The sequence below is a fragment of the Oryzophilus luti genome (assembly GCF_059726245.1).
This window is the reverse complement of sequence record NZ_AP040874.1, coordinates 57672-115102: the sequence shown is the minus strand read 5'-3', so window position 1 is coordinate 115102 and position 57431 is coordinate 57672. Positions and strand designations below refer to the sequence as shown.

At 62.1% G+C, this 57431-nt stretch carries 47 protein-coding genes, 1 tRNA gene and 1 riboswitch (2 of these 49 cut by a window edge); of the genes, 26 read left to right on the top strand and 22 right to left on the bottom strand.

Annotated features, from left to right (window positions below; genetic code table 11):
* Positions 1-2146, top strand: partial view of a 2-oxoglutarate dehydrogenase E1 component gene (locus AC6IZO_RS00455; RefSeq protein WP_497806875.1) — the 3' portion only. It extends 332 nt beyond the left edge of the window; the window shows 2146 of its 2478 coding nt (coding positions 333-2478); its start codon lies beyond the left edge, outside the window; the stop codon is at positions 2144-2146.
* Between the two features lie 81 nt (positions 2147-2227).
* Here the strand turns inward: AC6IZO_RS00455 and AC6IZO_RS00450 are convergent, their stop codons facing one another.
* A complete protein-coding gene (locus tag AC6IZO_RS00450; RefSeq protein ID WP_497806873.1) occupies positions 2228-3448 on the bottom strand; it encodes an NAD(P)/FAD-dependent oxidoreductase in 1221 nt (406 codons plus the stop codon).
* A gap of 83 nt (positions 3449-3531) precedes the next feature.
* Between AC6IZO_RS00450 and AC6IZO_RS00445 the strand changes: the two genes are divergently transcribed.
* Both AC6IZO_RS00445 and AC6IZO_RS00440 read left to right on the top strand, forming a co-directional pair.
* A complete protein-coding gene (locus AC6IZO_RS00445; RefSeq protein ID WP_497806871.1) occupies positions 3532-4119 on the top strand; it encodes a helix-turn-helix domain-containing protein in 588 nt (195 codons plus the stop codon).
* Positions 4120-4299: 180 nt separating this feature from the next.
* Positions 4300-4629 carry a hypothetical protein gene (locus tag AC6IZO_RS00440; protein WP_497806869.1) on the top strand — a complete coding sequence of 110 codons (330 nt, stop codon included), beginning with the start codon at positions 4300-4302 and terminating at the stop codon, positions 4627-4629.
* A 42-nt stretch (positions 4630-4671) separates the two neighbouring features.
* Here AC6IZO_RS00440 and AC6IZO_RS00435 read toward each other — a convergent pair whose 3' ends face one another.
* The 3 genes from AC6IZO_RS00435 to AC6IZO_RS00425 all read right to left on the bottom strand — a co-directional run bounded on the left by AC6IZO_RS00435 (position 4672) and on the right by AC6IZO_RS00425 (position 7804).
* Positions 4672-5754, bottom strand: coding sequence for an ABC transporter permease (locus tag AC6IZO_RS00435; RefSeq protein WP_497806867.1), 1083 nt, complete (start codon positions 5752-5754; stop codon positions 4672-4674).
* A gap of 2 nt (positions 5755-5756) precedes the next feature.
* On the bottom strand, positions 5757-6635 hold the full coding sequence (locus tag AC6IZO_RS00430) for an ABC transporter ATP-binding protein (protein WP_497806865.1): 879 nt from the start codon (positions 6633-6635) through the stop codon (positions 5757-5759).
* A 512-nt stretch (positions 6636-7147) separates the two neighbouring features.
* A complete protein-coding gene (locus AC6IZO_RS00425) occupies positions 7148-7804 on the bottom strand; it encodes an HAD family hydrolase (protein ID WP_497806863.1) in 657 nt (218 codons plus the stop codon).
* A gap of 64 nt (positions 7805-7868) precedes the next feature.
* Here AC6IZO_RS00425 and AC6IZO_RS00420 point away from each other — a divergent pair.
* Positions 7869-7944 (top strand) — tRNA-Ile (locus AC6IZO_RS00420).
* A gap of 167 nt (positions 7945-8111) precedes the next feature.
* Here AC6IZO_RS00420 and serA read toward each other — a convergent pair.
* Genes serA through AC6IZO_RS00405 form a run of 3 tightly spaced genes read right to left on the bottom strand, consistent with a single transcriptional unit; the run spans position 8112 to position 12208 of the window.
* A complete protein-coding gene (gene serA, locus AC6IZO_RS00415) occupies positions 8112-9698 on the bottom strand; it encodes a phosphoglycerate dehydrogenase (RefSeq protein ID WP_497806861.1) in 1587 nt (528 codons plus the stop codon).
* Complete coding sequence (locus AC6IZO_RS00410; RefSeq protein WP_497806859.1) at positions 9698-10873, bottom strand: pyridoxal-phosphate-dependent aminotransferase family protein; 1176 nt, start codon at positions 10871-10873, stop codon at positions 9698-9700. The genes serA and AC6IZO_RS00410 overlap by 1 nt, the downstream gene beginning before the upstream one ends.
* A gap of 24 nt (positions 10874-10897) precedes the next feature.
* Positions 10898-12208, bottom strand: coding sequence for a DUF1015 domain-containing protein (locus AC6IZO_RS00405; protein WP_497806857.1), 1311 nt, complete (start codon positions 12206-12208; stop codon positions 10898-10900).
* Between the two features lie 307 nt (positions 12209-12515).
* Here AC6IZO_RS00405 and AC6IZO_RS00400 point away from each other — a divergent pair, with 307 nt between their 5' ends.
* Positions 12516-12773, top strand: a complete 258-nt coding sequence (locus tag AC6IZO_RS00400) for a hypothetical protein (protein WP_497806855.1) — start codon at positions 12516-12518, stop codon at positions 12771-12773.
* 84 nt (positions 12774-12857) lie between these two features.
* Here AC6IZO_RS00400 and AC6IZO_RS00395 read toward each other — a convergent pair whose 3' ends face one another.
* Positions 12858-13637 (bottom strand): dolichyl-phosphate beta-glucosyltransferase, encoded by a 780-nt coding sequence (locus AC6IZO_RS00395; RefSeq protein ID WP_497806853.1) that lies wholly within the window; start codon positions 13635-13637, stop codon positions 12858-12860.
* Positions 13638-13823: 186 nt separating this feature from the next.
* Between AC6IZO_RS00395 and AC6IZO_RS00390 the strand changes: the two genes are divergently transcribed.
* On the top strand, positions 13824-14501 hold the full coding sequence (locus AC6IZO_RS00390) for a hypothetical protein (RefSeq protein ID WP_497806851.1): 678 nt from the start codon (positions 13824-13826) through the stop codon (positions 14499-14501).
* A 54-nt stretch (positions 14502-14555) separates the two neighbouring features.
* Here the strand turns inward: AC6IZO_RS00390 and AC6IZO_RS00385 are convergent, their stop codons facing one another.
* Entirely contained in the window at positions 14556-16247 is a 1692-nt protein-coding gene (locus AC6IZO_RS00385) for a tetratricopeptide repeat protein (protein WP_497806849.1), read from the bottom strand.
* 135 nt (positions 16248-16382) lie between these two features.
* A complete protein-coding gene (locus tag AC6IZO_RS00380) occupies positions 16383-17321 on the bottom strand; it encodes a phosphate acyltransferase (protein ID WP_497806847.1) in 939 nt (312 codons plus the stop codon).
* Positions 17322-17460: 139 nt separating this feature from the next.
* Positions 17461-17628, top strand: a riboswitch (cobalamin riboswitch).
* A gap of 103 nt (positions 17629-17731) precedes the next feature.
* Between AC6IZO_RS00380 and AC6IZO_RS00375 the strand changes: the two genes are divergently transcribed.
* From AC6IZO_RS00375 to AC6IZO_RS00360, 4 genes are all read left to right on the top strand, one after another.
* On the top strand, positions 17732-18643 hold the full coding sequence (locus AC6IZO_RS00375) for an ABC transporter substrate-binding protein (RefSeq protein ID WP_497806845.1): 912 nt from the start codon (positions 17732-17734) through the stop codon (positions 18641-18643).
* Positions 18640-19683 (top strand): FecCD family ABC transporter permease, encoded by a 1044-nt coding sequence (locus AC6IZO_RS00370; protein WP_497806843.1) that lies wholly within the window; start codon positions 18640-18642, stop codon positions 19681-19683. The genes AC6IZO_RS00375 and AC6IZO_RS00370 overlap by 4 nt, the downstream gene beginning before the upstream one ends.
* Positions 19683-20510: an ABC transporter ATP-binding protein gene (locus AC6IZO_RS00365; RefSeq protein ID WP_497806841.1), complete on the top strand. Its 828-nt coding sequence runs from the start codon at positions 19683-19685 to the stop codon at positions 20508-20510. Before AC6IZO_RS00370 ends, AC6IZO_RS00365 begins: the two co-directional genes overlap by 1 nt.
* Positions 20511-20661: 151 nt before the next feature.
* Positions 20662-22608, top strand: a complete 1947-nt coding sequence (locus tag AC6IZO_RS00360) for a formate--tetrahydrofolate ligase (RefSeq protein ID WP_497806839.1) — start codon at positions 20662-20664, stop codon at positions 22606-22608.
* 133 nt (positions 22609-22741) lie between these two features.
* Here AC6IZO_RS00360 and AC6IZO_RS00355 read toward each other — a convergent pair whose 3' ends face one another.
* Both AC6IZO_RS00355 and AC6IZO_RS00350 read right to left on the bottom strand, forming a co-directional pair.
* The gene (locus AC6IZO_RS00355) at positions 22742-23047 is read right to left on the bottom strand and encodes a hypothetical protein (RefSeq protein WP_497806837.1); all 306 of its coding nucleotides are present in this window, start codon (positions 23045-23047) and stop codon (positions 22742-22744) included.
* A 52-nt stretch (positions 23048-23099) separates the two neighbouring features.
* Complete coding sequence (locus AC6IZO_RS00350; RefSeq protein ID WP_497806835.1) at positions 23100-23861, bottom strand: ANTAR domain-containing protein; 762 nt, start codon at positions 23859-23861, stop codon at positions 23100-23102.
* A 497-nt stretch (positions 23862-24358) separates the two neighbouring features.
* Between AC6IZO_RS00350 and nifH the strand changes: the two genes are divergently transcribed.
* From nifH to AC6IZO_RS00295, 11 genes are all read left to right on the top strand, one after another.
* Positions 24359-25207 carry a nitrogenase iron protein gene (gene nifH / locus AC6IZO_RS00345; RefSeq protein ID WP_497806833.1) on the top strand — a complete coding sequence of 283 codons (849 nt, stop codon included), beginning with the start codon at positions 24359-24361 and terminating at the stop codon, positions 25205-25207.
* Positions 25208-25273: 66 nt separating this feature from the next.
* Positions 25274-26890, top strand: a complete 1617-nt coding sequence (nifD, locus tag AC6IZO_RS00340; RefSeq protein WP_497806831.1) for a nitrogenase molybdenum-iron protein alpha chain — start codon at positions 25274-25276, stop codon at positions 26888-26890.
* Positions 26891-26994: 104 nt separating this feature from the next.
* Complete coding sequence (gene nifK, locus AC6IZO_RS00335) at positions 26995-28377, top strand: nitrogenase molybdenum-iron protein subunit beta (RefSeq protein WP_497806829.1); 1383 nt, start codon at positions 26995-26997, stop codon at positions 28375-28377.
* Between the two features lie 132 nt (positions 28378-28509).
* On the top strand, positions 28510-29871 hold the full coding sequence (gene nifE, locus AC6IZO_RS00330; RefSeq protein WP_497806827.1) for a nitrogenase iron-molybdenum cofactor biosynthesis protein NifE: 1362 nt from the start codon (positions 28510-28512) through the stop codon (positions 29869-29871).
* On the top strand, positions 29868-31253 hold the full coding sequence (locus AC6IZO_RS00325) for a nitrogenase component 1 (protein WP_497806825.1): 1386 nt from the start codon (positions 29868-29870) through the stop codon (positions 31251-31253). Before nifE ends, AC6IZO_RS00325 begins: the two co-directional genes overlap by 4 nt.
* 11 nt (positions 31254-31264) lie before the next feature.
* A complete protein-coding gene (locus AC6IZO_RS00320; protein WP_497806823.1) occupies positions 31265-32530 on the top strand; it encodes a radical SAM protein in 1266 nt (421 codons plus the stop codon).
* Between the two features lie 25 nt (positions 32531-32555).
* Complete coding sequence (locus tag AC6IZO_RS00315) at positions 32556-32861, top strand: (2Fe-2S) ferredoxin domain-containing protein (protein ID WP_497806821.1); 306 nt, start codon at positions 32556-32558, stop codon at positions 32859-32861.
* Positions 32862-32871: 10 nt separating this feature from the next.
* Positions 32872-34014, top strand: a complete 1143-nt coding sequence (locus AC6IZO_RS00310) for a hydroxymethylglutaryl-CoA lyase-like TIM-barrel protein (protein WP_497806819.1) — start codon at positions 32872-32874, stop codon at positions 34012-34014.
* 287 nt (positions 34015-34301) lie between these two features.
* Positions 34302-35537 (top strand): efflux RND transporter periplasmic adaptor subunit, encoded by a 1236-nt coding sequence (locus AC6IZO_RS00305; RefSeq protein ID WP_497806817.1) that lies wholly within the window; start codon positions 34302-34304, stop codon positions 35535-35537.
* A 6-nt stretch (positions 35538-35543) separates the two neighbouring features.
* Complete coding sequence (locus AC6IZO_RS00300; protein WP_497806815.1) at positions 35544-38711, top strand: efflux RND transporter permease subunit; 3168 nt, start codon at positions 35544-35546, stop codon at positions 38709-38711.
* Positions 38708-40132 carry an efflux transporter outer membrane subunit gene (locus tag AC6IZO_RS00295; protein ID WP_497806813.1) on the top strand — a complete coding sequence of 475 codons (1425 nt, stop codon included), beginning with the start codon at positions 38708-38710 and terminating at the stop codon, positions 40130-40132. The genes AC6IZO_RS00300 and AC6IZO_RS00295 overlap by 4 nt, the downstream gene beginning before the upstream one ends.
* 286 nt (positions 40133-40418) lie before the next feature.
* On the opposite strand, the gene AC6IZO_RS00290 is transcribed toward AC6IZO_RS00295, so the two are convergent.
* The 4 genes from AC6IZO_RS00290 to AC6IZO_RS00275 all read right to left on the bottom strand — a co-directional run bounded on the left by AC6IZO_RS00290 (position 40419) and on the right by AC6IZO_RS00275 (position 45386).
* Positions 40419-40934: a cytochrome c3 family protein gene (locus tag AC6IZO_RS00290; protein WP_497806811.1), complete on the bottom strand. Its 516-nt coding sequence runs from the start codon at positions 40932-40934 to the stop codon at positions 40419-40421.
* 27 nt (positions 40935-40961) lie between these two features.
* Positions 40962-42611 (bottom strand): FAD-dependent oxidoreductase, encoded by a 1650-nt coding sequence (locus tag AC6IZO_RS00285; RefSeq protein WP_497806809.1) that lies wholly within the window; start codon positions 42609-42611, stop codon positions 40962-40964.
* A 66-nt stretch (positions 42612-42677) separates the two neighbouring features.
* On the bottom strand, positions 42678-44090 hold the full coding sequence (locus AC6IZO_RS00280) for an alginate export family protein (protein WP_497806807.1): 1413 nt from the start codon (positions 44088-44090) through the stop codon (positions 42678-42680).
* 186 nt (positions 44091-44276) lie between these two features.
* On the bottom strand, positions 44277-45386 hold the full coding sequence (locus AC6IZO_RS00275) for a LysR substrate-binding domain-containing protein (protein WP_497806805.1): 1110 nt from the start codon (positions 45384-45386) through the stop codon (positions 44277-44279).
* Between the two features lie 69 nt (positions 45387-45455).
* Between AC6IZO_RS00275 and AC6IZO_RS00270 the strand changes: the two genes are divergently transcribed.
* On the top strand, positions 45456-47768 hold the full coding sequence (locus AC6IZO_RS00270; RefSeq protein ID WP_497806803.1) for a Tex family protein: 2313 nt from the start codon (positions 45456-45458) through the stop codon (positions 47766-47768).
* An 84-nt stretch (positions 47769-47852) separates the two neighbouring features.
* Here the strand turns inward: AC6IZO_RS00270 and AC6IZO_RS00265 are convergent, their stop codons facing one another.
* Together AC6IZO_RS00265 and AC6IZO_RS00260 are read right to left on the bottom strand one after the other, a co-directional pair.
* Positions 47853-48662 carry a PEGA domain-containing protein gene (locus tag AC6IZO_RS00265; protein ID WP_497806801.1) on the bottom strand — a complete coding sequence of 270 codons (810 nt, stop codon included), beginning with the start codon at positions 48660-48662 and terminating at the stop codon, positions 47853-47855.
* A gap of 197 nt (positions 48663-48859) precedes the next feature.
* On the bottom strand, positions 48860-49423 hold the full coding sequence (locus AC6IZO_RS00260; RefSeq protein WP_497806799.1) for a hypothetical protein: 564 nt from the start codon (positions 49421-49423) through the stop codon (positions 48860-48862).
* Positions 49424-49644: 221 nt separating this feature from the next.
* Between AC6IZO_RS00260 and AC6IZO_RS00255 the strand changes: the two genes are divergently transcribed.
* From AC6IZO_RS00255 to AC6IZO_RS00240, 4 genes are all read left to right on the top strand, one after another.
* Positions 49645-50076, top strand: a complete 432-nt coding sequence (locus AC6IZO_RS00255; RefSeq protein ID WP_497806797.1) for a Spy/CpxP family protein refolding chaperone — start codon at positions 49645-49647, stop codon at positions 50074-50076.
* A 95-nt stretch (positions 50077-50171) separates the two neighbouring features.
* Positions 50172-51068, top strand: coding sequence for a hypothetical protein (locus AC6IZO_RS00250; RefSeq protein ID WP_497806795.1), 897 nt, complete (start codon positions 50172-50174; stop codon positions 51066-51068).
* Positions 51069-51082: 14 nt separating this feature from the next.
* Positions 51083-51784, top strand: a complete 702-nt coding sequence (locus AC6IZO_RS00245; RefSeq protein WP_497806793.1) for a response regulator transcription factor — start codon at positions 51083-51085, stop codon at positions 51782-51784.
* Positions 51781-53157, top strand: coding sequence for a sensor histidine kinase (locus AC6IZO_RS00240; protein ID WP_497806791.1), 1377 nt, complete (start codon positions 51781-51783; stop codon positions 53155-53157). The genes AC6IZO_RS00245 and AC6IZO_RS00240 overlap by 4 nt, the downstream gene beginning before the upstream one ends.
* A 137-nt stretch (positions 53158-53294) precedes the next feature.
* Here the strand turns inward: AC6IZO_RS00240 and AC6IZO_RS00235 are convergent, their stop codons facing one another.
* The 4 genes in view from AC6IZO_RS00235 to fdnG are tightly spaced (at most 9 nt apart) and all read right to left on the bottom strand, a layout consistent with a single transcriptional unit that may run on beyond the window.
* A complete protein-coding gene (locus AC6IZO_RS00235; protein ID WP_497806789.1) occupies positions 53295-54041 on the bottom strand; it encodes a formate dehydrogenase accessory protein FdhE in 747 nt (248 codons plus the stop codon).
* Positions 54038-54709, bottom strand: a complete 672-nt coding sequence (locus AC6IZO_RS00230; RefSeq protein WP_497806787.1) for a formate dehydrogenase subunit gamma — start codon at positions 54707-54709, stop codon at positions 54038-54040. The genes AC6IZO_RS00235 and AC6IZO_RS00230 overlap by 4 nt, the downstream gene beginning before the upstream one ends.
* Positions 54696-55604 carry a formate dehydrogenase subunit beta gene (gene fdxH / locus AC6IZO_RS00225; protein ID WP_497806785.1) on the bottom strand — a complete coding sequence of 303 codons (909 nt, stop codon included), beginning with the start codon at positions 55602-55604 and terminating at the stop codon, positions 54696-54698. Before fdxH ends, AC6IZO_RS00230 begins: the two co-directional genes overlap by 14 nt.
* Before the next feature lie 9 nt (positions 55605-55613).
* Positions 55614-57431, bottom strand: partial view of a formate dehydrogenase-N subunit alpha gene (fdnG, locus tag AC6IZO_RS00220; protein ID WP_497806783.1) — the 3' portion only. Its footprint extends 732 nt past the window's final position; 1818 of the gene's 2550 nt are visible here — the last part of the coding sequence; the start codon falls outside the window, past its right edge; the stop codon is at positions 55614-55616.

Genomic DNA, 57431 nt, shown 5'->3' with positions numbered 1-57431 from the left:
GCAGATGCTGCAGACACTCTACATCGGCACCAAGCGCTTCTCGCTGGAAGGCAACACCGTCCTTATCCCGCTGCTTGATGAAATTCTGATGACCGGCGTAAAGCTGGGCGCCGAGGAATGCGTTGTCGCCATGCCGCACCGCGGCCGCCTGAACGTGGTGGCGCATACCGTGGGCCGCCCAATGGCTGACATCTTTGCCGGCTTTGAGGACGTTGACCCGCGCAGCGTGCTCGGCGGCGGCGACGTGAAGTATCACCAGGGCGCTACGAATCACCGCGACATCGCGGGCAAGAACGTCCGCATTCACCTGGTTAGCAACCCCAGCCACCTGGAGGCGGTTGACCCCGTCTGCCTGGGGCGCGTGCACGCCAAGCAGGCGCGCCGAGGCCCTCAGGGCCAACAGCAGACACTGCCCATCATCATGCACGGTGACAGCGCCTTTGCCGGTCAGGGCATCTGGGCCGAGACCTTGAACTTGAGCTATCTGCGCGGCTTCGACGTGGGCGGCACCATCAACATCGTTGCCAACAACCTGCTCGGCTTCACCACCAACCCGGTGGAATACACTTCATCGCACTACTCCACGGACCTGGCCAAGCGCCTGCCGATTCCGATCTTCCACGTGAACGGCGAAGAACCGGAAGCTGTGCTGCGCGTTGGCCGTATTGCCGCCGAGTACCGCTATAAGTTCGGCTCCGACGTCGTCATTGACGTCATCGGCTACCGCCGCCACGGACACAGCGAAATCGACGATCCCACGATCACGCAGCCGCTGATGTACGCGCGCATCAAGCAGCACAAGCCGCTCTACGAGATTTACGCCCAGCGCCACGGCATGGACGCCGCACCGGGCGTGAAGCAGGTGCGCGAGCAGATGCAGACCGCCAAGAAAGAGGCGCAGGCGCTCACCCGCAAACCGAACCTGTACACGCTGCCGAAGTATTGGGACCAGTACACGGGCGGTAGTTACGTGGAGTCGCTCGAAGTGCCCACCGGCCTCTCGCCTGAGGAATTGCAATCGATCGGCGAGCGGCTGGTGAAAGCGCCCGAGGGCTTCCACGTCCATCCCAAGATCGCCAAGCTGCTGGAGCAGCGGCTGGAGATGGCGCACGGCAAGCGTCCGGTGGATTACGGCATGGCAGAGGCCCTGGCCTTCGGCTCGCTCGCGTTGCAGGGCACGCCCATCCGCCTTACGGGACAGGACAGCCGCCGCGGCACCTTCAACCATCGGCACTCCTGCCTCATCGACATTGAGAATGAGCAGGAATACGTGCCGCTCTGCCATCTCGACGAGAAGCAGGCGCGCGTGGAGATCTACAACTCCGAGCTGAGCGAGGCCGCCGTGCTGGGCTTCGAGTGGGGCTACAGCCGCGACTATCCCGAAGCGCTGGTGGCCTGGGAGGCGCAGTTCGGCGACTTCGCCAACGGCGCGCAGATCATCATCGACCAGTTCATCAGCGCCGCCGAAGAGAAGTGGGGCCTGCTGAGCGGGCTGGTGATGCTGCTGCCGCACGGCTACGAAGGTCAGGGGCCGGAGCACTCCAGCGCGCGCATTGAGCGCTACCTGCAACTGTGCGCGCGTGACAACATGCAGATCTGCCAGCCCTCGACGGCTGCGCAGTATTTCCATCTGCTCCGCCGTCAGGCCATGCGCACGTGGCGCAAGCCGCTCATCGTCTTCACGCCCAAGAGCGGACTCCGCCATCCGGAAGCACTCAGCCCGCTCGCCGACTTCAGCAAGCCGCAGTTTGAGAATGTGCTGTTTGATTCGCGCGTGAAGGCCGAGGACGTGACGCACATCCTTATCTGCACCGGCAAGATCGGGCACGAACTGACGCTGGAGCGCAAACGGCTCGGCGTGAAGAACCGCGCCATCGTCATGCTGGAACAGATGTACCCATTCCCAGAGCGCGAACTGCTCGAAGTCATCACGCGCTACCCGAACGCGCACGAGATTGTGTGGGTGCAGGAGGAGCCGGCGAACATGGGTGCCCTGTGGTTTGTGGTGCCTCGCCTGCGCCGACTGGTGGGAGCCATGCCGGTGCTAAGCGTGAAGCGGCAGGCCGCCGCCAGCCCCGCCACCGGCTCCGGCAAAGCGCATGAGATGGAGCAGAAGACCCTGCTGGCGATGGCGTTCGGCAACTAACCATTCGTTCGCATTGGAACGCAGACGCCGCTCTCACGAGCGGCGTTTTGCATTGGCGCAATTGTTTTGGCGTTCGCAGAATTACCCGTGCAGTTCGCGGATGACGGCCTCGGCAGCGCGACGGCCGCTGGCGAGCGCGCCGTTGATGGAAGCGGTATCGCACCAGTCTCCGGCAACAAAGATGCCCTGCTCATTGCGCGGGCCGATGGAGCGCACGCCGCCATCGGCAAGAGTCTCGCTCGGAAGCGCGCACTCCACGTCGTAGCGCTCCAGCCGCTCCCAATGCTTCACCTGCCCGCCGAACCAGCCGAGCAGTTGCTTCTCCGCCTCAACCTCCAACTCCCGCTCCGGCCGGCCGACGATGCAGGCGGCAATCAGTGACTTTCCGCGCGGCGCGTAGCTTGCGCACACGTTGCTCGGCACAGCCAGGTGGTTGATTGGCCCGCGCCCTTCGCCGTTCAGCATCAGCATGGCCTCGCGGTAGGGCGGCTCGTCGGCCGTGTAGTAGAGCGTGGTACAGGAGTGCCAACGCAACGTGTCGGGCGTCTGCATCAACTTCGCCGCCGAGCTCCCGTCGGTGGCCACCACCACGGCGCGCGCAGGAATGGTCTTCCAGTCGGTCAGCAGCACGCGGTCGCGCTCCACCCGCGCCACGCGCGTGTGTGTCTTCACCGTGCCCTCCGGCAGTTCCTGCGCGAGCTGCTTGGGAATGGCCTGCATGCCGTTCTCCGGCAATGCTGCGGCGCCTGCGGCAAAGTGGCGCATCACGAACTGAAACTTGCGGCTCGAAGTAGCAAGCTCCGGCTCGAGAAAAACTCCGGACAGAAACGGCCGGAAGAAACGCTCAATCATCTGTTGACTGAAGCCGTATTCTCGCAGCCATTCGAGCGTGGTGAGGTCGTCCCAGCTTTGGTCAGTGCGGCGCAGCGCCGAGGCCAGCCGCGCAAGCTTTAGCTTGTCGCCAAAGCTGCCGACCTTCGCTTTGAGCGTTTGCAAAATTGCATCCGGACGCCGTCGCGGGTCCATCACCTTGTGCGCGCGGCCTTCGGCCCACACCAGTGCGCCGGGCTCAAAGTTGTGCAGGCGCAGCAACGAATAGGAAAGCATACGCTGCGGCTCCGGATACGACTTGAGGAGCACCTGGAAACCGTTATCGAGCTGGTAGCCGTCAATGTGGTCGGTGCGCATGCGGCCCCCCACGCTGTACGTCGCTTCCAGCACCTGGCAGGCAATGCCACGGTCACAAAGGTGCCGCGCACAGGCCAGCCCCGCCACTCCGCCGCCGACAATCAATACGTCCATGGGTTCACTCCACGGAATACATCGACAATTTTGCGACTTTTAACCGCCCGGAAAATCAATGTTAGAAGTAACGGATTCCAAAAATGATCAACGAAACCATCACACAGGGGCTGCGCCCCTATTTAATTGGGGAGAAAATTCGGGCACTGCGGCTGAAAAAGGGAATGGGGCTGGTGGAGCTGGGCAAGCATACAGGACTCTCCGCCGCGCTCCTCTCCAAGATTGAGCGTACCAAGCTGGTGCCGACACTGCCCACGCTATTGCGGATCGCAATGGTCTTCAGCGTGGGTCTGGAGTACTTCTTCAACAACGACCACAGCCGCCGGCTGGTGGAAGTGGTGCGCAAGGACGAGCGGAAGCGCTTTCCGGAGCGCCCCGGCGCCACGGATGTCTCCTACTACTTCGAGAGCCTCGACTTCAAGGCGACCGAACGCAAGTTGAGCAGCTATTATGCGGACTTTGAGGACATTGCCTCCGACCGCGTAAAGCCGCATCAGCACCCCGGCTTCGAGATGCTATTCCTCATCGAGGGACGGCTGGCAATGCGCGTCGGCAGCGAAGACCACGAGTTGGAAACCGGCGACGCCATCTACTTTGACAGCTCGCAACCGCACACCTATCGCAAATTGAGCGAGGGCGCCTGCCGCGCGCTGGTGGTGGTCAGCCTGTAACATCACAAACTGCAATCCCGCCCGCGCAATTCCCTCCCCCAGCGCGGGTCGGTAGGAAAACAGTTCCCAGTGTTTGCTGCCCCGCGATGAATACTGCTTACGCCCTCTCCTCCGGAAGATGAACAATTCATTTTCTGCACAAGAAGAACCGAGGTAGGGTGATAGCGTGAGGGAAACTAGATGGGTTATGAATTGGCAATGGGCATCTTCAAAAGAGCCCTTGGGATTGCATCGCGATTGGGGCGGTTCACTTTTCTGATTCTGCCAGCACTGCATCTCGCTCTTTGCATCTTCACCAACTACAGCGAATCCGAAGGAAGCTGGCTGTGGTTTCCTGTCTTTATGCTGGATCTTCCAGTCTCATTACTGATTGTTGGCCATGAAGATATGTTCGGCAGTCCGCTGCTGACCTTTGGCAGCTTGGGAACATTGTGGTGGCTACTGTTGGGCATCCTGCTTCAATTGCTTCTGAATCGCACGCGGGAAGAATATTCCAGCCTCCACTCCTAGTGGTAACCGGCCTTGGGCTTTTGTGCGATATATGCGTGCTCTCTAGCTCCAGCGGAACCAGCGCACGGCACAGAAGAAGGCAAGCACGCACCAGACGGTGAGCACCGCTAGGGGAGCGAATTGCGTGATCAGCGGGCGGCCTTCAAGAATGACGGCACGCAGCGTGTCATTCAGCGCCGTCAGCGGCAGCAGGCGCACGAACGGAATGACCGCGGCCGGAAAGCGTTCATAGCTGAAGAAGATTCCCGAGAAGATCCACATGGGCATCATGATGACGTTCATGATGCCGCTGGCGGTTTCAATCTTCTGCGCGCGGCACGCGGTCAGCAGGCCCAGCGCGGAGAAGGTCAGCGCGCCCAGCGCACTGACGGCCACAATTGCCGCCCACGAGCCGGCCACACGCATCTTGAAGGCAAAGACGCCGAAGCCCAGCACCAGCGCCAGTTCCACAAACATGAGCAGCATGCGGCTGGAGCAGAGCGCGAGCAGGAAATCCGAGCGGCGCATGGGCGTGGCCACGTAGCGCTTCAGCAGCTTGCGCTGGCGCATCTCCACCAGGGCAAAGCCCACGCCCCACATGCCGGAACCCATCAGGTTCATGCCGAGCAGGCCGGGGATAAGGAAGTCAATGTAGCGGCTGCCCGGCTCGGCGTTCACGCGCGTGGCGGTCGGCACCGACGGCTTGCGCCCGGCGGCAGTTTGCAGCGCATCGTCGGCAAGAGCGCGCGCCAAGCGGCTTTCCGCGCGGGCGGGATCGTAGACGTATTCGACCGAGCCATCCTCACGCGGGACAATCTCGAGATCACTCTTGGCGAGACGGAAGCTGTCAGCGGCCTGCGCGGGCGGCAGCACGCGGGCAATCACCCTTTGTCCGTCTGAAGCCTGCGACAGCAACTGCACCACGCGCTCGGCGCCCGGTTGCGCGGCAATAACCACGCGCACCGGCTCCGGCTGCTTGTCGCGGAAGGCCACGCCAAGCCCGACCGCCAGCAGCACCGGGAATGCGAAGGTCCAGAAGATGGCTTCCGGTTCGCGGAACATCTCCTTCAGGCGCAGCATCACCAGCGTGCGATAGGCGCTCCAGCGGCTGTTCTGCGGTGCGGGCATGTTCTTCGTCTCTGGCATGGCTATTGCTCCCGCAGGTGACGCCCAGTGAGGCGCACAAACACATCTTCCAGGCTCGACTGCCGGGTGGTGAGCTGGCTCAGCCGCCAGCCGCGCTGCTCCACCAGTTGCAGCAACGCAGGAATCGTCTGATGCGGTTCCTCGACGGTGAGCGCGATCACACCTTCGTCGTTGTGCACGTTGCCCACTCCGGGCAGCGCCAGCCAGGTCTCCGGCACAACTGCCTCTGTAGGCTCCAGCGCAAATTCCACACGGTGCTGCCCGCCAACGCCGGAGATCAACTCCTGCGGCGTGCCGGCGGCAATCACTTTGCCGTGATCGACAATCGAAATGTAATCACAAAGCCGCTCGGCCTCGTCCATGTAGTGCGTGGTGAGCAGTACCGTGCCACCCGCTGCCTGGAAGCGCCGCACAATCTCCCACACCTGGCGGCGGCTCTGCGGATCGAGTCCCGTCGTCGGCTCGTCAAGAAACAGAAGGCGAGGATTAGCGACCAGCGCGGTGGCAATGGCCAGCCGCTGCTTCTGCCCGCCGGAAAGCTTGCCCACCCACGCATCCGATTTCTCGGTCAGCTCCAGCTCATCCAGCACCGCATCGAGAGGCTGCGGATTGCGATAGAAGGAGGCAAACAGCGCGAGGGTTTCGCGCACGCTCAACTTCTCGGCCAGCCGCGTCTCCTGCAAGCTCACGCCAATCGACTCGCGCAACTCGGCGGCATCCGCGCGCCAGTTCATGCCGAAGATCTCGACTTCGCCGGAGGTCGCATCGAGCAGTCCCTCCAAGATTTCGATGGTCGTCGTTTTGCCTGCGCCGTTGGGGCCAAGCAGTCCATAGCACTGACCACGATAAATCGTCAGGTCGAGGCCACGAACGGCTTCCATCCCGCCCTCGTAAGTCTTGCGCAGCTGCTTGCATTGCACCGCAACATCAGCGAACATTGAGTGTGCTTTTCCGCGAGTGAATTGCGCGCAAATTGAGCGCGCACTCTGCATGGTACACGATGCCGCGATGTTCGATGGAACGCGGCTGGCGGCAATGCTCCGCCCTGTACCGCAGAGGAAAGGATGATGGTTGCCCCTGCCGGCCCCTAGCTGCAGCACGACGGACTCGTCGAAGATTGAGAATGAACTTCTCTCCCAGGCAGTCCCGGCTTCAACGAAGAAGAAACGCTCGGGTGCTGCTTGCCCATCCTGCGGGAAGCACGAAGCGTTTCGTCTGCACCGGCGGTGGTGGCAGAAGATTCGCACGCGTTTGCGCGGCGATGCACCGTTCCGCTGCAGCGCTTGTGGACATCGCTACTACCGGCATGTTGACCCACGCGACTTTGAACAGTACCCGTACCACTGGCACAAATAGCAGCCACTGCGCGATGCGCCCATTCATGCCTCAGTGGTCATTGATTCAGCGATAACCACAAGAAGCCATCCGCGCCAAGCAGGCGCACAGCAGCACAATCTTCAACAATCCAGTCAGCACCGGCGGCGAGCAGTTGCTCCTCCGGCATAGTGGTTCGCAACGCGATGACGCGTGCCCCGGCCGCTTTGCCGGCCTGTACTCCTGCGGCAGCATCCTCCAACACAATGCACTCCTGCGGCGCATAACCCAGCAGAGCTGCGGCTTTCAGGTATGGCTCCGGATTCGGCTTGCCGTGCGTGATGTCCGTGGCGGTAATGAAGCGTGCAGGAGCCGGAAGGCCCGCCGCACGGATGCGCGTCTCCGCCAGCGCGCGCGTGCAACTGGTGGCGATGGTCCAGCGCTCCGGCGGAAGCGATCGCAGCAATTCAAGCACGCCTGGCAGAGGAATAATTTCTGCTACATCGGCGATTTCGCGCCGCTCGACCTCTGCATTCTCCGCTTCGTGGTCGCCATCGGGCAGCAGTTCCCGGATAGTCATGATGCTCGGGCGGCCATGCGCGCGGTGCACAACCTCATGCGGGTCGAGGCCATGCTCTCGCGCCCACCCGCTCCACACACGCTCCACCGCCGGGGTTGAATCAATCAGTACACCATCGAGATCGAACAGCAGGGCCGAGCAGGAGATTTCCGTCATGCCTCCACCATAGCAAACCGCGCGAGCCGCCCGCCTGCTATACAATCAACAGGTGCCGACGAGCGGGCCTGTAGCTCAACGGTTAGAGCAGGGGACTCATAATCCCTTGGTTGGGGGTTCGAATCCCTCCGGGCCCACCAAAACGCGGGCAGCCAAGGCTGCGCGGAGAGACGCCGCAAGGCCGGCAGCGCTCTGAAAGTTTTCCTACCGGGTGATTCCATCAAGATAAAAAGCGGCGGATGGTGAACCCATCCGCCGCTTCTGTTTTCGCCCGCAAGATCGCGAGCCGGATTGTTGTGACTGACCTCTACAGCACCACCGGATAAACGGTGAGCACTGCCGGCAACGCGCGCAACTCCTTCAGCACTTCGGCCGAAACGATGGAGTCCACCTGGATGATGGCCAGCGCCTTTTGCGGCGGAACACCTGCGGCGGCTTCGTCGCGGAGACGTCCCAGCGAGAAGCGCGCGATGTTGACGCCGTGCTTGCCCAGCAGGCCGCCGACGGCGCCGATGACACCGGGCACGTCCTGGTTCTCGAAGATCAGGAACTTGCCGTCGAGTTCGGATTCGATGGCGACGCCGTTCAGCTCGATCAGGCGGCGAGCGCCGCGCACCACGCTGCAACGGGCGCTGAGTTCCACGCCGCTGCCGCGCAGCGTGACCGCAAGGGCCGGAAACTGCGACTCCTTGGCCTCGTCATGCACGTGGATGCCGCGCATCTCCGCGATTGAAGCGGCGTTGACGTAGTTCACCTTCTCGACCGTTTCGTGCTGGAGCACGCCCGCGATGGTGGCATTGCGCAGCAGCGCCGTGGGCAATTCGCCCAGCGTGCCCTCGTAGGCAATGTCGACCTCCGCAAGGTCGGTCTGCAGAAGCTGACCGAGCAGCGAGGCCGTCTTCTGCGCCGCGCCCATGTACGGACGCAGCCGCTCGTACTCCTGGTCGGAGACCGAGGGCACGTTGACCGCGTTCTGCGCCACGCCGTGCAGCAGATACTCACGAAGCTGGCTGGCCAACTGCAAGGCGATGGCCTCCTGCGCCTCGTTCGTGGAGCCGCCGATGTGCGGCGTCAGGATGACCTGCTCCAGCGCCATGTAGGGCGAGTCCTTCAACGGCTCCTTGGGGAAGACGTCAAGCGAAGCCCCGGCAACATGACCGGAGTTGAGCGCCGCGACGAGATCCGCCTCGACGATGAGCTCGCCGCGCGCGCAGTTGACGATGCGCACGCCCGGCTTCATCTTTGCCAGCGTTTCCTTGTTGATCATGCCGTGCGTCTGCGGCGTGAGGCCAACGTGCAGCGTGATGTAGTCGCTGGTGGCAAACAGCTCGTCCAGCGGCACCAGCTTCACATTGTTCTTGCGCGCCAGCTCCGCCGGCGTGTAAGGATCGCTGGCGATGACCGTTACACCGAACGACTGCGCGCGGCGTGCAACTTCCAGTCCGATGCGGCCAAGGCCGACAATGCCGAGGGTCTTTGCGCGCAGCTCCGTTCCCTGCAACTGCTTCTTCTCCCACTTGCCTGCGTGCACCCCGGCGGTCGCCTTGGGAATGTAGCGCGCCATGGAGAGCATGAGGCCGAGCGTGAGTTCTGCGACGGCGACGGCGTTGCCGCCCGGCGTGTTCATCACAAGAATGCCACGGCGCGTGGCCGCCGGCATCTCCACGTTGTCCACGCCAACACCGGCGCGGCCGATCACGCGCAGCTTGGGCGCGCCCTCGAGCACAGCGTCCGTCACCTTCACCGCCGAGCGCACCACAAGGGCCTCGGCGTCCTTCAGTTGCCCGGCAGGGTCCGCCGCGTACTCCTCCGGCGTAACAACCTGCCAGCCTTCCTGCCCGCTGAGCAGCGCCATGCCTGCCTTGCCAAGTTTTTCCGCAACTACGATCTTCATTACCGTGCTCCCTCCTTGGCGGCTTGCTCCAGGTAGACCTTCTGCGCGGCCACAAGGCCCTTGCCTAACTCATACTTTGCGTTGAGCCCGTGCAGCACCTGCTCGAGGGCGCCGATGATGGCGATGGTGTCCATGTAGTCAAAGAAGCCGATGTGCGCGATGCGGAAGATGGAGCCCTTCATATCGCCTTGTCCGTCGGTGACGATGGCGCTGAACTGCGACTTCAGCTTCTTCACCACGTCGGTGGAGGTGAAGCCGACCGGAGCCTTGATGGCCGTGGCGGCAGCGGCCGGAAGCACCGGCGCGAACAGTTCGAGGCCCAGCGCGGTGGCGGCCGCACGCGTCATGGCGGCACAAAGCTCCGCGTTGTTTACCAGCGACTCGCGACCGGCGGCGATGTCTCCGCCTCCCTTGCCCCCGAGATACTGGAGCGCGGCGCCCATGGCGGCGATCAGCGCCACGGCAGGCGTGAACGCGGTTTCACCCTTCACCTGTGACTTGCGCTCCTTGCGCAGGTCAAAGTAGTAGCGCGGCTGGTTGCTGGTCTCCATACGCGCCCAGGCTCGCTCGCTGATGGCGAGATAGGCAAGGCCCGGAGGAATCATCAACGCCTTCTGCGAGCCGCCGATGATGACGTCGATCACGCCATCGACCTTCAAATGCGTGGTGCCGAGGCCGGTAATGGCATCGACCACGAGCAGCGTGTCCGTACCCGCCAGCAGCTTGCCAATGGCTTCCACGTCATGACGCACGGCGGTGGAAGACTCCGTGGCCTGCACAAAGACCACGCGCGTGGCCGGAGTCAGCGCCTTGCGCACCGCCTCAACCGGGACGGTTTCACCATACGGGGCCGAGACCACGTTCACCTTGCAGCCATAAGCCTTGGCCAGCGACGACCAGCGTTCGCCGAACTTGCCGGCGGTCACCACCACCACTTCGTCTCCCGGCGAGGTGAGGTTGGCGACACTCGACTCCATGGCACCCGTGCCCGACGAAGCAAGAATAATGACGTCGTGAGAGGTGCCGATGAACTTCTGCAAGCCCTCGCGTACGCCGAGCATGAGCTGTTTGAACTCCGGCGTGCGGTGGTGAAGGTCGGCGGCGGCCATGGCAAACTGCGCGGCCGGCAACAGAGGGGTCGGTCCGGGGGTGAACAAGCGCGTCTTGGAAAACATTGCAGCCTCTTTTCAGGTGTAGTGCTACCGGCGCTCGGCTTGAGCGTCCAGTGCGTAAAGGGTTAAACCACTCAGCAGCTTCGGGAAGAAATCAGTGGACTTCTGCGGCATGACGGTTCCCTCAAAGGTGAGGTCGCGCATCAGGCCCATGTCCACCGGGTTGAGAAGAAACACAGCTTCGGCGCCGTCCTTGAGCTGGTCAACGGACGTCTGTGCCGAACGGTAGTAGCGCAGGTTGCGCTGCTCGGCCGTGGCCTGCTCGCTGATTTCGAGCAGCTGGCCAAAGATAAGCTTGTGCAGCACGGCCACATCGAGCTTGCGCTCAAGCGGCGTCAACTCCGGCAGCGCCGCATCAATGGCCTCCGGACGCGCCTTGAGCAGATACGCGCCCATGTGCGTCACCAGTGCGATGGTTGTCTGCTTCTGGCCAAGTTCGGCGAGTTCCGCCTGCAAGGCATCCACGGTGACCTTGCGCGGCAGCAGCACAAAGTACTTCTGCAGCTTCTCCAGCAGGTCGCCTTCGCGGAAGCTGCTCTGGCCGAGCACGCGGTGGGTGGGCAGAATCAGCAGGCCGGGCGCGGCCATGTTGACGAAGGTCATCTGCGTGAAGTTTTCCGGCGCGTCTCCGGCGGCGTCAACGCCACTCTCGCGGCGGTACTTCAGCGCGGTCTCATAGCGGTGGTGGCCGTCGGCGATGATCAGCTTCTGGCTTTGCATCGCCTCCTGCACCTTGGCAATCGTCGCCGTGTCGCTCACCTTCCACAGGCGGTTTTCCACGCCGTATTCGTCAATGACGAAGGCATCTTCCTTGCGGCTGGCGGCCACATCAGCCAGCAGCTTATCCACGGTCTGCGACGGATCGTCGTAGAGCATGAAGATCTGCCCCGAGTGGGTGCGCGTGGTGCTCAACAGGCTGTAGCGGTCGGCCTTTGGGCCGGTGAGCGTGCGCTCGTGGCGATGCACGATGTGGTCTTCGTATTCGTGCAGGCGTCCGAGGGCGATGAAGCCCGCGCGCTCGTGAATTTCGTCCGGGCGCGTCGGGTTGGCGAACCGCTGGCGGTAGGCGTAAATGGAAGGCTCGGCATCGCGGCGCAGCACGTCCGACTTCTGCAGGTCGAGAAGGAACTTGTGCGCGCGGGTGTAGACGCTGTTCTGCTCGTTGTCGCCCGGCTCGGCCTTGCCCAGCTCAAAGCGAACGAGGTTATACGGACTGCGGGCCAGGTACTCGGCCTGCATCGCCGGAGAAATCTTGTCGTAGGGTTGGGTCAGTACAGATGCCAGCGGGGCTGCCGCCGGATCATAACGCAGGGCATGAAAAGAGCGAATCTCTGCCATATCTGAGTGTATACGCGGAAGCCGGGGGTGATAAAGCGGCTTTTTCGGATTTGCCCTGCTTCTGGTGCAATCTGACGCGATACTCCAGATTAGTTTCTCCTCATGCTCCACTTTGGGGACGGGGTAACGTGACGTTCCTGTTCCGCTCCCGCACACATTTCAACTGACAACGACACGGGCTTCAACCGGCAAAGCTCTGCTACGCTGCCGATGGTCTTCCCGTGGCAGTAACTTCCTCTCAACGGTCTTCAAGGATTTCAACTGGTGCGACGCAGAGTTGCGGGCCAGTTTTGCAGTGGAGTTCGAGATGTTGAAGAAATGTGCCAACCCGCAATGCTCCGCCACCTTCCATCTGCTGGGCGAAGGCAGGCTCTATCGCGTACGCTACGACCGCCCGCACACGGGCGACAGCAACCTGGACGGCTCCAGGGAACGCACTGACCCGCTGGAACATTTCTGGCTGTGCGATGAGTGCGCGGCCCTGATGACCTTGGGCATCGACCGCGCGCAGCACGTCGGCATCATTCCACTGCCGGCAGAAACGCAGCACTGCACGGCAGGATGACGATCGTTGGAGCTTGAAAGGCAAGCCCCCGCCGGTCGACGGGCGTCGCATTACTCTTGAGTAAGACGAACAGGGGAAGAAGGCTCAGCGCTGCGCCGTAGAGCTTCGACCGTCGGCGGCTTCAAACTGGAAGGCCGGTTCACGGTACTTGCCCAGCACCCACGCCCAGCGCACGCTCAGCATCTCCAGGAACATCTTGATGCCGTCCGAAAACGGATTGACCTTGGAACGGTTGTCATTGGCCCACTGCACAGGCACCTCGGTGAGCTTGAAGCCGAACTTGCGCGCGACAAACAGCAATTCAGGGTCGAAGCCCCAGCGCTCAATGCGCTGGCGCGTGAAGACCGTCTCCCCGGCACGGCGAGTGAAGGCCTTGAAGCCGCATTGCGTGTCGCGGTAGGGCAAGCCAAGGAACACCCGCAGCAGGATGTTGAAGACGCGCCCGACAATCTGGCGAAGGATGGGCTGCCGCTCGGTCTGAAGTTCGGTTTCCACCCAGCGCGAACCAAAGGCAACGTCGGCGCCAGCATCGAGGGCGGCGAACAGCTTCGGGGCCTCTTCGATCGGCGAGGAAAGGTCGGCGTCGGTAAACAGCAGAATGTCCCCGTGGGCGTGCAGCATGCCATTGCGCACGCTGTAGCCCTTGCCGTGGTTGCCCGGGTTATGAAGGATCCGCATGTTGCCGAATCGGGCGGCAAAACCTTCCAGCACCTGCTGCGTGTCGTCGGTGGAACCGTCGTTGACGACGATGACTTCGGCGTTGAGGCCGGAGGTGGCGAGGAACGCGAAGATGCGCTCCAGCGTGCGGCCAACGCGCTGGCCTTCGTTATAAGCCGGGATGACAATCGAACAAAGTCTTGGCATGAGATGACAGGTAAACCGGCCCAACCGGCCTTGAACATTCCTGCGGCCTGGGTCGAATCTTGTCCCTCGCAGGCGAACGCAAATGATCCAACAAATTCTAACAGAGGAATTCAAGGCTTCCGCGAGGAACACACCGGCCCCTTCCGTCGATTGAAAAGCAGCCCCGCACGTTGTAGCCTTTTGCGCATGTACACCACCCGGAGACACATTCTTCTTGCGTTGGTGCTGGCGGCGCTTGCTTCCACGGCCGTAGCGGCCGCCAAGCCCAGAGTCATCAGCTGGGGCAAGCCGCTCAACGTCAAGCTGTTCCTTGGGCCCAGTGAAGAGGACACGGCGCCGATGAAGGTTCGAGCGCTCATGGTCGACGGGCATATCAAGGAGTTCGTCACCGGCGACACCCACGAGATCACCGACCGCGCCTTTGTCGTGCAGCGCGCCTTCCGGCTGAACAACAACCTGCCGGTTGACGACCGCAAGGCTCCGAACTGGATTTGGCAGAAAGGCTCGTGGCTGGCCGTAGACCGGCTGAATGCGCGCATCACGCAACTGAAGCTGCCGGAGTTTGATTCCTACTACTCGCACGCCGTGTGGTTCCGCGACTACGTTGCCTACTGCGGCGTCAGCGACGACGGGGAAAAGCTCTACGCCGTGGTGGCGCAGTGGGGCGTGCGCAAGCCCCTGCTGCTGAAGGCGATTGGCAAGGTGCCGGAAAAGGGCGGCGCGCCGGACAGCCTTTGCACCTTGCCTACCTGGGAGAAGAAGCCGACGCGCGTGACCTTCCATCCCACGCAGGGCGAGCCATTCAGCTACACCGTCTTCGGACACGCAGTGGACGCGCAGTCCGGCTCAAGCGACGAGGACTGAGTTCCCGCGTTACGACACGGCTGGCATGAATCCGAGAGTCCTCTCCGCAAGCCACTATTGCAGTGACTGCAGACGGCTGGCCGCCTGCTGCGCGGCGGGGCTTCCGGGCTGGACAGCCAGTTCCGCGCGATACTCCGCGGCGGCGCCTGCACGGTCTCCCTGCGCGAGGAGAATCTCTCCAAGGATCAGGTGATAGCCCTGCGCGGAGGGTGCCCGTTGCAACGCCAGGCGCGCATTCTGCGCGGCCTCGACGGGCCTCCCCTGCTTCCACTGCGCCACGGCCAGCAGAATGAACTGGTCGGCATCGCGCGGGTCAATCCGCACGCCTTGGGAAAGAGAACGCTCGGCCTCGGCGTAGCGCTCCTGATGCAGCAGGATGCGGCCCAGATTGTAGTGCGAGCGCCAGAACCCGGGGGCGCGCTCAATCACCTGCCGGTAGAGCGCCAGCGCCTCTTCAGTACGGCCGCGCTTTTGCAGTGCGTTGCCGAGGTTATCGCGCACGTTGCTGCTCTCCGGCACCATCGCCAGGCCGTTCCTGTACAGCAGAACGTCGTTGGCCCACGGCACCAGGTTGTAGAGCGTCACTGCGAGCGCCGCCAGGACCACAACCCCCAGCACTACCGCAGTGCGCTGGGGAGCTTCTGCAATGACGGGCAGCTCCTTCAGCAGTGCGACGGCCAGCAGCAGCATGCCAAATGACGAGATGTAGAGGAACCGGTCGTGCAGGAAGTCGTTCGGCGTCAGCGCACGCAGATAGAACGTTGGGAGCAGGAAAAGGAACGTTGCGATAAGGGCCAGCATGGCAACGTGGCGCTCACGGCAGCGAGAGATCAGCCACAGCAGAAGCGCCGCACACGCCAACAGCGCGAGCAACGGCATCCAGAAGCCACCCCACTCGGCGCGGGCCACGTACTGGCAGCGGTAGAACTCGCCGAGGCGGAGAGGGAGCACAAGGTGCTTCACCTCAAACCAGAGCACGGAAGGCGCAGTCAGCAGCATCGTGCTCCAAGGCAGGCTGCTGGCAGAAGATGCGCTTCCGACGCTCCCGCCTAATTGCTGCATGCGCAGCAGGGCATACACGGGCCAGAGCAGGAAGAACAGGGCTGACTGCCGCAGTGCCGGCAGCAGACTTCGCGAAAGACTCGCCTGTGTGCCATTCGCTTCGTTCGGCTCCCCCGCTTGTGGGGCCAGCCAAGCAGCGGCCAGCACGAGGACGGGGAACACCAGCGCGGATTCCTTGGAGAACATCCCGGCCAGCGCCATCGCAAGCGAACCGGCGAGCGCCCAAATAGCGTTCTTCTCGCGCCAGCGCAAAAACAGCCACAGGCTCAGAAGCAGACTGAACGTCATGAGCAGGTCGCTCGCAGCCGCCACCCACGCCACGTTCTCCACGTGCACCGGATGCACCGCAAACAACGCGCTCACGGCAAAGGCAGCGCCCCGGCTCCGCAGCAGGCGGGCCGCCAGAACAAACACAAGGAACGTAATGGCAACGTGCAGCAGCACCATTGCCGCATGCCATCCGGCGGGATTGAGACCAAAGAGCTGAAAGTTAAGCTTGCTCCACAGCCCGGTCATTGGACGCACCAGCGCCACGTCCCCGGAGGAAATGGTCCCTGCAACCTGGTTATGCCACGCGCGCAGATTCAGATTGTTCACGATCACCACTTCGTCGTCGTAAACAAACTCAAAGGCAAGCGTGCCGAGATAGGCGATGGCCGCCAGCGCGCAACTCACCAGTTCCATTGCGCCCGGCTGGAAAAACACAGAAGTCTGGCCTGCAGATGCGGGAGATGTCTTGCTCATGGTCATAGAGGCAGTGGTGCGCTTCGCCGCATGATGCAGCGACGGACTGAGTATACGGCCTTGCGGAGCCGGTTGCTATCGCGCCGCGCAGATGACGCCGAAGGCGATGGCGTTGATCTTGTCCTCGGCGCTCTCCACGCGCGAAGGAATAAGGATGGGCACGGTCGCACCCACAACCACGTGCGCGCACGCCGAACCGCCCAGATACTTGGCGCTCTTGCCGAGCAGATTTCCGGCCTCAATGTTCGGGACCACCAGGCAGTCAGCATAACCGGCGGCCTCAAGCCTCAGCCCCTTGGCCTCTGCCGCGGAACGCAGCAGCGCGCAGTCGAGCGCAACAGGCCCGAATATCTCGGCGTCGCCGAACTCACCGGCGGCACCCATCTCTGCCAGGGCCTTGGCATCCACCGTGGAGGGCAGCGCCTCGGAGACCGCCTCGGTGGCGCTCATGATGGCCATCTTCGGGCGGCGGAAGCCGATGTTGCGCAGCGCAAGAATGGCGTTCTGCACGATCTGCTTCTTGTGCTCAAGCGAAGGCGCCACGTTCAGACCGCCATCGGTGATGCCCACCAGGCGGCGGTAGCCGGCAAGCGTGTCTTCATAAAGAAGCACATCGCTCAGGATGCGCCCGGTGCGCAGTCCGTGCTCACGGTTCAGCACCGCGCCCAGCAGTTCGTCTGTTCGCAGGTGCCCCTTGAGCAGCACATCCACTTCGCCTGCGCGCGCCATGGCCACAGCCGTGGCGGCCGGCGCATCGGAAGCAACAATGCGCGCACCGGCCAGCAGTTTTGAGAGTCCAAGCTGGGTGGCCTTACGGCGTATGTTCTCCGCGTTGCCGATGAGGACGATCTCCGCCATGCCAAGTTCGTGCGCGCCACTGCCGGCGGTCAGCGCCACATCATCGTCGGCGGTGACCACGGCAACCCTTCGCGGGCCAAGTTCGCAGGCGCGCTCGCGCAGTTCCTGAAAATTCGCAATCGGCTTCGACAACGCCCGCACCGCAATATTCGGCATAGGTAACTCCGCACTCCGGAGAATCGCGCTCGCGCCACAGCGGAAGACTACGGTGGTCCGGCCTGACGCAAACGTACCATTCTGCTCCCGGCGGGGCCGTTTCCGCTATTCAGGCGTTTGATTGTGGTGCATAATTTTGTTGGTATCAGAAAGGCTTGGTGTAGGGAAGGCGGTGAAAGTCCGCCACTGCCCCGCAACTGTAAGTGCTGAGGTGACGGTCACGATTGCCACTGGAGCGACGCTCTGGGAAGGCGGCCGAAGCCAACGAAGCACGAGTCAGGAGACCTGCCAGGCACATGTCACGGCTTGAGTCGGCTTCGATGGGAGAGCCGGCGAGCATCTCGCGGTCACACGACCCGCAGAAGCTGCCAATCAGAATCCCACCTGACGCACATGCGTACGGGTGACCAATGCAGCGTGGTTTTCAGTTGAATTTCGGCAGCAATCTCAGGCGCGCATTCGGCGCGGCGCTGCTGCTCTGCGTTTGCGCGGCGCAGTCCGCCTGGGCCAGCCGCGTGCTGCGTGATGAAACCGGCCGCACCGTAACGCTGCCCGATCATGTGCAGCGCGTCGTCTCGCTCACACCGGCCATTACGGACACCATCTACGCGCTCGGCGGCGGCGCGCAACTGGCGGCTGTCACTGATTACACGGAGTTCCCTGCCGAGGCCCGTCAAAAGCCCCGCATCGGAGACATTCTGCATCCGTCGCTGGAGCGCATCGCGGCCTTGCATCCCGACGTGGTCATTGCCATGTCGACCCTGAACAGCCCGGACACCATCCGCAACCTTGAGCACATCGGCGTTCCTGTCTTCCTCGTCTCCGGGCAGGACTTGGCGGGCATTTACCGCTCGGTGGAGAGCATTGGCCACGTACTGGGGCGCGAACGCGAAGCGCAGCAACTGTTCAACAGCCTGCACGCGCGCGAGCGCAAAGTGCGAACACAGGCTCCGGCTAAGCGGCCCTCCGTGCTGCTGGTGGTTTCCGTCGATCCCTGCATCACCGCCGGGCATGGCTCATTCCTGACGGAAATGCTGGAAGCGGCGGGCACGCGCTCGGTCACCGCGGACATTCCGCGCGAGTGGATACGGCTGAACGTGGAGTCTCTGCTGGCGCGCAAGCCGGACTACATCCTCGTACTCGGACAGGCACCGTTCAGCGTGCGCGAATTGCAGTCACGCGCGGGCTGGCGAGAGCTGGAGGCCGTGCAGCGCGGACGCGTGCTGCGCATTGACGACCGCCTGCAGGTTCCCGCTCCGGTTGCGTTCGACGGCCTTGAGGCGCTGGCGCAGCAACTCCGCACCGCCGGAGGCGCGCGATGAGACTGGCCACCGCGCCCGCACATTCACTGCGCCGACTGGAAACCCTTGGCACCGGCGTGCTGCTGACGGCGGCGGCGCTGGTGGCGGTTTCGGCAATTCTGATTTCTGCAGGCATTGGCGCGGTACGCATCGCGCCGCTTGATGTTCTGCGCATGGTGCTGCATCCCGCACAGGCCGGCGATGCGGGAGTGGTATTGTTCAGCCTGCGGCTGCCGCGTGTGCTGGCGGCGGCGCTGGCAGGCGCGGGGCTTTCAGCAGCGGGTGTGCTCTTTCAGGGGCTGTTCCGCAATCCGCTGGCGGACCCGTTCGTACTGGGGGCCTCCGGTGGCGCGGCACTGGGCGGCGCGCTTGCGCTATTCCTGGCACCAACACTGTCATTCGCCGGCATGAGTGCCTCGGCTCTGTTCGCATTCGCCGGGTCGTTGCTGACCATGGCGATTGTGTGGGCCTTGGCCGGGCGCGGTGCCAGCGTGGAAAACATGCTGCTGGCGGGCTTCGCAATTGGCACCATGCTGAACGCCGCGACAACGGCCTTTGAGTTCGCGCAGGAAGCCTCGAATTCCTCGGCGCGGCTGCTGATGGTCTGGCTCTACGGGCAGATTGGCGTGCCGCCCTGGACGCAACTGGCATTGACTTCGGTGCTGATGCTGCTTTCCATCGGCGCGGCGCTGCCGCTGGCGCGCACGTTGAACACGCTGGCACTTGGCGAAGAATATGCGGCGCAGCTTGGCGTGCCGGTGGCGCGCGTGAAGATCGAAGTTGTGGTGCTGGGCTCGCTGCTGACGGCGCTGGCGGTTTCGCTCGGTGGACTCATTGGCTTTGTCGGACTGCTGGTGCCGCACGTGCTGCGCATCAGCTTTGGCCCGGACCAGTTTCGGCTGCTGCCGCTGGCGGCGCTGGCGGGCGCAGCGTTCCTGGTGCTGGCAGATTCGATTGCACGCACCGTCATTGCGCCGTCGGAGATTCCCGTCGGCATACTCACGGCGTTTCTTGGCGGTCCCATGTTTCTGTACCTGCTGTACAAAAGAAGGAAGGCGTAATGGCTGCAATGCTGGAAGTGCAACGCGTGGGCTTTGACCGCGGCGAGCGGCACATCTTCCGAGACCTGTCGTTCACGGTGCCGGAAGGCGGCATGATGGCCCTGCTCGGCCCGAACGGCGTGGGCAAAAGCACGCTGATGAGCCTGATCTGCGGGCTGGAGCAGCCGCTGGCAGGCGACATCCGTGTGGCCAGTCGCGCGCTCCGCGAATGGAAGCGCAAAGAGCTTTCACGCACGGTCGCACTGGTGCCGCAGACGCTGTTTGTCCCCTTCTCGTTCCGTGTGGAGCAGATTGTGGCGCAGGGCCGGGTGCCGCACCTCGGACGCTTTGGCGCGCTCACGCGGCACGACCGCGAAGTGATTGACGCGGCCATGGACGTCACCGACGTGGCCGCCATGCGCCACCGCACCTTCGACGAACTTTCCGGCGGCGAGATGCAGCGCGTGAAGATTGCCATTGCGCTTGCGCAGGAGCCACGGCTCATGCTGCTCGACGAGCCGACGCAGCACCTTGACGTGGGACGCCAGGTGGAACTGCTGCATCTGCTGCGCCAGCTGAACGAACGCGGCATTACCATCTTCGCGGCCCTACACGATCTGACACTGGTGCGCGAGAACTTCGGCAACGTGGTGCTGCTGACGCCGTATCCGGCCTGCCATGCAGGCAGCACTGAAGAAGTGATGACACCGGAGCTGCTGCAGAAGGCTTTCGGCGTGAGCGCCGCCAATTTCCGCCAGTCGTTCCGGCCGCAGCCAGCCGCCCGCGAAGCGGTGCTCGAATTCCCCGCGCGCGCCGAATCCGGGCGCAAATCCGGCCGAATCAATTAGACTTAAGATATCCACATGAAATCAGGGCCCGGTTCACCCCGGGCCTTTCGTCTGGGCAGAATTCCGCATCCTGCTCCGCCGTTCTGCTTTGCAGAAAGTATCCTATTCATGTGAATTGATCTGGTCCGCATGGCGGACATTGGAGATTGTGATGTCACAGTTCCCTGCTTCCCCTGATGCTCTTATCCCCTCGCAAGCCGACGGCGCTCCCGTGCAGCCCAAGCGCCCCTCGGTGCCAAGCGACCTTGAAATTGCGCAGGCCGCCACGCCGATCCCGATTACGCACATTGCCACAGAGGCCGGCATTCTGCCGCACGAGCTGGAACTGTACGGCAACACCAAAGCCAAGGTGCATCTGTCGATCCTCGAACGGTTGAAGCGCAAACCCGGCGGCAAGTATGTGGTGGTCACGGCCATTACGCCCACGCCGCTTGGCGAAGGCAAAACGACGACGACGGTCGGCCTGAGCCAGGCACTGGGCTCGCATCTCGGCAAGAAGGTCTTCACCTGCATTCGCCAGCCAAGCCAGGGTCCTACGTTCGGCATCAAGGGCGGCGCGGCCGGTGGCGGGTACAGCCAGGTCATCCCGATGGAGGAATTCAACCTCCACCTGACGGGCGACATTCACGCCATCAGCGCGGCCAACAACCTGCTTGCCGCCGCCATCGATACGCGTATCTTCCACGAGTCCACGCAGAGTGACGAAGCGCTGTTCAACCGCCTTTGCCCCACGGCCAAGGACGGCAGCCGCCGCTTTGCGCCGTCGATGCTGCGCCGCCTGCGCAAACTCGGCATTGAGAAGACAAATCCCTGCGAGCTGACGCCCGAGGAGCGCCGCCGCTTCGCGCGGCTCGACATTGATGCGGACACCATCACCTGGCGTCGCGTCGTCGACACCAACGACCGCATGCTGCGCGGCATCACCATCGGGCAGGGCGCAAACGAGAAGGGCCTGACGCGCGAGACCGGCTTCGACATTGCCGTGGCCAGCGAGATCATGGCCATCCTTGCGCTGACCACCAGCCTCACCGACATGCGCGAACGACTGGGCCGCATGGTCTTTGCCTCCGACAAGCAGGGCAACCCGGTGACTGCCGAGGACCTTGGCGTGGCGGGCGCGCTCACCGTGCTGATGAAGGACACGATCATGCCCACGCTGATGCAGACGCTGGAGGGCACACCGGCCTTTGTGCACGCTGGACCGTTCGCCAACATCGCGCACGGCAACTCCTCGATCATCGCCGACCAGATGGCGCTCAAGCTCGTGGGGCGCGAAGGCTACGTCATCACGGAAGCAGGCTTCGGTGCCGACATCGGCTTTGAGAAGTTCTGCAACATCAAGTGCCGCCAGAGCGGCCTAGCACCGGATTGCGCGGTGCTGGTGGCTACCATCCGCGCGCTGAAGATGCACGGCGGCGGTCCGAAGGTGGTTGCGGGCCAGCCGCTGCCGCCCGCCTACACGGACGAGAACCTGGAGCTGCTGGAGAAGGGCTGCGCGAACCTGGCACGCCACATCGCCATCGTGCGCAAGTTCGATATTCCGGTGGTGGTGGCCATCAACCGCTTCAACACTGACACCGACGCGGAGGTTGCGCTGGTGCGGCGGCTGGCCCTGGAAGCCGGAGCCGAGGACGCAGTGATGAGCGACCACTGGGCCGAGGGCGGCGCAGGTGCCGAAGCACTGGCGGATGCGGTGGTCGCGGCCTGCGACCGTCCGAACAGCTTTCACGTGCTCTACCCGAAGGAGACCTCGATCAAGGAGAAGATTGAGACCATCGCGCGCGAAATGTACGGCGCGGCGGGCGTGGAGTACTCCCCCGAGGCAGAGAAGAAAATCGAGCTTTACACGCGGCAGGGCTTCGACAAGCTGCCGATCTGCATGGCGAAGACGCACCTCAGCCTGAGCCATGATCCGCTGCTGAAGGGCGCGCCGACGGGCTTCATCGTTCCCGTGCGCGATGTGCGCGCCAGTGTGGGCGCGGGCTTTGTGTACCCGCTGCTGGGCACCATCAACACGCTGCCCGGACTGCCCACGCGCCCCGGGTACTACGAGATCGACATTGACACGCGCACCGGCCGGGTCATCGGACTGTCGTAGCGCGGTGTTTCAGAAGAAGTCTGCTGGAAACAAGAATGAGCACAGTCCCCGCGGATTGTGCTCATTCTTCTTGTACGCGAAACACGCAGCAAAGCTCCTGCCTGCCGCGCTGCCAATTCCTTGTGAATTGCGCCTACCGCTGCGGCATGGGTATGACGCGGTGCCCGCCGGATGGCGCATTCGGCTGCTTGAGCACGCCCTTCTCCTCCATCTCGTCAATCAGAATGTCGAGGAGCGACATGACAATCTCCGGGCGGTGCCGCGCCTCTTCCACAAGATGGCGCGAGCAGATGGGACGGCCCTCCCAGTCGGGCAGGTCGCCGTCGGCGATGGAGGCGTAGAGCTGATAGCGCGCCTGGTTGGCGCATTTGCCGGCACTGCACTTGTGCTGGAGCGCGCCGTTCTCGTCCTTCAAATTAATGGCCACTAGATTGAACATTTCGTGTTCCTTTCCACAAGCTGCTTGCGCTGCCGGTTGCGGGAGTTTGAAGTTATGAGTCTTTGCCGTTGCCGTTGGTGGCGGCGCGGCGGTTGATGATGTTCTCCACTGTAAGTACGCACTCGGCCATGTCGCGGATGGAGCGGCGCGTGCGACGGCTCTCTTCGCGCAGCGCAGCGTAGGCTTCCGGCTCGGTCATGCCATAGCGCTGCTGCAGAATTCCCTTGGCGCGCTCGATCAGCTTGCGTTCCTCAAGCTGCTGGCGAATGAGCTGCGCTTCCTGCTTGAGCCGCGCGTTGTGTTCGGCGAGTTGCGAGTAGGCAATGGCTCCTCCCATCTGCTCGCCCAGAAAGCTGAGGATGGCCATCTCGGCCGGGGTGTGCGCGTGTGCTTCGCGGTGATGCACGTTGAGCACGCCGATCACTTCTCCACCGCGCAGCAGCGGCAGCGACAGCAGCGCTTCGTAGGTGTCTTCCACCAGAGTGGAGAAGCTCTTGAAACGCGGGTCTCGCCAGGCCTCGTGGCTGAGCGCAACAATGCTGTTGTGCTGCGCCACCCAGCCGGTGATGCCTTCACCAATCGTCAGCCGCACCTCGCCGATTTCGGCGTCATGCGGTAGCTGCGAGGCGCGCAGAACAATGTCTCCGGTTTCGTGGTCCGGCAGGTAAACCAGGCAGGCGTCGCAACCCGTGACCTCGACGGCAATCGAGATCAGCTCCTGCAACATGTCGTCAATCGACAGGCCGCTGCTTACAACGCGACTGGTGCGGTGCAGGATCGCAACTTGCCACTTTGCCGTTTCCTCGTGCGGCATTTTTGCTCCAACGCAGAATTCATCCCTCACCCCACACCCAGTAGTGCGAGGTTAAAGAGACACCGGCGTTGTGGCCAATCAAAACTTTCTATCCGTGTTATAAGCACGCGCGGCGGAGCCTGTATTCATGCGGTTGTAATAGAGATGCATGGCGCGGCAATCAGGAAAACCGGCAGCATGCGATAGATTTTTTCGATTGGACGCGCCGAATCGTTCTGCGTATGCTCGCATCATCACAACCGGAAACCAAGCAAGCACGCCGACCATGACCGTCGCTGCGGGCTTTCTATTTTTCCGTTTCGCTTGAAGGCGTCGCGCCGTAGCTGCCGCCTCATCCGTGCTCTCAGTTCGAGCCAGGGCCCTGTGCCGTGTTCCACGGCTGGCCCGCACAACTACAACACAGTTCGCAACCGCGCGAGTGCGTCTCGCGCGCACAGAGTTCTCTTCCTCCGCGGAAGAGAGCCCACAGACTTTTATTCCATCAAGGAGCAGACATCATGAGGAAGGTTGCAATCTACGGCAAAGGCGGCATCGGCAAGTCCACCACCACGCAGAACACGGTCGCGGCTCTGGCGGAAATGGGCAAGAAGGTAATGGTTGTCGGCTGCGATCCGAAGGCCGATTCGACGCGCCTGCTGCTGGGCGGCCTGGCTCAGAAGACCGTGCTCGACACGCTGCGCGATGAGGGCGACGAAGTCGATCTGGAAGATATCCGCCGCGTAGGCTTCGGCAGCACCTACTGCACGGAGTCCGGCGGCCCGGAGCCGGGCGTGGGTTGCGCCGGCCGCGGCATCATCACCTCCATCAACATGCTGGAGCAGCTCGGCGCCTACCGCGAGGATGTGGGCCTCGACTACGTCTTCTATGACGTGCTCGGCGACGTTGTCTGCGGCGGTTTTGCCATGCCGATCCGTGAAGGCAAGGCGCAGGAAATCTACATTGTCTGTTCCGGCGAAATGATGGCCATGTACGCGGCCAACAATATCTGCAAGGGCATTGTGAAGTTCGCGCAGGCCGGCGGCGTCCGCCTCGGCGGCCTCATCTGCAACAGCCGCAAGGTGGATAACGAACGCGAAATGATTCAGGAGCTGGCCCGCCAGCTCGGCACTCAGATGATCCACTTTGTGCCGCGTGACAACGACGTGCAGCGCGCCGAGATCAACCGCAAAACCGTCATTGACTGGAAGGCCACCTGTCCGCAGGCCGACGAATACCGCACGCTGGCGCGGTCCATCGAAGAGAACAAGATGTTCGTCATCCCGAAGCCGCTGGAGATCGAGTCGCTCGAGAAGCTGCTGATCGATTTCGGCCTGGCCGAGGAAGCCCCGAAAGAGGGCGTGGCCTAACCTGCTCCGCGGGGCCTGCCACCGGCAGGCCCACGCCATAACGACATTCGAGGTGAGGAAGCCGATATGACGATGGACCCGAAAGCATTCAAGGAAGAACTGATCTCCATTTACCCGAAGAAGCTGGCCCGCAAGCGCGCCGACCAGATCGTCGTCAACGAGCGTCGACCGGACGGCTCGGTGCCGGAGATCAAGGCCAACACGCGCAGCAGCCCGGGCATCATTACCCAGCGCGGCTGCACCTACGCCGGCTGCAAGGGCGTGGTCATCGGGCCCAGCCGTGACATTCTCAGCATCACGCACGGCCCCATCGGCTGCGGCTTCTACTCCTGGCTCACGCGCCGCAACCAGACGCGTCCGCCCAGCGACGATGCGCCGAACTTCATCAACTACTGTCTCTCCACGGACATGACCGAGCAGGAGATTGTCTTTGGCGGCGAGAAGAAGCTGAAGGCCGCCATCAAGGAGGCTTACCAGCTCTTCAAGCCGAAGGCCATCGCCATCTTCTCCACTTGTCCGGTCGGCCTCATCGGTGACGATGTGCATGCTGTGGCGCGCGAGATGAAGGCTGAGCTTGGCATCAACGTTTTCGGCTTCAGCTGTGAAGGCTACCGCGGCGTCAGCCAGTCGGCCGGCCACCACATTGCAAACAACCAGCTGCTGCGCCACGTCATTGGCCTGAATGACGCGGTGACCGAGGAAAAGTTCAAGGTCAACATGCTGGGTGAATACAACATCGGCGGCGATGCGTTCGTCATCGAGGAGCTGTTCAAGCGCTGCGGCATCAAGCTGGTCTCGACCTTCAGCGGCAACTCCGATTACGACAGCATGGCGAACTCGCACACCGCCGACTTGAACCTCATCATGTGCCACCGCTCCATCAACTACGTGGCCGAGATGATGGAAAAGAAGTTCGGCATTCCCTGGATCAAGATCAACTTCATCGGCGCCGATGCCACCGCCAAGTCTCTGCGCAAGATCGCCAAGTACTTTGACGATCCCGAACTGACCGAGCGCGTGGAGAAGGTGATTGCCGAGGAGATGCCGAAGGTGGACGCCGTGCTGGCGGACGTAAAGAAGCGCACCACCGGCAAGAAGGCAATGTTGTTCGTGGGCGGCTCACGCGCGCACCACTACCAGATGCTGTTCAACGAAATGGGCATGAAGACCATCGCCGCCGGTTACGAGTTCGGTCACCGCGACGACTACGAAGGCCGCCGCGTGTTGGCTGACATCAAGGTTGATGCCGACAGCAAAAACATTGAGGAGATCACGGTGGAGCCGGATCCGGAGCGCTACCGCTCGCGCCGCACGCCGGAACAGTTGGCCGCGCTGGCCGCCGATCCCGCAATGGAGTTGCGCGACTACGTTGGCATGATGCCCGAGATGGAAGAAGGACAGCTCGTCATCGACGACATCAGCGAGCACGAGATGGAGCAGTTGCTCGCCACCTACAAGCCTGACATTTTCTGCGCCGGCATCAAGGAAAAGTTCGGCGTACAGAAGATGGGCATTCCCTGCAAACAGCTGCACAGCTATGACTACGGCGGTCCCTACGCCGGCTTTGAAGGCGCCATCAACTTCTTCCACGAGATCGACCGCATGGTCAGCATGAAGGTGTGGAAGCTGACGACGCCGCCCTGGTTGCGCAAGGATGAACCCGCGCAATTCGCCGCCGACTAGCAGAACCAGCGGACGGTGCGCCAGACGGCCGCCGTCCCACCGTTCCAGTCAACAAAATCGTGCACACGTACTGCCCCTGGCGGGCAGAAGGGAGAGTTTTACCTATGTTGCTGCGACACACTTCCCCGGAGGTCCTTGAGCGGTCGGCCTTGACCGTAAACCCGGCCAAGACCTGTCAGCCCATCGGCGCCATGTACGCCGCGCTCGGCATCCACGGATGCCTGCCGCACAGCCACGGTTCGCAGGGATGCTGCGCCTACCACCGCAGCACGCTTACGCGCCATTACAAAGAGCCTGTGATGGCCGCCACCAGCTCGTTCACCGAAGGCTCTTCGGTCTTCGGCGGACAGGCCAACCTGCTGCAGGCCCTGCAGACGATCTTCACCGTCTACAACCCGGAGATTGTCGCCGTCCACACCACGTGCCTCTCCGAAACCATCGGCGACGACATCGTGCAGATTTCCGCCAAGGCGCGCGATGAGGGCAAGGTGCCGGAGGGCAAGTTGGTCATCCATTGCAACACGCCCAGTTATGTGGGTTCGCACGTCACCGGCTTCTCAAGCATGTGCAAGGCCATGGTCGACTACCTTGCCGAGCCCGGTAAGTCCGCCACGCGCCGCCTGAACGTGCTGCCCGGCTGGGTGGAACCGGCGGACATGCGCGAACTCAAGCGCCTGGCCGCCGTGCTTGGCGTGGAGATCGTGATGTTCCCCGATACCAGCGGCGTGCTCGATGCCCCGCAGACCGGCGAGCACGAATTCTATCCGCGCGGCGGCGCCACCATCGCCGAGATCAAAAGCTCCGGCTCCAGCACGGCCACCATCGCGCTCGGCCCCACGGCCTCCACGGCGGCGGCGGACGCGCTGGAACAGAAGTGCGAAGTTCCGCGCGAAATTCTTGAGCTGCCCTACGGCGTGAAGGCCACCGACCGCTACATTGACGCGCTGCGCACGCTCGGCGGCGTGCAGGTGCCGGCCTCCATCACCGACGAACGCGGCCGCCTGATCGACATGATGGCCGACATGCATCAGTACACGTTCGGCAAGCGTGTGGCGCTCTGGGGCGACCCCGATCAGTTGGTCTCGCTTTGCGAATTCCTCGTGGAGCTGGACATGAAGCCGGTCTACATCGTCAGCGGCACGCCCTCGACGCGCCTGGAAGACCGCCTGAAGACCGTGCTCGGCGACCTTGCCGACGAAGCCAAGATCGCCGTTGGTTCGCAGGCTGACATGTACCTGATGCACCAGTGGATCAAGAACGAATCGGTGGACCTGCTGATTGGCAACACCTACGGCAAGTACATCTCGCGTGACGAGGACATTCCGTTCCTGCGCCACGGCTTCCCCATCCTCGACCGCGTGGGACACCAGTTCTTCCCCACCGTCGGTTACACGGGCGGCATGCGGCTGCTGGAACAGATCCTGAACCTGTTCATGGACCGGCAGGACCGCACGGCACTGGAAGAGAAGTTTGAGCTGACTATGTAACGCCAGCATGGGCGCTTCGCCACGGCAAGGCGTACACGCTGGAAGGACACTCCGAAAGCACCACGCGGGCCGCACGCAACAGGCGGCCTGCAACAGAAACAAGCAGCAAGAAGCAACCTCGGGGAGTGGACGATGTCAGAGATTCTGAAGGAACGCAAAGGTCAGGTGCAGCGTAAAGGCTCCGAACCGTTCGCGCTGGAGTGTGAAAAGCCCAGCGCCGCAGGTTCGGTCAGCCAACGCGCCTGCGTCTTCTGCGGCTCGCGCGTCGTCCTCTATCCCATTGCCGACGCCCTGCACATTGTGCACGGGCCGATCGGTTGCGCCAGCTACACCTGGGACATTCGCGGCGCGCTCTCCAGCGGCCCGCAGATTCACCGCCTCAGCTTCTCTACCGACCTGCAGGAGCTGGACGTGGTGCATGGCGGCGAAAAGAAGCTGCGTGCGGCGCTGAACGAATTAATCGACGCGCACAAGCCGAAGGCAGCCTTCGTCTACGCCACCTGCATAGCCGGCGTCATCGGTGACGACGTGGATGCCATCTGCAAACTCGTCAGCCAGGACAAGGGAATTCCCGTGCTGCCCGTGCACTCCGAGGGCTTCAAGGGCACAAAGAAGGACGGCTACCGTGCCGCCTGTGACGCGCTCTACCAGCTCATCGGCACCGGCGACACCACGGCGATCACGCCCGCGAGTATCAACATCCTCGGCGACTTCAACCTCGCCGGAGAGATTTGGATGATCAAGGACTACTACCGGCGCATGGGCGTCGAGGCGGTCTCCTGTATCACCGGCGACGGCCGCGTGGATGAGATCCGCCGCGCGCATGGTGCGGCGCTCAACGTGGTGCAGTGCTCCGGCAGCATGACGCACCTGGCCAAGCGACTCAAGGATGAGTACGGCACGCCGTTCATCAAGGTTTCCTACTTCGGCGTCGAGGACATGTCGGAGGCGCTCTACGACGTGGCCCGCCACTTTGAGAGCGAAGAGATCATGCGCCGCGCGCAGGAACTTGTACGCGAAGAACTGACGCGCATCATGCCGGAGATTGCCCGCTACCGGAAGAAACTGACCGGCAAGCGTGCGGCCATCTACGTCGGCGGCGCCTTCAAGGCCTTCTCGCTGGTGCGCGCGCTGCGCCACCTCGGCATGAAAACCGTGATGGTCGGCTCGCAGACCGGCAACAAGGAAGATTACGAGATGCTTCGCGAGATGTGCGATGAAGGCACCATCATCGTCGACGACTCGAACCCGCTGGAACTGGCGACGTTCCTGAGCGAAGAGCATGTCGACCTGTTCATCGGCGGCGTGAAGGAGCGGCCCATCGCCTACAAGCTCGGCATCGGCTTCTGCGACCACAACCATGAACGCAAGGAAGCACTGGCCGGCTTTGAAGGCATGCTGAACTTCGCGAAAGAGGTTTACAGCAGCGTGGCCAGCCCGGTCTGGGCGCTCACCAACACCGCCCGCGGACGCTCGCTGGAGGTGGTGCGATGAGCACAGCTCCCAAGACTCCGAAGACTCCGGCACCGAACTGGGTGAGCACGCGCAACCCCTGCAAGCTGTGCGCGCCGCTCGGCGCTTCGCTCGTCATGCGCGGCATTGAAGGCGCGGTGCCTTTTCTGCATGGCTCGCAGGGATGCGCCACCTACATGCGCCGCTACATCATCAGCCACTTCCGCGAGCCTATGGACATTGCGGCCTCGGGCTTCAGCGAGGCAAGCACCATCTTTGGCGGCGGGCCGAACCTGCGCCAGGGCATCACCAACGTTGCGCGGCAGTACAAGCCCGCGCTGGTTGGCATCGCCACCACCTGCCTCACCGAGACGATCGGCGAGGACATGGGCTTGATGCTTTCGGAATTCAAGAACTCCGACGCCGGCAAAGACGCTCCCACGCTCGTGCATGTCTCCACGCCGAGCTACAGCGGCACGCACATTGATGGCTTCCACGCCGCGGTCCGCGCCGTGGTGGAGCAGCTCGCGACAAAGAATGACTCGGCGGCCCGCGACGGACACATCAACATTTTTCCCGGCTTCGTCTCCGCCTCGGACTTGCGCCACCTGAAGGAGATCGCCAATGCCTTCGAGCTGCCGCTGACGCTGTTCCCCGACTATTCGGAGACGATGGACGGGCCGGTGCTCGAGCACTATTCCAAGCTCCCCGCAGGCGGCACGCCGATCACTGCGCTGCGCTCGACGGCGAACGCAGCGGCCAGCATCGAGTTCGGACGCACGCTGCGCACGAAGGACTCTGCAGCATCGTTCTTGAAGAAACAGTTTGAGGTTCCTGCACACCGCGTCGGCATGCCTGTAGGCCTCCGCGAAAGCGATGCATTCTTCCAGGCACTCGAGGAGATCAGCGGGCGTCCAACGCCGAAGCTGTTTACAGCCGAGCGCGGGCGTCTGCTTGACGCCTATGTGGACGGTCACAAATACGTCTTCGGCAAACGCGCCATCGTCTTTGGCGACGAGGACCTTGTGATCGGCCTGGCATCTTTTCTCTCCGAAATCGGCGTGGTGCCCGTGTTGTGCGCCAGCGGCGGCAAGAGCGGCGCCTTTGCCGACTCCATCGCCGAGGTCACAGGCATCTGCACCGAAGAGGTGACGGCCCGCGACAATCTTGACTTCATGACCATGGCCGAGCTGGCGCGTGAGATGAAGATCGACTTCATGATCGGCCCCAGCAAGGGCGCACCACTCTCTCGCGAGCTCGGCGTGCCGCTCATTCGCGTCGGCTTCCCAATTCACGACCGCTTCGGCGGGCAACGCCGCCTGCACCTTGGCTACCGCGGCGCGCAAGAGCTTTTTGATCTCGTCGTCAACACGCTGCTTGAACGCAAACAGAACGCATCACCCATCGGCTACAGCTATCTGTGAGGTTGCAAACGATGCCATTGGATCTGACTCAGCACCCGTGTTTCAATTCCGAGGTCCGTCACACGACAGGACGCATCCACCTGCCGGTTGCCCCGCGCTGCAACATCCAGTGCAACTACTGCAACCGCAAGTTCGACTGCATGAATGAGAGCCGCCCGGGCGTGACCAGCGCGGTGCTCAAGCCGCAGCAGGCGGTCGCCTACCTGGGCGAGGTGCTGGAGCGCGTGCCGCAGTTGAAAGTGGTGGGCATTGCCGGACCCGGCGACCCGTTCGCCAGCGCCGACGAAACGATGGAGACCCTGCGGCTGGTACGTGAAAAGTATCCGGAGATGCTGCTCTGCGTGGCGAGCAACGGTCTGGCTATTGCGCCGCACGTTGAGGAACTGGCCCGGCTCGAAGTCAGCCACGTCACTATCACCATCAATGCCGTGGACCCGAAGATTGGCGCGCAGATTTACGGCTGGGTGCGCGACAACAAGACAATCTACCGTGGCGAAGCTGCCGCACGCATTCTGCTGGAACGCCAGCTTGAATCGATCAAGCTGTTGAAGGCCGCAGGCATTACCGTCAAGGCCAACACCATCCTTGTGCCCGGCATCAATGACGAACACGTGAAGGACGTTGCCTGGCAGATGCGTGAGCTGGGTGTGGACGTGATGAACTGCATCCCGGTCTACCCCGTCGAAGGCACGCCATTCGAGGACATGCCGGAGATCCCGATGGATGACCTGCGCGAGATCCGCGCCGAAGTGGGCGAGGTACTGCCGCAGATGGAGCACTGCTCACGCTGCCGCGCCGATGCCGTCGGCATGCTCGGCGACGACAAGGCAATCGAGCTGGTGGACATCATGCGGGCGGCTGCTAACGGCCTACTTGACGACCGCAGCAACCGCCCCTACGTGGCCGTGGCCAGCATGGAAGGAATCCTAGTCAATCAGCATCTGGGCGAGGCACAGAAGCTCTGGATCATGAAGTACGCCGAAGATGAACCCGAGCTGATCGAGTTCCGCGCAACGCCCGAACCGGGCGGCGGCAACGAGCGCTGGCGCGACCTGGCTGAAATTTTGAAGGACTGCCATTCGATTCTCGTCAGCGGTGTGGGCCGTGCGCCGCGCTGGGTGCTGGAGCGCGCGGGCGTGCGCGTGATCGAGATGCAGGGACTGATCTCCGATGCCATGACCAGCCTGCACACCACGGGAGAGGTTCCCGTGATGATGCAGCGGCAGTTCAAGGGTTGCGGCTCCGGTTGCCAGGGCACCGGCACCGGCTGCGCTTAATTCACGTTTCATAAGGAGCACGCATATGAAAGCACCGAAGCATCACATCTTTGTCTGCGCCAGCTTCCGGGTTGGCGGTGAAAGCCAGGGGGCCTGCGCCAAGAAGGACTCGGGCTCGCTGCTCGGGTACCTGGCCTCGGAACTGGCGGATCGCGGCATGGACGACGTAACGGTTTCGAGTACTGGATGCCTCAGCCGCTGTGAAAAGGGGCCGGTAATGATCGTCTATCCCCAGGGCTATTGGTACGGCGAGGTCAACGAGGAGAAGATCGACGAAATTCTGGACGCGCTGGAAGACGGCGAGCCTGCGGCTTCCCTGTTGATGAACTAAGGAGCCGACGATGCACCTTACTCATGACATGCCACCCGTGTGGATGATCGACTCCACGCTCCGCGACGGCGAGCAGGCGCCCGGTGTCAGCTTTACCCGCGCGGAGAAGCTGGCGCTCGCCGGCGTGCTCGACCGGCTCGGCGTGCCGGAGTTGGAGTGCGGCATTGCCGCCATGGGTGAGGCAGTGTGCGACGACCTGCGGGCGCTGGTCGCCAGCGGTCTGCATGCACGGCTGACAGGCTGGTGCCGCGCGCGGCGCGAGGATCTGGAGGCCACCGCCTCCTGCGGCCTGCGCTCGGTGCACATCGCGTTTCCACTTTCAGACGTGCAACTGGCCACGATTGGGCAGGACCGCGCCTGGGCCCTACGCAATGTGCATGAGTTTGTGGCGCTGGCGCGGACCATGTTCGATCACGTCTCGGTCGGCGCACAGGACGCCTCCCGAACCTCACCGGAATTTCTTCTGCGCTTTGCGGAAGCCGCGCGGGAAGCGGGCGCAAACCGTTTGCGCTATGCCGATACTGTAGGCCTTGCGAATCCATTTGTACTGCGCGAGCAGATTCGCGAATTGAAGACAGCCTGCGGAGAAATGATGTTGGAGTTCCACGGCCACAACGACCTCGGCATGGCCACGGCAAACTGTCTCGCCGCGGTTGACGGCGGAGCCGATGCGCTCTCCGTCACGTTGAATGGGCTGGGCGAGCGCGCTGGCAATGCGGCGCTGGAGCAGGTGACGCTTGCGCTCCGCCACGCTGCTGGGCGGGAGTGCGGTCTGCGCACCGAACTGCTGCCCCACGCCTGCGAGCTTGCGGCGGAGTTTTCCCGTCGGAGCATTCCCCCGGCGCAGCCTGTGGTCGGCACTGCGGCTTTCCAGCACGAATCCGGCATCCACGCCAGCGGACAGTTGCGCGATTCGCGCGCCTATGAGCCTTTTGCCGCTGCCGAAGTGGGCCGTTCTACCGAGATCATTGCCGGCACGCACTCCGGCCGCGATGGCGTAATTCACCTGCTGGAGCAGCAGGGCGTTCGCACTGATCGGGCCTCAGCCGCACGCGTGGTTTCAAAACTGAACACGCTGTGCCGCTCGCGAAAAGCGCCAGTCACCGCCCAGGAACTTGCTTCGCTCTACCGCGCAGCCTACTCCAAGCGCTAACGCTGGCAAAAGCCGCCATTTTTGCAATTCCCTCTCCGAAACATCCCATCCTTTTCAAGTATTTACAAAAGTTAATATCCATTGCTTTCTGGTGTATCGTCTACTTAAGTGGGGATGTTGTTTGACAATTGCGTAGTACCCTCACGCCCGGTGACAAGCCCACCGTCGCATTTCGTCGACTGAACATTGGGTTACGTTTTCCCGTCTCACTATCCAGCGGCTCCCAAACGAACTCGCCTTCGGTCGCCCTCAGTTTGTGCACGAAAACAGAAAGGATTTTTCCCAAGATGCATTTCGGTACATGGCCAAAAATGCTCATCGCAGGCAGCGTAGCGCTGGCGGGCCTGTTCGGCTCGGCTTGCAACGCCCATCGCAACGCAATGCCGCAGATGGGTCCGACGGAGGTTTCTGTTCTGACCCTCCAGCCGGAGCCCCTGGTGCTGACCACGGAGTTGCCGGGCCGCACCAGCGCATACCTGACCGCGGAGATCCGCCCGCAGGTCAATGGCATCGTCAAGGCCCGCTTGTTCCAGGAAGGTGCTCTGGTTCATCAGGGAGAGGTGCTTTACAGAATTGACCCGGCGCCCTATGAGGCGGCCGTGGGACAGGCCAAGGCAAACCTGGCGACTTCGCAGGCCGAACTCGTCAACGCACAGGCCAACCTGCCCTCGTTGCAGGCTCGTGTGGACCGTTACAAGGACCTGGTTGCCATCCACGCCGTGGGCCAGCAGGACTACGATGACGCGCTGGCTGCTCTACAGCAGGCGCAGGCCACGGTGAACTCGCGCAAGGCGGCGGTGGAATCCGCCCGTGCCGCGCTGCGCACCGCGGAGATCAACCTGTCCTACACGCCGATCAAGTCGCCCATCACGGGACGCATCGGCAAATCCAGCATCACGGTGGGTTCGCTCGCCAGCTCTTACCAGGCAACGCCGCTCGCCACCGTGCAGCAGCTCGACCAGGTGTACGTGGACGTGACGCAGTCGAACGCCGACCTGCTCCGCCTGCGTCATGACCTGGAAACCGGACGCCTACAGAAGGGCGGCAGCGACCAGCGCAAGGTGAAGCTGATCCTCGAGGATGGCTCCACCTATCCCATCGAAGGCACGCTGCAGTTCCGCGACGTCACCGTGGACCCGACGACCGGCGCCGTGAACCTGCGCATGGTCTTCACCAATCCCAAGGAAGTTCTGCTGCCCGGTACGTTTGTGCGCGCCGTGGTGGAAGAAGGTGTTCGTCAGCAGGCTCTGCTTATTCCGCAGCAGTCTGTTGCGCGCGACCCCAAGGGCAACCCGTTCCTGTGGGTGGTGGCAGCCGACGGCAAGGTACAGCGTCGCGGCATTGAGATCGAACGCTCCATCGGCAGCCGCTGGCTGGTCACCAAGGGTGTGAACAGCGGCGACCGCGTGATTGTGGAAGGCACCGACCGTGTGCGCGACGGCGCCGAAGTGAAGGCTGTGCCGTACCAGGCCTCCGCGAACAGCACGGATGCCCAGCCTGCGGCGGGTGCGGAGAGGAAGTAGGCATCTATGTCAAAGTTCTTCCTCGCGCGCCCCGTTTTTGCGTGGGTGATTGCGATCGGCATCATGGTCCTTGGCTGCCTGGCCATCTACACCCTGCCGATCTCGCAATATCCGCCCATCGCGCCGCCGTCCATCGCCATCCAGGCCGTCTATGCCGGTGCATCGGCTGAGACGGTGGAAAATACCGTGACCCAGATCATCGAGCAGAAGATGACCGGGTTCGACAACCTGCTTTACATGTCCGCCACGAGCGCCTCGTCCGGAGTCTCCCGTATTGAATTGACGTTCAAACCGGGGACGGACTCCGACGTAGCCTGGACTCAGGTGCAGAACAAGCTGCAACTGGCCACGGCCAGCCTGCCGGAGTCTGTGCAGCGTTACGGCATCACCGTCAGCAAGTCCACCCGCAACTACCTCATGTTCGTCGGTCTGGTCTCCGAGGACGGCAGCATGGACGCCGCCGACCTCCGTGACTATGCACAGTCGAACTTGGAAAAGGTGATTGCGCGTGTGCCCGGCGTCGGCGAGGTCACTTCCTTCGGCAGTCAGTACGCCATGCGCATCTGGCTCAACCCCGATCGTCTGACCGATTACAAGATGACGATCTCCGACGTGACCACCGCGCTGAAGGCCTACAACGTGGAAGTCTCCGCCGGACAGCTTGGCGGACAACCCGCAGTGCCCGGACAGCGGTTGAATTCGGCCATTGTGGTGCAGAACCTGCTGAAGACGCCGGAAGAGTTCGGCAACATTCCGATTCGCAGCAATCCGGATGGCTCCGTAGTGCGCGTGCGCGATGTGGCGCGCACGGAGATGGGCACCGAATCCTACGATGTTGAGGCTTATTACAACGGCAAGGACGCCGCTGGCCTGGCCGTCCGCCAGGTGCCAGGAGCCAACGCCCTTAACACGGCACAGGCCGTGCGCGACAAGGTCGACGAAATGTCGCGCTACTTCCCGCATGGCATGAAGGCCGTGGTTCCCTTTGACACCACGCCGTTCACGCGCGTGGCCATTCATGAAGTGGTGAAGACCCTGATCGAGGCCATCGTGCTGGTGTTCCTCATCATGTGGCTCTTTATGGGCAACATCCGCGCCACGCTCATTCCGACCATCGCCGTGCCGGTGGTGCTGCTTGGCACCTTTGGCGTCATGGCGCTGTTCGGGTACTCCATCAACATGCTGACCATGTTCGCCATGGTGTTGGCCATCGGCCTGCTGGTCGATGACGCCATCGTCGTGGTGGAAAACGTGGAACGCGTGATGAGCGAAGAGGGCCTGCCACCTCTGGAAGCCACTGCAAAATCAATGGAGCAGATTACCAGCGCCCTGATCGGCATCGCGCTGGTGCTCTCGGCTGTCTTCGGCCCCATGGCCTTCTTCTCCGGCTCCACGGGCATCATCTACCGCCAATTCTCCGTCACCATCATCGCCTCGATGTTGCTGTCGGTGGTTGTGGCGTTGATCCTGACCCCGGTACTATGCGCCACATTCCTGAAGCAGGTGGAACGCGGACATGACCTGACGGAAGGCTCCTGGTCGGTGCTGCGTCCGTTCCTGGCGTGGTTCAATCGCACCTTCAACTGGTGGCGAGAGCGCTATCTGAATGTGGTGCACCACTCATTCGCCAAGAAGGGCCGCTACCTGCTGCTTTATGTGGGTATCCTGGTGGTGGTCGGTGTGTTGTTCTTCCGTCTGCCAACCGGCTTCCTGCCGGATGAGGACCAAGGCTCCATCATCTCTTCCGTCGTGCTGCCCGCCGGCTCCACCAGCGAACAGACCCGCGCAGTCGCCATGCAGGTCACGCAGTACATCATGGCGAATGAGAAGGACGCGGTACAGAGCGTGATGCCGCTGGTTGGCTTCGGCATGGGCGGACAAGCCCAGAACCAGGGCATGATCTTCATCCGCCTGAAGGATTGGGACCAACGCAAGGGAGAGAAGAACACAGCGAAGGCTGTGGCCGGACGCATCATGGGACGCTTCATGGGACTCCGCGAAGCTCGCGTGCTCGCCTTCCCGCCGCCGCCGATCGTGGAACTCGGCACCGCCACCGGCTTCGATTCCGAACTGGTCGACTTCGGCGGCATCGGTCACGAGGGCCTGATGCAGGCACGCGATCAACTGCTGCAGATGGCCGCCAAAGACCCGCGCCTGGTGCGCGTGCGTCACAACGGCCTCGACGACGTGGCGCAGTTCCGCGTGGATGTGGATTGGCAGAAGGCCGGCGCGCTCGGCGCTCCGATCTCCACTGTGCACGACACCATTTCAACCGCCTTTGGCAGCGCCTACGTCAATGACTTCGTCAAGGGTGGACGCGTGAAACGCGTGTACGCACAGGCCGATGCTCCCTACCGCATGTTGCCGGAGGATTTGAACCGGCTCTACGTGCGCAACAATGCAGGCTCCATGGTGCCGTTCTCGTCGATCGCGAGCACGCGCTGGACCAGCGCGTCTCCGCAACTGGAACGCTTCAACGGCTTCCCCTCGCTGAACATCACGGGCGAACCTGCCCCAGGTGTCAGCTCCGGCGTGGCCATGAAGGCCATGGAAGAGCTGGTGAACAAGCTGCCCAAGGGTGTGCGGCTCGACTGGAACGCTCTCAGCTACCAGGAAAAGCAGGCAACCTCACAGGGACCGATTCTGTACGCATTCTCGATCCTCGTGATCTTCCTCTGCGTGGCCGCGCTGTATGAGAGCTGGACGATTCCGTTCGTCAACATGCTGATGCTGCCGCTGGGCGTCCTTGGCGCTCTGCTGGCAACCACTCTGCGTGGCATGCCGAATGACGTCTACTTCCAGATCGGCTTCCTGACCACCCTGGGCCTTTCCACCAAGAACGCGATCCTGATCATTCAGTTCATCAAGGAGCAGCGTCGTGAAGGCCTCGGCTTGGTCGACGCAACTCTGGCGGCGGTCCGCATTCGTTTCCGCCCCGTCATGATGACCTCGATGGCGTTCTTCTTCGGCACGCTGCCGCTGGCAATGGCCACCGGCGCCGGAGCCGGAGCCATGACCGGCATCGGCACCGCGGTCACGGGCGGCATGGTCTCGGCCACGTTCATCGACTTGATCTTCATTCCCATGTTCTTCGTCGCTGTCTCGGAATTCTTTGGCAGCAAGAAGAAGCAACCCGCCGACGCACAGGGCCCGGCCACCACGGAGGCAAAATGAAGCAGATGAATCGCACCATCCTCTGTGTTGCACTTGGCTCGACCCTGATGCTGGGCGGATGCGTGCCGCACCGCGATGCTTACAAGCAGCCGCCGGCGCCCACGCCGAACGCATGGAACACCGGACTGCCGGAGCAACAGACACAAGCTGCCTCCGGCGCTCCGGCCGCGGCTCAACTGAAGTGGGAGGAGTTTTTCCAGGATGCCAAGCTGCGTCAGGTCATCCAACTCTCGCTGACGAACAACCGCGATTTGCGCGTGGCGGCGGCCAACGTGGAAAAAACGGCGGCACAGTATCGCCTGCAGCGCGCCGAACTCGGCCCGAAGGTGAACGCCGGCTTCACGGCTGACACCTACCGGGTACCGGCCATCGCCACCAACAATAACAAGGCCTACACCTACAGCAGCACGCAGGCCGGGCTGACGATCTCATCGTGGGAGGTCGATCTGTTCGGTCGCCTGCGCAGCCTGAAGTCGGCGGCCTACGAGCAGTACATCGCCACCGACGAGGGCCGGCGTTCAACGCAGATATCTCTCATTGCTTCGGTCGCCTCCCAGTACCTGACACTGGCAGCCGACCGCGAGAGCCTGCGGCTGGCGCAGTCCACGCTTGAGGCACAGCAAACCAGCTATGACCTCATCCAGAAGAGCCGCGACCGCGGCGTCAAATCTGACGTGGACGTAAACCAAGCGTTGAGCCAGGTGCAGACCGCTCAGGTTGACGTCGCCCGCTACTCCAGCCAGGTAACGCTCGATGAGAATGCGCTGAACCTGTTGGTGGGCGCTCAGGTCCCGTCCGAACTGATGCCGGAATCGCTCGAAACGGCCGCAGCAGTCAAGGACGTCTCTGCGGGACTTCCCTCGGAAGTTCTGCTTCGCCGTCCCGATGTGTTGCAGGCCGAGCATGAACTGAAGTCCGCCTACGCCAACATCGCGGCCGCCCGCGCGGCTTACTTCCCGTCGCTGCTGCTGACGGGCGGTGGCGGCGTGGCCAGCACCGGGCTGAGCGGATTGTTCTCAGCCGACAAGGGCACCTGGCAGTTTGCACCTACCCTCTCCATGCCGGTCTTCGACCTGGGGACGCGCAAGGCAAACTACAGGTCTGCACAGGCCACGCGCGATGTTGCCGTTGCCACTTACGAGAAGGCCATTCAGAGCGCCTTCACGGAAGTGAGCGACGGTCTGAACCAGCGCAGCAAGTTGCTGGAACAGCAGAACGCGCAGTCCGCACTGGTGGATACGCTCAGCAACACCTACAAGCTGTCCGACGCCCGCTACAAGGCCGGCATCGACAGCTACCTGACGGTGCTCGACGCGCAGCGTTCGCTCTACAGCGGGCAGCAGGCACTGGTGAACGTGCGGCTCTCGCGCCTGACCAACCTGATCACCCTCTACAAGGTGCTCGGAGGCGGTGTGCAGTAGACACCGCTCGGCACTGGAAGCACTTGACCGGGTCCGCCATGCGGGCCCGGTTCTTTTTGCGCCCGAGCTTCGTGGCGCACCACACCAAGCGCTATTCGAGGGCTGTACTGTTGCGCGATTACCCTGCAAGCCCTCGCGGGATCACACGGCCATCGTGACGTCGCGCCACTATGGCCCGCCGCCGCAGAACGCTCGGCGCACTCTCAGTCATTCATTTTCACGGCAAAAAAGAGGCCGCCCGAAGGCGGCCCAAGTTCCACTGCGGAGGTCTGTGTGCGAAGAGGAACTAAGGAACGAGGAAGTTGAACTTGTGGCACTGCGCACAATTGTTTTCCGACTTCTGGTGCTGGTGGTGACACATGTTGCAGTCACCCTCGGTGCCATAGTGGCGGTTGTTGTGCGGGTTGCGCGGCATCACGTTGGCGGTCTTCTCCGCCAGCTTCTTGGTGTCGTGGCACTGCTCGCAGCGGTAGGCGTCAACCGCTTTCTTCGGCGAAGCATTGCCGTGGCACTGTACGCAGCTCACGCCATTCAGCGCATGGAAGTGGTTGCCCGGCAGCTTGCCGTTCAGGTTCTTCTGGTGGCAGCCTTCACAATCCTTGAACGTCAGGTCCTTGGTTGCGACGTGGCCGGCTGGAAGCGGGCTCTTGTTCTTGTGGCAGGCGGCGCAGTCGCCAGCCTTGGCATTGGCCACTGCGTGGGCCGGTGCGGCCTTCGCCGCGGGCTTCTCCGCAGCCGCGCCAAACGCGAACGCCGCCAGCAGGAAGCCCATCAACAGGAGTGCGGAACGATGCATTTTCATTATGTCTCCAACCTTTCTGCTCATGGGCTACAGCTTTGCCACGTGGCGGCCCGTCAGGTAGCCAAACGTGTAGCAGCGTCCCAGTGACAATCCGAATACCGTCAGCGGGTAGTCGACGCCGCCGTAGAATCCGCCGCCCAGGTTGCCGACGATGTACAGGCCCTTGATGGCCTTGCCATCGCCGCTGATTGCCTGATGGTGTTCGTTGACCAGCATGCCGGAGCAGATGGCCGAAACGCGCACGGTGCGGTGGATACCCCAGAACGGAGCCTTCTCGATCGGAGTGAGGAAGTTCACGGGCTTGCCGAAATCGTCGTCCCGTCCAAGCTTGACCAGTTCGTTGTAGCGCTTCACGCTCGCCACAAACTTTGCCGGATCGACTTCCAGCTTGCGCGCCAGCTCCTCCAGCGTGTCCGCCTTGTAGGTGTTGACGAGCGACTCGAAGACGCCCTTCTTCGCGCCCGCTTCTTCGGGCATGTAGTTCTTCAGCCCGTCGGGCGGAATCAGCTTGCCCGGCCACTTGGCGGCTTGCGTCATGTAGTCGGAATCGAAAACCTGCGAGTACTGACCGCGGTTCTGCTCGTCCTTCAGGTAGTTGTTGAGCAGAGACATTTCAACGCACTCGTTGACGAAGCGGCTGCCCTTGCGGTCCACCGCCAGGAACGGCATGTCGCACATCGTCGCCGGGCCCGCGTCAAAGTCGTGCAGCATCTTGGTATGGCCAATCGGCTCAATCACGCCGCCAGCCCAGTAAGCCATCACAAAGCCGTCGCCGGTCTTGCCCATCTGCTTGCGGCCAAAGTTCTTGATGTCCGGCACAAAGTAGTCGGACATGGCCTTGTTGTTCTGGTAGTCGCCGCTGGCCAGGATGACGCCCTTCTTCGCCAGCAATTTGATGTAGCTTCCGTCACGCTGCTTGGCGATAACGCCCAGCACTTCGCCCTTTTCGTTCTGCACCAGCTGCTGCGCCGGCGTGTTGTAGTAGAACTTCACGCCCGCCTTTTCTGCCGTGATGGCCAGGTGACGCATGCCGTCGCCTGTGGTGTACGGCTTGGGGCCGAAGAATGAAGTGTTGTAGCTCAGCTTGTAGCCGTTGATGTTGACGATGCGAACCTGCTGCAGGTTGCCCTGGTCGATGACCGGTGAACCCGCTTTCTTCGCGCGGTCGATGACCCAGCGCACGGCTTCGCCCGAGTTGTAAGCCCACTGGCGAATCAGCGCCGGGTTGCAGCGGTGCGAACTGTCCGCGCACAGGCGAGCCACCAGCGCTTCCACCCCAGCCTTGTCGCTCTTGTCGAGATCGACTCCGGTGCCGGAGTTGCCCTGGGAAAGCGCGAACGGCGCCTTCTGCAGCACGGCCACCGACGCGCCGTTTTCCGCAGCCGAGAGCGCGGCCGGAACACCTGCGGCGCCAGCGCCGACGACCACAACGTCATAGGTCACAGTGGTCTTGATGTCCTTGGCCGCGATCAGTGTCGGCTTGGGGAGAAAGGAAAGAGTTGCTGCGCCGTCCGAGCTCTTGCCGAACTCTTCGTGGCTCTCCGGCTTTGCGGGCTTTTCCGCGGCAACGCCGGGCACGGCGAGCATGCCGGCCGCACCCGCAGCCCCTGCGGCTACGCGCAGAAAGTTGCGGCGCGATACGCCCTGCTCAAGCACGTTCTTCGTGTATTGATCCATAATCTTGTTCTCCTGCAAATGCGGTCACCGGCAGCGCGCGTCTTCCGCGCGCCACCGGCAAGGCAGTTACTTCTTGGCCTTTTTGGCCTTGCGCTCCACGTCGCGATACCAGCTGTACTGAATCTCCGTACGGAAATAGTCGGAGGGATCGTGATGGACGTAGAAGTTGCCGGGAGCCATGCGCTCGTAGGCAATCTGTGCCTTCCAGTTGCGGTTGATCTGATAATCGCCACGCAGGCGAACCAGATCCCCGCGCGTGTTTCCGGTGGCGGTGGTGTTCCCTGGAGCAAACTGTGGCCCCACCAGCGAGTGGAAGGTCATCATGTGGTAGTAGTAGGTCTTCAGCGTCAGCTTCTTGACCGGCGTGAAGTCCGCTTCCAGGCTCAGGAAGTGCGAGTTATCAAACGTCGCCGGACCACCTTCGGTGTTGTAAGTCCATAGGTACAGGTCGCCCCACTGAGCCCACTTGCCGAAGATCGGATCAAAGCTCTCATTGGTCTTGGTCGAACCCGGGTCGTCACCGGACATGGCCGTGTAACCAACCTGCACACCGCTCAGCAGCTTGTTCTTCCAGTCGCGACGCACATAGCCGTAGCCGCCCCACGCCTGCAGGTCCACGCCATCCTTGCGCGCGCCCTTTTCAAAAACAAACTCATGATTGAAGGTCCAGCCCGGAGCGAACGGCAGCACGGTGTGTTCACCGAACACGTTGATATGGCGGTTGCCATACACCGGCTTGGCCGAAGCGCGCGGGTCGCCATTGTTCGTGTCAAAGAAGTAGTAGCCTTCCAGCTGAGCCTTGTTGGCGAACTTGTGCGTGACATAAACGCCGCCCAGGTACTGATCGGCGTCATTCATCTGCTGCGCGGAGATTGCGTAATTGTTCGGCGGAACCGGCACCCGCTGGCGGCGATTGATTACCGGCAGATAATCGTCATACCGCGGGCTTGCGAGTCCCAGCAGGTCAACGGTGGTGTTCTTGTGCTTGTAGCTGAGAACGCCGCCGTTGAAATAGCCCGAACGCGGACCATCGTTCGACGTGCCGTCCATTAGCAGAAAGCCTTCGCCATACTTCATGTTCATGCGTCCGACCTTGAAGGTCAGGTTCGGATTGGTCATGAACTTGTTGAAGGTGAGGTAGGCCTGATCGAAGTAGATTTCTCCGATGTCGAAGCGGGTGTCACGCGCAAAGCGCTTGGAAAACTCATTGCCCAGGGTGACCGTGGCGGTCACATCCGTGGAGACCGGTGCGGTCAGGAACAGACGCGTGCGGTGGCGATAGACATCACGCTCGTCATCCTTCAGGTCCGTGTGGTCGGTGAGGTTGTTCCAGCCCTCCCAGCGGGTGCGAATCTCCACTCCGTAGTCGAGCTTGTCAAAGTAACTGTGCGAGGTGCTATCGCTCTTCTTCGTCGTGGAATCCTGCGAAAAAGCGGTAGCACAGACGGTGAGGAAAAGTACAAGTAAGAGTTTCTTCATAAGATCGACCTCTGGTTCTTGCGAACCGAGCCGAGTATGCCAGCCGGGGAGGCGCGTGGCTGTGCGCCACGCCCTGCTCGAATGCGACGCGGCTACGGCGGGCATTTAAGCCCGCCGTATAGATCGATGTAAATAGATATAGTGCGTGTGATATCACGAACCGGGTCAGATTCGGGAAAGTTAAAACTATATGTCGGACGTCTGACCGGCCTGATTTGGGAAGCACTCCCGCAACGTTGCCAACAGGAAGTTCAGCATGTGCGAGCGGTTATCACGCCGGTACGCCACCAGCAGGTCGATCTCGAAAGGCTTTTCCGCATCGATTTCCACAATTGCGCACGAAGCCGGTGCAATCTGGAGAGCGTAATCCGGCAGGATAGTGAAGCCCAACCCTGAGCCGACAACCTGCAAGTCGATGTTTGCGTTCCGCGTGTCCCACTGCAAATGAGGAGTCAGGCTCTGAATGCCGGCGCTGTGCAACGCTTCCTTCAATCCTTCGCTGATATTCACGGGAGGATTGGTCAGGAAGGGGAGATCGCGCAACTGCTCCAGCTTGAGCTTCTTCTGTTTGGCCAGCGGATGCGATGCTGGAAGCGCGATCACAAAGCGCTCACGCAGGATGAAGAACGAGGTTAAACCTTCTTCCGTCACCGGCCCGCGCAGAAAAGCAACATCAATCTTGCGCTCCATCAGCGCTTCAATCAGGTCCGCCCGGCAGGAGAGGCTGCGGAGATTGAACTCCATCTCCGGAAAGTCCTTCCGGAGACGCGGCAGCAGGATCGGCAGCACCTTGACGTCGGAGGAGGGCGAGGTGCCGATGCGCACCGCGCCAACTTCTCCACGGCCAGCCGCGCGCACCAATCGCAGAGAAACATCCAGTTTGTCGAGAAGCGCGGCGGCCTCGCCACGCAACACGCGTCCCGCCTCGGTCAGGGTCATGCGGTGTTTGTCGCGCTCGAACAGCGTCACGCCAATATCCGCTTCCAGGGTGCGCATCTGCTGGCCAAGGGAAGGCTGCGATGTACCCAATCGTTGGGCTGCGCGACTCAGGTTCAGCTCGTCGGCAACCACCATGAAGTATCGAAGATGTCGGAGCTCCATTCCGTTCCCGGCTCCTTGAAAATAGAAAATTGCGCCTCTATTGTACCCGTCACCTCGGTGCGTGTGCGCGGGGTCTGCCGTACAGGTATGCAGAAATACCTGTTCCTGCACTTGGAAGCTCATGCAGAAGCCGCCATTGTGATATCCATCTTGCCTGACGTACAGAGAGCCGCTTTGTGCGCCGTATTTGCGCACGCGTCTTAACAATCACGTGCTTCACAGCATGAGTTTTCCTCAGCTCCGGCAAGTAAAATTGATGTGTCTATGGCTGAAGCAAAGGTTCTTACTCCGGAAATTCTGCTGCACGTTTCACAAAAGCTTGATACTCCACTGCGCGGCGTCGTCGCCGTCATTGGCCTGCTCGACGAGGGTGGCACCGTGCCGTTCATTTCGCGCTACCGCAAGGAGGCCACCGGCAACCTTGATGAAGTAAAGGTACGCGAGATTGAGGAGCAACTCGCTTACTTCCGCGACCTGCTCTCGCGCCGCGAGACCATCCTCAACTCCATTGCCGAGCAGGGCAAGCTCACCGACGATCTAAAAGCTCGCATTGAGCAGTGCCTGGAGAAGAGCGAGCTCGAGGACCTTTATCTTCCTTACAAGCCCAAGCGCCGCACCAAGGCCACCATTGCGCGCGAGAAGGGCTTGGAGCCGCTGGCCGATTATCTGCTCGCGCAGCAACCGACCGTCACCCCGCTTGCCGACTTCGCCGCCACGTTTGTGAGCGAGGAGCGCGGCGTGGCCAACGTGGAAGACGCCCTGGAAGGCGCGCGCCACATTGTGGCCGAAAGCCTCAGCGAGAACGCAGACATCCGCAAGGTGCTTCGCCAGCTCATGTTCGATGAAGGCGTCATCGTCAGCCGCAAAATCACCGACGCTGCCGACGAGCAGGAAAAGTTCCGCATGTACTACGACTACCGCGAGCCGGTGAAGACCATCCCCTCGCATCGCATGCTGGCCATCCGTCGCGGCGAGGCCGAGCAGGTGCTCTACTTTCTGATCGAGTTGGAGCCGGAACGCGCTCCGATGCTGATGCGCTCACGAGTGTTGGGCGCGCACGGCGATTGGACACCGCAGTTGCAGCTCGCCATTGATGACGCTTGGCAGCGGTTGCTGAACTCTTCCATCCAGGGCGAGATTCGCCTTGAATTGAAGACGCGCTCCGATGCCGACGCTATCGCCGTCTTCCGCGACAACCTGCACAACCTGCTGCTGGCGCCGCCAGCCGGACCCTTGTGCGTGCTCGGCATCGATCCCGGCCTGCGCACCGGCTGCAAGCTGGCCGTGGTGGATGAGACCGGGAAGTTCCTGGCGCATGACGTGATGTATCCGTTTACCTCCAAGGACGGCCCCGAGCAGGCTTCACGAATTCTAGCCAAGCTCGTGGCGCAATACCCCATCCGCGCCATCGCCATCGGCAACGGCACCGCAGGCCGCGAAACAGATCAGCTCGTGCGCGCCTTCCTGCGCGAGCACAATCTGGCCCCGGTCTTCTCCGTCAGCGTCAGCGAAAGCGGCGCCAGCGTCTACTCCGCGTCGGAGGTTGCGCGTCAGGAGTTCCCCGATCTTGACCTGACGGTGCGCGGTGCCATCAGCATCGCGCGCCGCCTGCAGGACCCGCTCTCTGAACTGGTGAAGGTGGATCCGAAATCGATCGGCGTGGGCCAGTACCAGCATGACGTGGATCAGCGCCAGTTGCAGCAGTCGCTGGAAACCGTGATCGAAAGCTGCGTGAACCGCGTGGGCGTGGACCTGAACACTTCTTCCTGGACGCTGCTGCGCTACGTCGCCGGTGTGACCGAACGCACGGCGGTCAACATCGTCAAGTATCGCGACGAGAACGGCCGCTTCCACTCGCGCGCGCAACTGATGAAGGTCCCCGGAGTCGGTCCCAAGACGTTCGAGCAGGCTGCAGGCTTCCTGCGCATCCGCGAAGGCGACAACCCGCTCGACCAGACGGCCGTGCACCCTGAGTCTTATTCGGTTGTCGAGCAGATTGCCGCGACGCTCAACGTCTCGGTCAGCGAGCTCATTCGCCAGCCCGAGTTGCTCTCCAAAGTCGACCGCACAAAGCTCGAAGTTGGCAGCTATACGCTTGAAGACATTCTTGAAGAACTGAAGAAGCCGGGCCGCGATCCGCGCGACAAGTTTGTGGCGCCCTCGTTCGCCGAGGGCGTGACGGAAATCTCCGATGTTCAGCCGGGAATGGTGCTGGAGGGCGTCGTCACCAACGTCACCAAATTTGGCGCCTTCGTTGACATCGGCGTGCACCAGGACGGACTGGTGCACATCAGCGAGCTCTCCAACCGCTACATCAAGGACCCGGGCGAGGCTGTCAAGGTCGGGCAGATTGTGAAGGTAAAGGTGCTGAGCGCCGACGCAAAGATCAAGCGCATCGCGCTCTCGATCAAAGCGCTGATGGAGCCCACGCCGCGACCGGCAGCACAGAAGCCTGCGGGCAAACCCGGCTTCGCTCCAAAGAAACCACAACACGGCAAGCCGCAACCAGCCAAGCCCGCTGCGCTCTCCATGGATGACAAGCTGTCTCTGCTCGCCAACAAGTGGAAGGTGCGTTAGAGCGCATCCAATTCCGTGAGTGCAATGAAAACGGGGTGCAATCATCGCACCCCGTTTCGCTAGCAAACAATTGAAAGATTCAGGCTATTTTTTCGCCGCCGAACGTTTTGTGGACTTTCCGGCAGGCTTCGTGCTCTTGCGCTCCACCAGCACAATCCGCGCCACCTGGTTGCGGTCCAGCCGTGTCGGCCTTCCCTTCACGTTCAGAATCACATTGGAACCAGTAACCGACACAAGCTCGCCAAGAAGTACCGTGCCGTCGCGCAGCACAACTGTGTCCTGTGCCAGTGGACTCAACTCCACATTCACGCTGCCCGGCAGTGCGTTGGCCGCAATCTCTACGGGCGTGCTGGTGATGCTGTAGCCTTCCTTCGCGAACTCGAGCGTGTGCTTGCCGGGCGCGAGAGCAATGACCTGCGGCGTCACACCGCCGTCTTGCCCATCGAGCTTGAAGCTTGCGCCGCTCGGCGTGCTCGTGATGCTCATCTTGATCTTCATTGGCTCGTCCGTGGGCAGGTGTTGCGGCTGCAACTCCATCTTCACGAACGAACCCATCGCGTGCGCAGTCACCGTGATCTTGGCCTGCTGCCCCGCGCCTAGATCGCGCACTTCCAAGTAGCCTTCTCCCACGCGCTTGCCGCTCTTGTCGATGAGATAGAGGTAGAACGACGCGGAAGGGATCGGCTTCTGGCCCAGGTTCTCCGCTAGCGCTTCGCCCAGATAGTCGGTCTGTCCGCCGGTGGAGTTGATCGAGCGCAGCTTGCCGATGGTAAAGCGCAGCATCGGCGTTCCGCCGCTGGCCGGCCAGGTGAGAACAGTGTCGGCCGCCAGCGCATTGACGGCGGCGACCAACATGAGAACAGGAACAATCAGGAGAGTCTTGCGAATCGTCATCCTTCCCATCTTGCAGGGTTCGCGCGTGCAGCACAACTGGAATCTTGCATCCGGCTCTGGCCCCACGAAGTACTAGACGAGCCGCATGGGAATTCGCCGTTGAGTAGTGGTGATAACGTTCGAGGCAGAAAATGCGCGGCGTCAGCGGGAATTGATAGACGGTGTGCTGACGCCGCGACTGGGGAAGATCGGGAGGATTAGTGGCTCACCTTGCGCGAACGGGTCATGGTGCCGCCCCGGGGACCTGTGGCAGTGGCGTTCACGTTGCCCGTGCCGCGGCCAGTAACGGAGCGAGTGGCAGTCTGGCCGTTCGGGCCAGTCACCGTTGAATTCACGTTGCCACCGCCACGCTGCGTGCTACGCGTCGCCGTTTCGCCATTGGGTCCAGTGACCGTGGCGTTTACATTGCCCGTGCCGCGACCGGTAACCGTGCGGGTAGCAGTCTGTCCATTCGGGCCGGTCACCGTCGAATTCACATTGCCGCCACCGCGCTGCGTGCTGCGCGTTGCCGTCTGGCCATTGGGTCCAGTCACTGTGGCGTTTACATTGCCCGTGCCGCGGCCGGTAACCGTGCGGGTGGCAGTCTGACCATTCGGACCGGTCACCGTCGAATTCACGTTGCCGCCACCGCGCGTGGTGGTCTTTGTTGCGCTCTGGCCATTCGGGCCGGTCACGGTTCCGGTGGTTGTCATCTGCGCCGCAGCGGCGCTCAGGGTAAGCAGCACAACGGCTGCCGGCGCAATCCACTTATTCACATTCATTGTTCTTCTCCTTTTCAAAACTCTCTGCGTGGCGGCTCGGTTTCATCACACCGCCCATCGGCGTAAACACACCATAGCCGTTTTGTTGCTCGGCTGTGTGTAAGGAAGTGTCAGGAGTTTGCAGCCCGCGTAAACAGACACTTCCATACACTCGGCGCGTGCGCGGCCGTGTTATCAACTCTGCATGCCTCCCCCAAGGAAGGCATCGCAAGGAGATACCCATGAAGAAGCATTGGATGGTGATTGCCGCTGCGGGCGTATTGCTCGCCTTCCTTCCCGCGCTTGCCCAGCAGCAGCGCGGAAATTTTCTGGTGCGTCACGTAGTGCGCGACCTGAATTTGAGTGACGATCAGCGAGCCCAAATCAAGTCGATCTTGCAGAGCGAACAGCCGGCGATCCGCGAACTGGTCGCTCGCAATGAGCAGTTGAACCGCCAGCTGCGCGCGCGAGACTCCTTCGACGAGGCGTACGTCCGCTCCGTCGCACAGCAGAAGTCGTCCGTCATGGCCGACTCATTGGTTGAGAAAGAAAAGGTGCGCGCCAGAATCATGGCCGTGCTCAACGCCGACCAGCAGCAGAAGCTCAACCAGCTTACGGACGAGCTCCGATCAACAATGGAGCAGCGCATCTCCACTCTCGGCGACGCGTTGTAAGGTTCTTTGCCGGCGCGGCGTATTCCGGGCAGCCGCCGCGCATTTCCTCTCTACCAGCACGGGCCAGGACCAATTCATTTCATCCAGGAGCCAACATGCATCGCACAGCACTCATCCTATTTCTGTTTCTTGGCTGTACATTGCTGCACGCGCAGAGCGAACAACCTGCGGTCGAAAGCGTCAGCCACGGCGCCTATGGCGCGCTTTCCGTCTCCGCTTCGCATGACTCAGCCAACGGGTTTTCCAACCAGCTGACTCCGGCTGCAGGGTATGACATGAATTCCACGTTTACCGTGGAAGCCGGCGCACCGTTCTACACACTCTCCAGCTCCAACGTCGCCTCGTCCACCTCGGCGCAATCCGCTAGCAGCACTGCGGTATGGGGCGACCTTTACGGCATGGTGACCGGCAATTTCGATAAGAAGAAACTTCGCTATAAGCTCTCCCTCAAAGGCACGCTTCCGACCGGAGACACCGCCTCAGGCATCAGCACCGGCAACGCCACCTGGAACTGGAACAGTCATTTTGAAGTCGGCAATCGCGTCGCGCTCTATCTGGAAGCAGGCTTGGGCAACACCTTGGCGGATACGACGAAGTACCACCGCTCCTACACAACTTACGGCTATGTCGCGCCGTTTGCTTCCGGTCTGACCTTTGATCTCGGCCATACCGTGTCGCTGGATCTCTCCACCTATTACGATCTTCCTTTCGGCGACCAGAAGCTCTACAGCCGAATCATTGGCAGGAATGTTTCGCTCCCCACAGGCTCGCGCCTGCGCGGACGCCTCTCGGGAACTCAATTCTTTTCCCATGGCGGAGCGTCGCTGACGGAAGACCACGGCTACTCCGCCGGTTTGTCATTCCAGCCTGTCAAGCATCTCTCGGTGTCGGTAAACTATAACCGCTCCATTCCCGACGCGCTGGATGCGGTCTCCGCATCGCTTTCGTTCCGCTTCGGGCACATGGCGGAAGCTACGCAATCCAAGCATTAATGGAGTCGGCCAGCATGTCGGAAGTCGTAAACGTGCTTCTTGTGGATGACGATCTGGAACTCTGCCGTTCCCTGTCAAAGCTGCTGGCAATGGACGGCTTTGAGGTCTCGGCGGTGCATGAGGCTGAAACCGGGGCCAACGAAGCGCTGCACGGTTCCTATGCGCTCGTCATTCTCGACGTGATGCTGCCCGGCGGCGACGGCAAGAGCGTGCTGCGCCGCATCCGCGCCAGTTCGCAGATTCCCGTGCTGATGCTGACCGCCCGCGGCGACGAGGCCGACCGCATTACGGGGCTGGAGCTTGGCGCTGACGACTATCTTCCCAAGCCATTCAACGTGCGCGAGTTGCTGGCACGCATGCGCAGCGTGCTGCGTCGTCGCGGAGACACACCGGCTCCCGAACTCGTCCGCTTTGGCGATGTGGAGCTTCGCCTGCAAAGCCGCCGTGTGCTGCTGGCTGGCAGAGAGGTGGAATTGACCGGCGCGGAGTTCGACATACTTCTTCTATTACTGCGTTCCCCCGGCCGTGTTTTTTCGCGGGAAGAGATTGCGGAGCAGGCTCTCGGCCGCCCGATGGGACTGCTCGACCGCAGTGTCGACAATCACATCAGCAACCTGCGCAAGAAGCTCGGCCCGCGCGCGGGAAATTCCGAACGCATTCGCAATGTGCGCGGCGCAGGCTACGCCTACACCGCCGAGAACGGGGCCGGGGCATGATGCGGAGCATCTACACAAAAACGTTCCTCTGGTTCTGGCTCGCACTCATCGGCGTGACTGCCTCTGTCACGCTGCTCACCGTGCTCAGTGGTTCCCAGCCGCTGGCTCGGCCGTGGGTGGAGCTCTCGATGAACGCGAGCGCTCGTGGTGCCGTGGAACTCTACCAGCAGAACGGCAAGGAAGCTCTCGCCCGCTACCTTGACGAACTGGAAAACAGCTCTTCCATGCGCGCTGCCTTGCTTGACCCTCAGGGCCGCGACATTCTCGGGCGCGGATTGCCTAACATCCGCATGGATCTACTGCAGCAGGTACGCGCCACCGGCCGCTCGCAGTTCCTCATGTCCACTTACTGGTCCGCCGTCGCCGTGGTGCCGAGCGCCGAGGGCAATTACGTCTTCGCCGCCGAAGTCCACCCGTTGCGCCGCTTCTGGCGCCAGCGCGCTGCCGGTTCGTTCGCGTTGAAGTTTCTGATCGCCATGCTTGCCGCGGGACTGCTATGCCTGATTCCAACACGGCATATTGCCAACCCCATTCGCGCATTGCAGGCAGCCGCGCGCCGGATCGCCGATGGCGACTTCTCCGTGCGAGCCACGCCGGCCATCGCCCCTCGCGCCGACGAACTGGCCGACCTCGCGCATGACTTCGACCGCATGGCGGAACGTATTGAGTCCCTGTTGCGCAAACAGCAGCAGCTGCTCGGTGACATTTCCCACGACCTGCGTTCCCCCCTCACTCGCCTCAGCGTCTCGCTCGAGCTGGTTAAGCGTGGCGACACCGAGGCGATTGGGCGCATGGAACAGGAGCTTCAGCGCCTGGATGCAATGATCGCGCAGATCCTCACACTCACCCGGCTGCAGGCCTCCGACGGTCAGCGCCTTGCCACTCGCGTGGACCTGCGCGCCCTTGTTGAACGCATTGTGGCCGACGCGAATTTTGAAGGCGATGAACAGGACAAGGGCGTTGTGTTGCGGCAGGCCGACAATTGCTGCGTGCAGGGAGATCCCTCGCTACTGCACAGTTGCATTGAGAATGTTGTGCGCAATGCCGTGCGCTACACAAAGGCCGGAACTAAGGTTGAGCTTTCGCTTTCCGTCTCCACCGGAGTGCACCCGGTGGCCACGCTCATTGTGGCTGATTGCGGCGAGGGGGTTCCGCCCGGTTCGCTTTCGCGGCTCTTCGAGCCTTTCTATCGGGTTTCACCCGCGCGCGACTCAGTCAGTGGAGGATTTGGTCTCGGCTTGGCAATTGCACAGCGCGTCGCCCACCTGCACGGCGGCACCGTCTCGGCGCGCAATCGCCACGAAGGCGGACTTGAAGTGATCATCCAGTTCCCCGCGCGAGCCGCCGCACCCGCTGCGCCATCTGCCGATTGAGCTGCGCGCACCTGGCCGCTGAAAGTGGATTTGACTGAAACGCTCCTCTCGCGCAAATGCAGTAAGCTTCCCGCAAAAGAAATACGGCGTGACGGAAGTCGAATACTTCCGTCACGCCGCTAGAATCTTGCGCCGGATTACAGGCCGAAAAGATTTGGTGTTACCGGCTGGTACTGCTGTTCCACCGCCCACAGGCTCATTGAAACCGAGGCCAGATCGTCAACGGCCGGAACCGCGTTGCCGTCCACGCTGAGATCGATGCACTTCAGATAGGTTCTGCAGTTGTCGCAGCCTGTCAGATAAATGTGCGGGAATTTCTCGCTCTTGAAGTTCGGCAGCTTTTCCTTGTCCTCTTCGCCGCAGTTGACGCACTTCAGGCGGCGATAGGCCCACTCGGTGCCGCACAGCCCGCAATACAAATTGCGCTTCGCACCGTCGCCCTCCGGACGCATCACTGCCAATTGCGGCAGCGAATTGCAGAACGGGCAGCGTGGCCCGGAGAAATCGGGCTGCTCCCACGCCAGGGCCTCAGCATAGGGTTGCAGCAGAGCGTCGAGGAAGAAGTTCGGTGCACACTCCTCGCCGTTCATCCGTGCCTTCCATTGCTGTGAAAGCAGCGTCTTCCAGTCGTTGCCTTCCAGTCCGCTGGCCACGGCGGCCATCTTCTCCGGAGCGCTGGTCTTCACCAGCGCCAGCAGCGCAGGCCCCTTGGCGGCAAGCGCATCCAGCTCCGGCTTGCCGCTTGAGGTCAACTGTTCGTACACAGACTTCTGCAGGCGCAGAAGCCCGGCATAAAAGCCGAGCAACTGCGCCGCAGAGCCTTTCTGGTCCCGCAACAGTTCAGCGCGTTCAATGCGCACATCCCAGGGGATGCGTTGGCTCACTTGCGCGCCTCCTGTTCGGTCATCTTCCGGTACCACAGCGGATGGTGCAGCATGCCCCAGCCGCGCGAGACGTAGCCCAGGGTGATGGCACGCCAGCTTCCCGGCACAATCACCGTGCCCATGTAGACATGCACGATGAACAGTCCGATGGAAACCAGCGCGGCCGCCGAGTGCACAAACGCCACGATGGGCAGCACCCAGTGCGCCGAGCGAGGAATGTACTCCGGTATCCAGAGCACAAAGCCCGTGATCGGCAGCAGAACCGCCATGGCCAGCATGCCGATGACGAACACCTTCTGGCCGGAGTCAAAGCGCGCCTGCGGTGGCAGCTTCTCGTCCTGGTTGGTGATGTAGAACATCACCTTGTCGTTCCATTCCTTGTCTTCCGGAATGAACTTGACGTCATCGCGCCAGATCCAGCCCATCCAGAAGACGGCGGCCACAAAGCCGATGCCGACGATGGGATGCCAGAAGCGCGCCGTCGGGCCTCCGCCCAGGAACATCACGATCCAGAACAGGTAGGGCGTAAAGAACGCCAGCCCCGTCAGGCCGCAATAGACGTAAGTCGCCGCTGTCGTCCAGTGGCAGACGCGCTCCCACCAGGAGTAGCGCATGATCTGGTCACTGGGCACTTCCGTGCGCAGAACCGCATGTTTACTTGTTGCCATGCGTCACCTCCGTACCCGCCGAGGGCATCTGGTCTTCGCGGATCTCTGCTTCCTTGGGTCCCCAGCGCAGGAAGTGAACCGCAGCCGCCACCAGCCCCAGGAAGATGCTGGTGCCGCCCAACCACTTCAATGGTCCCTTCCACAGGTTCACGAACGCCGCAATGCTCGGATTCTTGGGCAGTGCATACTTCTCCGGGTTCTTGATGTCGTGGAGCACGTAAATCACATGCGTGCCGCCGACGCCCTCCGGATCATAGACGCCTGCATCCTTGTATTGCGTCTGCTCGCGCAACTGCTTGGCGCGCTTTTCCGCCAGGTCCTTCATGTCCTCCTTGCTGCCAAAGTGCAGGCAGCCCGTCGGGCAGGACTTGATGCACGCCGGCTCCAGACCGTTGCTGACGCGGTCGGAGCACAACGTACACTTGAAGACCTTCTTTGTGTTCGGGTTGAACTTCGGAATGTTGAACGGACATCCGGTGACGCAGTACTGGCATCCGATGCAGTTGGCCTGGTTGAAGTCGACGATGCCGTTGGCATACTGCACAATGGCGCCGTCGGCCGGGCAGGCCTTCAGGCATCCCGGGTCCTCGCAGTGCATGCACTGGTCCTTGCGCACCAGCCACTGGAATGAGCCGTCTTCATTGGTGTGCTCGCTGAAGCGGATCAGGTTCCAGTAGTTCCACGCGGTGTCCGGCATGGTCTGGTAGGTGTTGTCGAAGGTGGTCTCGCGGAACGGATAGCCGTTCCACTCGAGGCAGGCGACCTCACAGGCCTTGCAGCCGATGCAGGTCGTCACGTCCACCAGTTTGCAAATGTCGTAATCTCGCGAACCACCCGCGCCCGCCACCGGCCCCGCGTGTCCCGAGATCGCTTTGATCTGGAGTAGCTTTGGCATCGTGCCCTCCTACGCTCTCTCGAGCTTCACGAGGAAGCCCTTGAATTCCGGTGTAAAGGCGTTGGGATCGGTCGCGGCCATGGTCAGGCCGTTGGCCAGGGTGCGCGCCGTCTTGCCCTGATCTTCCTTGATGCCGCGGAAGCCCCAGTGGATCGGAATGCCGATCTGGTAGGTCTTCTTGCCGTCGATCATCATGGGCTTGATGCGCTTGGTCACCATGGCACGTGCAATGTAGACGCCACGCGCGCTGCTGACCTTCACCTTCTCTCCGCCATGCAGCTTCATCTCGTCGGCCAGTTCCGCGGGAATTTCCACGAACGGCTCGGGCTGTAGCTGCACATTCATCGGGTTGTTCTTTGTCCAGTAGTGGTAGTGCTCGGTCAGGCGGTACGTGGTGCAGAGAATGTTGTAGCCCTGCTCCACCGTGCCGTACTTGTCCGCCGCACTCTTAAACTTCTTGCTGACCGGGTTGTTCGTCTGCTTCGGATGCAGCAGGTTCACGACCGGGCTTTCATGCGGTTCATAGTACTCGGGGAACGGTCCGTCGTTCATGCCACCGAGCGGAACAAACAGGCGTCCGATGCCGTCCGGATTCATGATGAACGGCCCCATGTGCTCCGAGGGCGCCGAGTCGGCCTTGAAGTCGGGCACATCATTGCCGACCCACTTCTTTGCCGCCTCGCTCCACCACACTTGCGCGCGATCCGGATCCCACGGCTTGCCGCTGGCGTCGCACGACGCGCGGTTGTACAGCACGCGCCGGTTTGCCGGCCAGCACCACGCCCAGTTCGGATACGCACCCAGGCCTGACGGGTCGTCCGTACCGCGGCGCTGGATCATTGCACCGGCTTCCGTCCAGCTTCCGCTGAAGATCCAGTTGCCGCACATGGTCGAGCCGTCGTCGCGCAGGAAGCCGAAGCCCGGAAGCTGCTGCCCGGTTTTGATCGTGGTCTGCGTGGCCTCGTCGGTCACGTCGGCCAACGCACGGCCGTTCAGCTCCTTCGCCACTTCGCTCAGCGACGGGTTGTACTTGTTCGTGTAGCTCCACGAGGCATTCAGAATCGGATCGGGGAACTTGCCGCCCTCTTTCTGGTAAAGTTCGCGGACCTTGAGGAAGATGCGCGCCAGAATCTCCTGATCGACCTTGCAGTCTCCCGGAGGCGGCACGGCAACCCACTTCCACTGCAACCAGCGCGCGGAGTTGACCATGGTTCCGTCCTTCTCCGCAAAGCCTGCGCCGGGCAGCCGGTAGACCGCCGTCTTGATGTTCTTCAGTTCTTCCTTCGGCACCGAAGGCGCCATCCAGAACTCGCTGGTTTCGTCCGGATAGATTTCGCAGACTACCAGCCAGTCGGCCTTCTTCAGCGCCTCAATGTTCTTGTTCGAGTTCGGGCCGATGGCCACGCCGTTCATGCCGAAGGCGAACAAGCCCTTCACTTCCCCGCGATACATGCCGTCCCACAATTCGGTCCAGCTGTAATTGCGGTCTACCTTGGGAAGGTAGTTGAAGCAGAAGTCGTTCTCCTTGGTCGCAGCCGAACCGTACAGCGCCTTCAGCAGCGAGACCACAAAGCGCGGCGTGTTCGAGCCATAGTTGAACGAAGACCATTCGTTCGGCTTTGACGTGGTCGGCGTCACGCGCTTCAGGTAGTCGGCCAGCGAAGTGTCAGCCGGAGTCGGCACCGCAAGGTAGCCCGGAAGCAGGTGATAGAGGCCGGCCATATCGGTCGCGCCCTGAATGTTGCTGTGTCCGCGCAGCGCGTTCACGCCGCCGCCCGCGCGGCCCATGTTGCCCAGCAGAAGCTGGATCATGGCAGCGGCACGGAT

Coding starts and splice junctions, on each gene's coding strand:
- AC6IZO_RS00450 (WP_497806873.1), bottom strand. CDS start 3,448: ATGGACGTATTGATTGTCGGCGGCGGAGTGGCGGGGCTGGCCTGTGCG.
- AC6IZO_RS00445 (WP_497806871.1), top strand. CDS start 3,532: ATGATCAACGAAACCATCACACAGGGGCTGCGCCCCTATTTAATTGGG.
- AC6IZO_RS00440 (WP_497806869.1), top strand. CDS start 4,300: ATGGGTTATGAATTGGCAATGGGCATCTTCAAAAGAGCCCTTGGGATT.
- AC6IZO_RS00435 (WP_497806867.1), bottom strand. CDS start 5,754: ATGCCAGAGACGAAGAACATGCCCGCACCGCAGAACAGCCGCTGGAGC.
- AC6IZO_RS00430 (WP_497806865.1), bottom strand. CDS start 6,635: ATGGAAGCCGTTCGTGGCCTCGACCTGACGATTTATCGTGGTCAGTGC.
- AC6IZO_RS00425 (WP_497806863.1), bottom strand. CDS start 7,804: ATGACGGAAATCTCCTGCTCGGCCCTGCTGTTCGATCTCGATGGTGTA.
- serA (WP_497806861.1), bottom strand. CDS start 9,698: ATGAAGATCGTAGTTGCGGAAAAACTTGGCAAGGCAGGCATGGCGCTG.
- AC6IZO_RS00410 (WP_497806859.1), bottom strand. CDS start 10,873: ATGTTTTCCAAGACGCGCTTGTTCACCCCCGGACCGACCCCTCTGTTG.
- AC6IZO_RS00405 (WP_497806857.1), bottom strand. CDS start 12,208: ATGGCAGAGATTCGCTCTTTTCATGCCCTGCGTTATGATCCGGCGGCA.
- AC6IZO_RS00400 (WP_497806855.1), top strand. CDS start 12,516: ATGTTGAAGAAATGTGCCAACCCGCAATGCTCCGCCACCTTCCATCTG.
- AC6IZO_RS00395 (WP_497806853.1), bottom strand. CDS start 13,637: ATGCCAAGACTTTGTTCGATTGTCATCCCGGCTTATAACGAAGGCCAG.
- AC6IZO_RS00390 (WP_497806851.1), top strand. CDS start 13,824: ATGTACACCACCCGGAGACACATTCTTCTTGCGTTGGTGCTGGCGGCG.
- AC6IZO_RS00385 (WP_497806849.1), bottom strand. CDS start 16,247: ATGGAACTGGTGAGTTGCGCGCTGGCGGCCATCGCCTATCTCGGCACG.
- AC6IZO_RS00380 (WP_497806847.1), bottom strand. CDS start 17,321: ATGCCGAATATTGCGGTGCGGGCGTTGTCGAAGCCGATTGCGAATTTT.
- AC6IZO_RS00375 (WP_497806845.1), top strand. CDS start 17,732: ATGCAGCGTGGTTTTCAGTTGAATTTCGGCAGCAATCTCAGGCGCGCA.
- AC6IZO_RS00370 (WP_497806843.1), top strand. CDS start 18,640: ATGAGACTGGCCACCGCGCCCGCACATTCACTGCGCCGACTGGAAACC.
- AC6IZO_RS00365 (WP_497806841.1), top strand. CDS start 19,683: ATGGCTGCAATGCTGGAAGTGCAACGCGTGGGCTTTGACCGCGGCGAG.
- AC6IZO_RS00360 (WP_497806839.1), top strand. CDS start 20,662: ATGTCACAGTTCCCTGCTTCCCCTGATGCTCTTATCCCCTCGCAAGCC.
- AC6IZO_RS00355 (WP_497806837.1), bottom strand. CDS start 23,047: ATGTTCAATCTAGTGGCCATTAATTTGAAGGACGAGAACGGCGCGCTC.
- AC6IZO_RS00350 (WP_497806835.1), bottom strand. CDS start 23,861: ATGCCGCACGAGGAAACGGCAAAGTGGCAAGTTGCGATCCTGCACCGC.
- nifH (WP_497806833.1), top strand. CDS start 24,359: ATGAGGAAGGTTGCAATCTACGGCAAAGGCGGCATCGGCAAGTCCACC.
- nifD (WP_497806831.1), top strand. CDS start 25,274: ATGACGATGGACCCGAAAGCATTCAAGGAAGAACTGATCTCCATTTAC.
- nifK (WP_497806829.1), top strand. CDS start 26,995: ATGTTGCTGCGACACACTTCCCCGGAGGTCCTTGAGCGGTCGGCCTTG.
- nifE (WP_497806827.1), top strand. CDS start 28,510: ATGTCAGAGATTCTGAAGGAACGCAAAGGTCAGGTGCAGCGTAAAGGC.
- AC6IZO_RS00325 (WP_497806825.1), top strand. CDS start 29,868: ATGAGCACAGCTCCCAAGACTCCGAAGACTCCGGCACCGAACTGGGTG.
- AC6IZO_RS00320 (WP_497806823.1), top strand. CDS start 31,265: ATGCCATTGGATCTGACTCAGCACCCGTGTTTCAATTCCGAGGTCCGT.
- AC6IZO_RS00315 (WP_497806821.1), top strand. CDS start 32,556: ATGAAAGCACCGAAGCATCACATCTTTGTCTGCGCCAGCTTCCGGGTT.
- AC6IZO_RS00310 (WP_497806819.1), top strand. CDS start 32,872: ATGCACCTTACTCATGACATGCCACCCGTGTGGATGATCGACTCCACG.
- AC6IZO_RS00305 (WP_497806817.1), top strand. CDS start 34,302: ATGCATTTCGGTACATGGCCAAAAATGCTCATCGCAGGCAGCGTAGCG.
- AC6IZO_RS00300 (WP_497806815.1), top strand. CDS start 35,544: ATGTCAAAGTTCTTCCTCGCGCGCCCCGTTTTTGCGTGGGTGATTGCG.
- AC6IZO_RS00295 (WP_497806813.1), top strand. CDS start 38,708: ATGAAGCAGATGAATCGCACCATCCTCTGTGTTGCACTTGGCTCGACC.
- AC6IZO_RS00290 (WP_497806811.1), bottom strand. CDS start 40,934: ATGAAAATGCATCGTTCCGCACTCCTGTTGATGGGCTTCCTGCTGGCG.
- AC6IZO_RS00285 (WP_497806809.1), bottom strand. CDS start 42,611: ATGGATCAATACACGAAGAACGTGCTTGAGCAGGGCGTATCGCGCCGC.
- AC6IZO_RS00280 (WP_497806807.1), bottom strand. CDS start 44,090: ATGAAGAAACTCTTACTTGTACTTTTCCTCACCGTCTGTGCTACCGCT.
- AC6IZO_RS00270 (WP_497806803.1), top strand. CDS start 45,456: ATGGCTGAAGCAAAGGTTCTTACTCCGGAAATTCTGCTGCACGTTTCA.
- AC6IZO_RS00265 (WP_497806801.1), bottom strand. CDS start 48,662: ATGACGATTCGCAAGACTCTCCTGATTGTTCCTGTTCTCATGTTGGTC.
- AC6IZO_RS00260 (WP_497806799.1), bottom strand. CDS start 49,423: ATGAATGTGAATAAGTGGATTGCGCCGGCAGCCGTTGTGCTGCTTACC.
- AC6IZO_RS00255 (WP_497806797.1), top strand. CDS start 49,645: ATGAAGAAGCATTGGATGGTGATTGCCGCTGCGGGCGTATTGCTCGCC.
- AC6IZO_RS00250 (WP_497806795.1), top strand. CDS start 50,172: ATGCATCGCACAGCACTCATCCTATTTCTGTTTCTTGGCTGTACATTG.
- AC6IZO_RS00245 (WP_497806793.1), top strand. CDS start 51,083: ATGTCGGAAGTCGTAAACGTGCTTCTTGTGGATGACGATCTGGAACTC.
- AC6IZO_RS00240 (WP_497806791.1), top strand. CDS start 51,781: ATGATGCGGAGCATCTACACAAAAACGTTCCTCTGGTTCTGGCTCGCA.
- AC6IZO_RS00230 (WP_497806787.1), bottom strand. CDS start 54,709: ATGGCAACAAGTAAACATGCGGTTCTGCGCACGGAAGTGCCCAGTGAC.
- fdxH (WP_497806785.1), bottom strand. CDS start 55,604: ATGCCAAAGCTACTCCAGATCAAAGCGATCTCGGGACACGCGGGGCCG.